Source organism: Lonsdalea quercina, from assembly GCF_900107885.1.
GTDB classification, from domain to species: Bacteria; Pseudomonadota; Gammaproteobacteria; order Enterobacterales; family Enterobacteriaceae; genus Lonsdalea; species Lonsdalea quercina.
The window spans coordinates 515,648-556,938 of the sequence record NZ_FNQS01000002.1 but is presented as its reverse complement, the minus strand read 5'-3'; the positions used below and the strand labels follow the sequence as shown (position 1 = coordinate 556,938).

42 protein-coding genes and 1 tRNA gene (1 of these 43 cut by a window edge) are annotated in these 41,291 nt (G+C 52.7%); 28 read left to right on the top strand and 15 right to left on the bottom strand.

Features of this window, described 5'->3' with window-relative positions; genetic code table 11:
* Positions 1-17 precede the first annotated feature (17 nt).
* The 3 genes from BLU64_RS05340 to BLU64_RS05330 all read right to left on the bottom strand — a co-directional run bounded on the left by BLU64_RS05340 (position 18) and on the right by BLU64_RS05330 (position 2,775).
* A tRNA-Ser gene (locus BLU64_RS05340) sits at positions 18-107 on the bottom strand.
* Positions 108-417: 310 nt separating this feature from the next.
* Positions 418-936, bottom strand: a complete 519-nt coding sequence (gene fabA / locus BLU64_RS05335; RefSeq protein WP_026741114.1) for a bifunctional 3-hydroxydecanoyl-ACP dehydratase/trans-2-decenoyl-ACP isomerase — start codon at positions 934-936, stop codon at positions 418-420.
* A 90-nt stretch (positions 937-1,026) separates the two neighbouring features.
* Positions 1,027-2,775 carry an AAA family ATPase gene (locus tag BLU64_RS05330; RefSeq protein ID WP_175527796.1) on the bottom strand — a complete coding sequence of 583 codons (1,749 nt, stop codon included), beginning with the start codon at positions 2,773-2,775 and terminating at the stop codon, positions 1,027-1,029.
* 188 nt (positions 2,776-2,963) lie between these two features.
* Here BLU64_RS05330 and matP point away from each other — a divergent pair, with 188 nt between their 5' ends.
* Entirely contained in the window at positions 2,964-3,425 is a 462-nt protein-coding gene (gene matP, locus BLU64_RS05325) for a macrodomain Ter protein MatP (RefSeq protein WP_026742750.1), read from the top strand.
* A gap of 11 nt (positions 3,426-3,436) precedes the next feature.
* Here the strand turns inward: matP and BLU64_RS05320 are convergent, their stop codons facing one another.
* Complete coding sequence (locus tag BLU64_RS05320) at positions 3,437-3,928, bottom strand: 2-thiouracil desulfurase family protein (RefSeq protein ID WP_081825703.1); 492 nt, start codon at positions 3,926-3,928, stop codon at positions 3,437-3,439.
* Between the two features lie 103 nt (positions 3,929-4,031).
* Complete coding sequence (locus BLU64_RS05315) at positions 4,032-4,217, bottom strand: GhoT/OrtT family toxin (RefSeq protein WP_026741118.1); 186 nt, start codon at positions 4,215-4,217, stop codon at positions 4,032-4,034.
* 415 nt (positions 4,218-4,632) lie between these two features.
* Here BLU64_RS05315 and BLU64_RS05310 point away from each other — a divergent pair, with 415 nt between their 5' ends.
* Positions 4,633-4,908 carry a hypothetical protein gene (locus BLU64_RS05310; protein ID WP_026742748.1) on the top strand — a complete coding sequence of 92 codons (276 nt, stop codon included), beginning with the start codon at positions 4,633-4,635 and terminating at the stop codon, positions 4,906-4,908.
* Between the two features lie 203 nt (positions 4,909-5,111).
* A complete protein-coding gene (locus tag BLU64_RS05305) occupies positions 5,112-5,396 on the top strand; it encodes a hypothetical protein (RefSeq protein ID WP_026742747.1) in 285 nt (94 codons plus the stop codon).
* A gap of 88 nt (positions 5,397-5,484) precedes the next feature.
* On the opposite strand, the gene BLU64_RS05300 is transcribed toward BLU64_RS05305, so the two are convergent.
* Positions 5,485-6,954, bottom strand: a complete 1,470-nt coding sequence (locus BLU64_RS05300; protein WP_051625500.1) for a PepSY-associated TM helix domain-containing protein — start codon at positions 6,952-6,954, stop codon at positions 5,485-5,487.
* A 46-nt stretch (positions 6,955-7,000) separates the two neighbouring features.
* Positions 7,001-7,435 (bottom strand): DUF2946 domain-containing protein, encoded by a 435-nt coding sequence (locus tag BLU64_RS05295; protein WP_157755371.1) that lies wholly within the window; start codon positions 7,433-7,435, stop codon positions 7,001-7,003.
* 524 nt (positions 7,436-7,959) lie between these two features.
* Here BLU64_RS05295 and BLU64_RS05290 point away from each other — a divergent pair.
* Both BLU64_RS05290 and mdoH read left to right on the top strand, forming a co-directional pair.
* Entirely contained in the window at positions 7,960-9,528 is a 1,569-nt protein-coding gene (locus BLU64_RS05290) for a glucan biosynthesis protein G (protein WP_074728044.1), read from the top strand.
* The gene (gene mdoH, locus BLU64_RS05285) at positions 9,521-12,076 is read left to right on the top strand and encodes a glucans biosynthesis glucosyltransferase MdoH (protein WP_026742745.1); all 2,556 of its coding nucleotides are present in this window, start codon (positions 9,521-9,523) and stop codon (positions 12,074-12,076) included. Before BLU64_RS05290 ends, mdoH begins: the two co-directional genes overlap by 8 nt.
* 522 nt (positions 12,077-12,598) lie before the next feature.
* Here the strand turns inward: mdoH and BLU64_RS05280 are convergent.
* Entirely contained in the window at positions 12,599-13,519 is a 921-nt protein-coding gene (locus tag BLU64_RS05280) for a Kdo(2)-lipid IV(A) acyltransferase (protein WP_026742744.1), read from the bottom strand.
* A gap of 407 nt (positions 13,520-13,926) precedes the next feature.
* Between BLU64_RS05280 and trhO the strand changes: the two genes are divergently transcribed.
* Positions 13,927-14,982 carry an oxygen-dependent tRNA uridine(34) hydroxylase TrhO gene (gene trhO, locus BLU64_RS05275; RefSeq protein WP_026742743.1) on the top strand — a complete coding sequence of 352 codons (1,056 nt, stop codon included), beginning with the start codon at positions 13,927-13,929 and terminating at the stop codon, positions 14,980-14,982.
* Positions 14,983-15,034: 52 nt separating this feature from the next.
* On the opposite strand, the gene BLU64_RS05270 is transcribed toward trhO, so the two are convergent.
* The 5 genes from BLU64_RS05270 to pyrC all read right to left on the bottom strand — a co-directional run bounded on the left by BLU64_RS05270 (position 15,035) and on the right by pyrC (position 18,622).
* On the bottom strand, positions 15,035-15,613 hold the full coding sequence (locus BLU64_RS05270) for a YceI family protein (RefSeq protein WP_026742742.1): 579 nt from the start codon (positions 15,611-15,613) through the stop codon (positions 15,035-15,037).
* Between the two features lie 26 nt (positions 15,614-15,639).
* Positions 15,640-16,194 (bottom strand): cytochrome b, encoded by a 555-nt coding sequence (locus BLU64_RS05265; RefSeq protein WP_026742741.1) that lies wholly within the window; start codon positions 16,192-16,194, stop codon positions 15,640-15,642.
* A gap of 363 nt (positions 16,195-16,557) precedes the next feature.
* Entirely contained in the window at positions 16,558-16,812 is a 255-nt protein-coding gene (bssS, locus tag BLU64_RS05260) for a biofilm formation regulator BssS (RefSeq protein ID WP_026742740.1), read from the bottom strand.
* A gap of 405 nt (positions 16,813-17,217) precedes the next feature.
* Positions 17,218-17,469 (bottom strand): DNA damage-inducible protein I, encoded by a 252-nt coding sequence (dinI, locus tag BLU64_RS05255; RefSeq protein ID WP_026742739.1) that lies wholly within the window; start codon positions 17,467-17,469, stop codon positions 17,218-17,220.
* 109 nt (positions 17,470-17,578) lie between these two features.
* Entirely contained in the window at positions 17,579-18,622 is a 1,044-nt protein-coding gene (gene pyrC / locus BLU64_RS05250) for a dihydroorotase (protein WP_026742738.1), read from the bottom strand.
* 183 nt (positions 18,623-18,805) lie between these two features.
* Between pyrC and BLU64_RS05245 the strand changes: the two genes are divergently transcribed.
* On the top strand, positions 18,806-19,093 hold the full coding sequence (locus BLU64_RS05245) for a putative quinol monooxygenase (protein WP_026742737.1): 288 nt from the start codon (positions 18,806-18,808) through the stop codon (positions 19,091-19,093).
* Between the two features lie 81 nt (positions 19,094-19,174).
* On the opposite strand, the gene rne is transcribed toward BLU64_RS05245, so the two are convergent.
* Entirely contained in the window at positions 19,175-22,264 is a 3,090-nt protein-coding gene (gene rne, locus BLU64_RS05240) for a ribonuclease E (protein ID WP_074728042.1), read from the bottom strand.
* Positions 22,265-22,839: 575 nt separating this feature from the next.
* Between rne and rluC the strand changes: the two genes are divergently transcribed.
* Positions 22,840-23,796 (top strand): 23S rRNA pseudouridine(955/2504/2580) synthase RluC, encoded by a 957-nt coding sequence (gene rluC / locus BLU64_RS05235; RefSeq protein ID WP_026742735.1) that lies wholly within the window; start codon positions 22,840-22,842, stop codon positions 23,794-23,796.
* A 46-nt stretch (positions 23,797-23,842) separates the two neighbouring features.
* Here the strand turns inward: rluC and BLU64_RS05230 are convergent, their stop codons facing one another.
* Positions 23,843-24,430: a Maf family protein gene (locus tag BLU64_RS05230; RefSeq protein ID WP_026742734.1), complete on the bottom strand. Its 588-nt coding sequence runs from the start codon at positions 24,428-24,430 to the stop codon at positions 23,843-23,845.
* A 138-nt stretch (positions 24,431-24,568) separates the two neighbouring features.
* Here BLU64_RS05230 and yceD point away from each other — a divergent pair, with 138 nt between their 5' ends.
* The 20 genes from yceD to nagZ all read left to right on the top strand — a co-directional run.
* A complete protein-coding gene (yceD, locus tag BLU64_RS05225; RefSeq protein WP_026742733.1) occupies positions 24,569-25,090 on the top strand; it encodes a 23S rRNA accumulation protein YceD in 522 nt (173 codons plus the stop codon).
* 17 nt (positions 25,091-25,107) lie between these two features.
* Entirely contained in the window at positions 25,108-25,278 is a 171-nt protein-coding gene (gene rpmF, locus BLU64_RS05220; protein ID WP_026740382.1) for a 50S ribosomal protein L32, read from the top strand.
* Positions 25,279-25,304: 26 nt separating this feature from the next.
* Positions 25,305-26,348, top strand: a complete 1,044-nt coding sequence (gene plsX, locus BLU64_RS05215) for a phosphate acyltransferase PlsX (RefSeq protein ID WP_071999768.1) — start codon at positions 25,305-25,307, stop codon at positions 26,346-26,348.
* A gap of 6 nt (positions 26,349-26,354) precedes the next feature.
* On the top strand, positions 26,355-27,305 hold the full coding sequence (locus BLU64_RS05210) for a beta-ketoacyl-ACP synthase III (protein WP_026742731.1): 951 nt from the start codon (positions 26,355-26,357) through the stop codon (positions 27,303-27,305).
* 20 nt (positions 27,306-27,325) lie between these two features.
* Positions 27,326-28,255 carry an ACP S-malonyltransferase gene (gene fabD, locus BLU64_RS05205; protein ID WP_026742730.1) on the top strand — a complete coding sequence of 310 codons (930 nt, stop codon included), beginning with the start codon at positions 27,326-27,328 and terminating at the stop codon, positions 28,253-28,255.
* A 12-nt stretch (positions 28,256-28,267) separates the two neighbouring features.
* On the top strand, positions 28,268-29,002 hold the full coding sequence (gene fabG / locus BLU64_RS05200; RefSeq protein WP_074728040.1) for a 3-oxoacyl-ACP reductase FabG: 735 nt from the start codon (positions 28,268-28,270) through the stop codon (positions 29,000-29,002).
* A gap of 153 nt (positions 29,003-29,155) precedes the next feature.
* Positions 29,156-29,392 carry an acyl carrier protein gene (gene acpP / locus BLU64_RS05195; RefSeq protein ID WP_012765204.1) on the top strand — a complete coding sequence of 79 codons (237 nt, stop codon included), beginning with the start codon at positions 29,156-29,158 and terminating at the stop codon, positions 29,390-29,392.
* Positions 29,393-29,470: 78 nt separating this feature from the next.
* The gene (fabF, locus tag BLU64_RS05190; RefSeq protein ID WP_074728038.1) at positions 29,471-30,712 is read left to right on the top strand and encodes a beta-ketoacyl-ACP synthase II; all 1,242 of its coding nucleotides are present in this window, start codon (positions 29,471-29,473) and stop codon (positions 30,710-30,712) included.
* Between the two features lie 126 nt (positions 30,713-30,838).
* Entirely contained in the window at positions 30,839-31,639 is an 801-nt protein-coding gene (gene pabC, locus BLU64_RS05185; protein WP_026742727.1) for an aminodeoxychorismate lyase, read from the top strand.
* 9 nt (positions 31,640-31,648) lie between these two features.
* A complete protein-coding gene (gene mltG, locus BLU64_RS05180) occupies positions 31,649-32,677 on the top strand; it encodes an endolytic transglycosylase MltG (protein WP_026742726.1) in 1,029 nt (342 codons plus the stop codon).
* Positions 32,667-33,320: a dTMP kinase gene (tmk, locus tag BLU64_RS05175; RefSeq protein WP_026742725.1), complete on the top strand. Its 654-nt coding sequence runs from the start codon at positions 32,667-32,669 to the stop codon at positions 33,318-33,320. The genes mltG and tmk overlap by 11 nt, the downstream gene beginning before the upstream one ends.
* Positions 33,320-34,333, top strand: a complete 1,014-nt coding sequence (holB, locus tag BLU64_RS05170; RefSeq protein ID WP_026742724.1) for a DNA polymerase III subunit delta' — start codon at positions 33,320-33,322, stop codon at positions 34,331-34,333. The genes tmk and holB overlap by 1 nt, the downstream gene beginning before the upstream one ends.
* An 18-nt stretch (positions 34,334-34,351) precedes the next feature.
* On the top strand, positions 34,352-35,155 hold the full coding sequence (locus BLU64_RS05165; protein ID WP_026742723.1) for a metal-dependent hydrolase: 804 nt from the start codon (positions 34,352-34,354) through the stop codon (positions 35,153-35,155).
* Between the two features lie 308 nt (positions 35,156-35,463).
* Positions 35,464-36,897 carry a PTS glucose transporter subunit IIBC gene (gene ptsG / locus BLU64_RS05160; protein ID WP_026742722.1) on the top strand — a complete coding sequence of 478 codons (1,434 nt, stop codon included), beginning with the start codon at positions 35,464-35,466 and terminating at the stop codon, positions 36,895-36,897.
* A gap of 166 nt (positions 36,898-37,063) precedes the next feature.
* Complete coding sequence (gene tnpA / locus BLU64_RS05155) at positions 37,064-37,501, top strand: IS200/IS605 family transposase (protein ID WP_026742721.1); 438 nt, start codon at positions 37,064-37,066, stop codon at positions 37,499-37,501.
* Positions 37,502-37,686: 185 nt separating this feature from the next.
* Positions 37,687-38,748, top strand: coding sequence for a malate/lactate/ureidoglycolate dehydrogenase (locus tag BLU64_RS05150; RefSeq protein WP_074728036.1), 1,062 nt, complete (start codon positions 37,687-37,689; stop codon positions 38,746-38,748).
* 108 nt (positions 38,749-38,856) lie between these two features.
* Positions 38,857-39,207 carry a purine nucleoside phosphoramidase gene (hinT, locus tag BLU64_RS05145; RefSeq protein ID WP_026740370.1) on the top strand — a complete coding sequence of 117 codons (351 nt, stop codon included), beginning with the start codon at positions 38,857-38,859 and terminating at the stop codon, positions 39,205-39,207.
* 89 nt (positions 39,208-39,296) lie between these two features.
* Positions 39,297-39,878, top strand: coding sequence for a penicillin-binding protein activator LpoB (gene lpoB, locus BLU64_RS05140; protein ID WP_026740369.1), 582 nt, complete (start codon positions 39,297-39,299; stop codon positions 39,876-39,878).
* Positions 39,879-39,884: 6 nt separating this feature from the next.
* A complete protein-coding gene (locus BLU64_RS05135; RefSeq protein WP_074728035.1) occupies positions 39,885-40,733 on the top strand; it encodes a phosphotransferase in 849 nt (282 codons plus the stop codon).
* Between the two features lie 38 nt (positions 40,734-40,771).
* On the top strand, positions 40,772-41,291 hold the 5' portion of the coding sequence (nagZ, locus tag BLU64_RS05130; RefSeq protein WP_026742717.1) for a beta-N-acetylhexosaminidase. 506 nt of this gene lie beyond the right edge of the window; only the first 520 of its 1,026 coding nucleotides appear in the window; its start codon is at positions 40,772-40,774; its stop codon lies beyond the right edge, outside the window.

The window sequence follows — 41,291 nt, the reverse complement described above, 5'->3', positions numbered from 1 at the left end:
GGCTTTCTCTGTAAATATGGCGGTGAGGGAGGGATTCGAACCCTCGATACGTTTTCACGTATACACACTTTCCAGGCGTGCTCCTTCAGCCTCTCGGACACCTCACCGTATTGCCGCGCTCGGCAGCAACGGGGCGCTACTATAGGGAGTCGGCCTGTCACGGTCAAGCAGTATTTAGTGGTTTTGAAACATCTGGTTAAGCATTGTGCGTTTGGTTGGTCACTTCTCTCCGATAGAGGGTTTTTGTTCGTTTCGGAAGAGGGTAAACGGGGGCTTGTTCGCGCGGGAGACGTGATTCGTGACGCTATATCTGCATCGCAAATACTGCGCGGGGGACGAGACGAGATAGCACTGCTACCGATAGCAAAAAGGCATCCTGGAGTGACCCAGAATGCCTTTATTCTCGAAAGCGGGGGATTAGAACGCGCTGGTATCTTTAAACAGTCCGACTTTCAGGTCGCTCGCCGTATAGATGAGGCGACCGTCGACCAGAACTTCACCGTCTGCGATACCCATGATCAGCTTGCGATTGATAACACGCTTGAAATGGATGCGATAGGTGACTTTTTTGGCCTCAGGACGAACCTGACCGGTGAATTTGACTTCGCCAACACCCAATGCACGGCCCTTACCTTCTCCGCCTAACCAGCCGAGATAGAAGCCGACCAATTGCCACATGGCATCAAGTCCCAGGCAGCCTGGCATAACCGGGTCGCCGATGAAATGGCAGCCGAAGAACCACAGGTCGGGATTGATATCCAGCTCGGCTTCAACGTAGCCTTTATTATGCTCGCCGCCATCTTCGGTCATCTTGATGACACGATCCATCATCAGCATATTACCAGAGGGCAACTGCGGGCCCTGTTGGCCAAACAGTTCACCGCGTCCGCTGGCGTAAAGATCTTCTTTCGAATAGGATTCGCGTTTATCTACCATGTTTCTTTAAGTCCTGTTTTTGTGAAGCGAGCAGGTTAGCGTACACGTGTACGCTGAGCAAGCCTATTACCGCTGGACATACCAGTTCCACTATCGGAAAAACCAAGGGAAGCGGCGGCGTTCCTGCGGTGTTAAAAGAGCGATACGCTCACGAATCGCAGCCAACAAGCTGGGGCGATGTTCTTCATCGTAAGCAACCTGGGTCAGCAGCGTTACCGCTTCTGCGACAGAGGATACCGGATAGAGGTGAAATTGCGCATGCTTTACTGCTTCAACCACGTCCGGCCGTAAACAGAGATGGCGCTGATTCGTTGCGGGGATGATAACGCCCTGCTGGCCGGTCAGGCCGCGACGCTGACACACGTCGAAGAAGCCTTCAATCTTTTCGTTGACGCCGCCGATGGATTGAACATGTCCAAACTGATCCACCGAGCCGGTAACGGCCAGTTGCTGATTGATAGGCTGAAGGGCCAGTGCGCTGATCAGGGCGCAAAGCTCCGCAAGAGAAGCGCTATCTCCGTCCACCTCACTATAAGATTGCTCGAAAACGATAGAGGCAGAGAACGGCAGCTGCTGTTCCAACTGTAGTTCAGAAATCAAAAAAGCCTGCATAATCATCATGCCTTTGGCATGCAGGTTGCCACCCAGTTCGGCCTTGCGCTCGACATCCGTCAGTTCGCCATCGCCCGGGTGTACTACGCAGCTGATGCGGGTCGGTTCACCAATCATCATCGGGTAACCCGGATATTCCAGCACGGAAAGTCCGTTGACCTGACCGACGACGGCGCCGTCGGTTTCAATCAGAATCTGACCAAGCTCGATATCATCCTGTAGCCGTTCATACAGGTAACTATCGCGCCAGCGGCGAGTGGTTTCGGCATCGTTAATTGCCTGCGCGGAGAGCGTTTCCTGCTGTGCATAGAGAGACGCATGCTTCAACTGATGGGTCAGCCATTTAGGACACAGCGGGAGACAGCCCTGATCGTCACTGTGACGGACGGCGTGGGTGACCAGTGCGCTCCAACCGTCTTCCGCCAGCAGAGGAAGTTGATTTTCCTGACACAGCGCATTGATGTAAGCACACCAGCGCACCATATCTTCAGGCGCGATCAGCGGGAGCTGAGCTTCAAACTCGCCATAAATAGCGTCTCCGCTGAGTTCCGGCTCCATATCATGGATGTCGGCCAAACTTTCGCGATCGCCCACGACGATCAGACGAAGGTCGACCGGCATTGGCGGCACGTCTACCGGCAGCGGGCGGCGTTCATCAGGTGAAAGCCACGAGTACAGCCCTGAAATTATCGTTTGTTTCAAGCGAAGCCACATCAGCGGCTGCGCCAATAGCGTGCGGGCGGAGAGAATCAATACGCCGCCGTTGACCTGATGAATCAGACCGGGCTGTAGCTGGATATCCTCCTGGGACACGCGGACGCAACCGAACAGCTGTTCCGGCTCGATCCATTCCTGATACCCACACCGTACTTTGGCCGCAAAATTGTCATCCTGATGCTGGGCTGGCTGAATGCTGATATGACGTCCGGAAATCTGATACAAGCTGCCGTAACAGGCTTTTTCCATTGACGTATTCGCGTTGACGGCTCGGGCGATCAGCCGCAGGTAGTCATCGCTCTCCTGCGCTTTTAATAACATAAAGCGAGAAGGGGAGCGGGACTGGCAGAATAGCGTCAGCGCATTGGCCAAACGGGGCTGGATCGCTGAAAACTCAGCGGGCGCCAGCTGCGCTGCCTGAGAGAATAACGTCTGATACGGGGTAAGATCAGGCAACAGTTGCTGCCATTCGAGTCGGTTGTTGGTCAAAGTATCTACAGCACTCGTCAAAAGGGAAAGCGGGATTATACAAAAATAATGCCTGATGCACATGAGAGCCTGCGTGTTGCAGACAGACTACAGAGGCGGAATTGCGATTCTGGCTGAAAAATGGACGGTAAAAAGTTTGCCTGAAATAGGAAACTCAGGCCACAATGGAGATATGTCGGGCACGTTACACGGTCACTGAAGACTTTATTATGAAATACCAGCAATTAGAAAATCTTGAGTGCGGCTGGAAGTGGAAGTATCTGGTCAAAAAGCATCGTGAAGGCGAGTCCATTACGCGCTTTATTGAGCAGAGCGCGGCCGATGAAGCGGTCAACGCGCTACTGCAAATGGAAGACCAGCCGACAAAAGTACTCCAGTGGATTGACGCGTACCTCAACCCCGCGCTGGAAAATCGGATGAAGCAAACCATTCGCGCTCGGCGTAAACGGCATTTCAATGCTGAACACCAGCATACCCGCAAGAAATCCATCGACCTTGAGTATCTGGTTTGGCAGCGTTTGGCGGGGCTGGCGCATCGTCGTGGCTGTACGCTGTCGGAAACCATTGTCCAACTGATCGAAGACGCTGAGCATAAAGAGAAATATGCCAATCAGATGTCGTCGCTAAAACAGGATTTGCAGGCCATGCTCAACAATAAGTCCGAGCGCTGAGGAGCCGCTGATCAACCGACTTGGTTGACCCGCTCAATCAGAGTCAGGATTTCCCGGTCCGAAAATACCTCTATCCCTTTCGACCTCAACAATTCGGCAGTGACGCCGTGGCCCGCAAGGGTTTCTCCGTTGAAATGACCGCTATAGATAGTCTGACTGCCACAGGAGGGACTGCCATCCGTGAGCAGCGCAAATCGACAGTGATGCTCCCGAGCCATTTCCAGGGTCAGCCAGGCGCCCAATATATAGCGTTCTGTGACGTCGCCTCCGGTTTCTTCAACCACTCGCGCACCTGACGTAATGACCGCATGACGCCTTCGAGTCGGAATAATTTCCGCCGAAGGGCGTGGTGTGGAAAATCCTGCCGCCAGTTCAGGACAAAAGACGACCAGGCGCTGTTCGCGTTGCCACTGGCCGAGATAGCGCCGGACCGTGCTTTTGTCTGAGCCGTTATATCGAACGGGAAAACCTGCGAGGCAGGCGCTGATCAAAATCTTATTCATCACCGAGATCTTTTACCGTCGAGGGATTAAGGGTGCCGTTAAAGACGAGTATCACGAAATAGCAGGGGAATAATAAACAAGCTGATAAGGCGAAGGGAAATGATTAAAAGAAAGAGAACATCAAGACAACGGGAAAACTGAGTGGCCAGGTCAGGCCGATCAAAACCGCGCAGAGGAGGCGTATTAACATCGAGCGGTCTTTACTGACGAAGAAAGTGAAAACCAAAGATAAAGCAAATCCAACGAAATAAATAGTTTTCATCATTTCCCACAGATGATGGTGAGCCACTTTGTTCTCTTCCTTATAGTTGCAGGCGGCGCGTAGTTTAAGGCGTTGCCAATTTGTGATCAATCCTTTAACACAATGGGGAAGCGTTGAACGTTTGCCCAGACCGACTAATAATAGTGCCAAATTGATAGAAATTCTGATGGGTTAGTCGAAAAAAAAGATTTACTTATGGCTAGCGTTCGAGCCGATGGACGCGGTGAATGTCGCTAATTCAAGGCATTAAATTAAGTCGATAAACGAAGCGTGAGGCGGAAAAGGGCTTGATAGCGGTCTGTGAAACTAAAAAGGGACATGGCTGGCGGGCTGAATATAAGTCGAATGATTGTGACAGTAATATTAATTTTTGGTGACTATATGGACTTAACTGACTCGCTGGCATAGGTTGTTTTTTTATCCTGTTTAAAAGGGAATAAAAATGAACGATATATCCAGCTTGTCATTAAAAATCGCCCATGGACTTAAAGAACGAATCAAAGCAGCGGCCGCGGAAAACGGGGTTACGATCAGTGCGGAAGTCAGTGCTCGATTACTGAGAAGCTTTGAGTCCGAAGGGTCAGACGCTCAGCAAGCCAACGCCATAGATAATCAACATACGGAAGAACGGGTAGAACAGCCTTTGTCCGCTAAAGAATTAAAAAAATTGCGACAATTGATTAAGGGAAAAAGCAAAGAGTCTGTCAAAAAGAAATAATACCGACTTTATGCCTGCTTGTGACAAAGGAGGCATAAATTGGCCTTCCTCCATCCTGTCTTCCTCGATCGTCGACTGCTGCCTGCGGGGGTTTACTCCCTTCTTTTGTGACCTACCCGGTTTTTTCCCGACACAACTTTAAAATTCAAAATTGAGTTGCCGATAGAAGCACTGACAGGTCCTGTTTAAAAAAGGGAGGAGATATGTCATTCAGTACCTTGAAGGAAACATTACTATTTGGGGACGGCGCTGGCGCAGCAAGCCATCGATATGAAATCTACAAATCAGATTCCCGGGGCGGCTTTTTTGCGATGATATATTCGCTAAAATCTCTGCGCTTAGAGCATCAGGTCGTCTTGGCATGGAACATTGAAGAAACCTGTTTGCCCTTACGTGCTTCATATATCCCCAACGCGCGCATGGAGTGTGAGGCGCATTGGAAAAACACGTTCGAGCTGGTTGAAGGAAAAACATTGAAAGCCGTGTGACTGACTTGATGAATCCGAACCACAGAGGCAAGCCAGCGGCCTGCTTCTGTGTGGATGGCTTACTTCATGTCTTTCCCAGGATGCTGCGTTATCTCGCATCTGATTCGCCTTTATCCTGCTGCCGATTCATATCCGGCGCGGGCAAAGACGCGCGGTATCGCAGCCAGCGAAGGCTATCGATCGAAATAAATATCACAGCGCTGATCCCCATCACCGGCAGGAAGAGACCGAGTCCTACTGTGACAATGGCAATCAAGAGCTGTGATGTCAGCGATAAAGATAAAAAGGCGTCCGTCACTGACTGTAGCGGGTTTTGGGAAACCGAGCCGCGCGGACGGCGTATCCACCACAGGCGATATCCCCACACAATCATCGAGCACAGCCCTATGCCGAAAAATGCCAGCAATAGCTGATTAGGCAATCCGAACAACACGCCCATATGAATATCGACGCCCCACCGGGTTAGCTTCGCCGCTAGCGGGAAATGGTTAAACTCGACCTTGCTGACGACCTGACCTGAGTCGGGATCCACTGCTACGGCATCGGCCCGAGTGGGCCAGGTTCTTTCCATTTCGGTGACCGTCCAGGCGCGATGAGGTTTTGACGTCGGACGAATTTCAATTTTTGCGGCTTCAATGCCTGCGGCACGCGCGGATGCCAATACCCGATCAACGCGAGCGGGATCGACAGGCGTCATCTCCGGCATATCCATCATCATATGATGGGCGTGCTCGCTTTGCGGGGATAACTCGGCAGGCCCTGAAAGTTGTGTGGCGACCGCAGGCGTTTGCCAGCCCAGGGCATAACGCAACTGCGATACATTGTCTCCCGCCCACCGCGACCATGTGAGTCCTGTCGCAGAAAAAAAGAGCAACCCTGCGAGCAAGGCCAGCCCTGTTACCGTATGACGGCGCTGCAATCGGCGACGTAAGCTGCGTGCGGCATCGGGCTTTTTAGCGGTGACGCGTGGCTGACGTCCAGTCCACCACAGGTAAGCGCCGCCGAGCGCAGCAATCCACAACCATGAGGCCGCCAATTCGCTGTAATTTCTGCCCACGCTCCCCAGTAACAGGCTGCGATGCAGGTTATCCAGCCAGAGACGAAAGGGCAAAATTCCGCTGGTGCCGTAAACGGTTAAATCGCCTTTGACCGCTAACGATACCGGGTCGATAAAAATGGATCGGCTTTCCGAAGGTCCTAAATCAGGAGATGAAAACATGACGCGTGTCGTTTCTCCGGCAAGCGGGGCGGGCCTGATCGCAGATAGCGTCGTCTTTTTGCCGTCGCCGAGTGCGTGCATCGCTGCGGCAACCTGTAAAGACAGCGGTTGCGGCGTGCCTTCGGTCTCGGTGTAAAGCGCATGCGCGTAGAGTCGATTTTCTAGCTGAGGCGTCACGACATATAGCGTACCGGTTAATGCGGCGATAAAAATAAATGGGCCGACGAACAGGCCAATATAAAAGTGTATCCGCAGGAAAAACGACCTGAGCCCGGAAGGTGCCGGGCGGTAATCTTGGTCCGGGGTCAGGAGTTTTTTCCCGTTCTTGGCAGCAGACATATTGTTTCCGCAAAGGTGATGAAAAAAGGCGCGCAGAATCGATGTTTCAGACCTGTGAGCGCGCGGTGAGCGAATTCACTGCTAAAGAGAACGGCGGTGCGCGAGCTAATTGGGGGGAGTAGAGCGACTCAGAAATGCGCAGCGGCCATTCGGTGTTCAGTGTTCGCAAGGCGAGCCAGTGAATTAGCGGCACAGGATCGTCGCCGGGTATTTGCAGGGCGGGAAGATGCGAAAACAGCATGCAATAGCCGCACGCACCGTGTCCCTGCACCACATTATGGCTTGCGGGAGAGGGCGAGGGGACATGCTCGTGCACTGACGCAGCGACGGCGACATGCCGGTGATGAAGCGCTGTCTGAGGCCGGGCGACATGACACCGCGCCAGCAGTTGGGATACCGCCGGAGAGATAAAAATGATGATGACGGCAACAATACCGAGCCAGTATGGCTCGCTTTTTCGCCTTAACTCGAACAGTGACATGGCGCGCTTAGCATAGAGCATATTTGATGATGTGACTGTAGCGTAATTAGGGAAAAGGACGTGACACAATTGTGTTTTATACATGTCATGACGTGCCGGTTACACGCCTTTTTTCGAATAAAAGGGCTTTGCTTGTATCGGCAGTGATTACGCTTGCTCAAGACCAGATCTAAGAGGAGAATCCCTGCTTTTACGCCTAACGGACTATTCCTAGGCGAAATCCCTACAATTTCCGTTATGGTAGAGTCCTGTCATGGAATGACGGCTTGATAATGAATCAGGCGCATGCAGCGCTTTTAGGAATGAGATAGCAGTGGTCTGTGACAATCGACGTTCCAATGTCCGAAAAATGGCAACGCGAATCACCGACGCCCGTTTGAATAGGGATTAAATGGCGAATAGAGATAGCCGTTGTTTAAACGCTGACCTATCATAATGAACCAAATCTTCATGAAGTTGTCGGATAGCTAACTTATCCATTAATATGGATTTTAGTTGATTGAAGCACACATACAGGGGGAGATGTGCTGGTTAATAAATTTAAGGTTAAACAGCGAGTCAACAATCTTCGCTTGCTCTCAGCCGCTGTAATGCTGTCGTTGACGTCTTTGCCCGTGTGGGCATTTTCTATTGATGATGTCGCGCAACAGGCGGAAAAACTGGCAGCGAAGGGGTTTGAAACACCGAAAAGTAATCTGCCCGATCAATTCCGCGATATGAAGTTCGCCGACTATCAGCAGATTCGTTTCAATCAGGATAAATCATATTGGAACGCAACGCCCACCCCGTTCAAGCTGCAGTTCTATCATCAGGGGATGTACTTCGATATCCCTGTCAAAATCAATGAAGTTACCGCGACCTCGGTAAAAGAAATCAAATATTCGCCTGACTACTTTAATTTTGGTTCAGTCAACCACGACCCTGATGCGGTGAAAAACCTCGGGTTCGCCGGTTTCAAAATTCTATACCCCATCAATCAGGCGGATAAAAACGACGAGATTGTCAGCATGCTAGGTGCGAGCTACTTCCGCATCATCGGCAAAGGGCAAACTTATGGTCTGTCAGCTCGAGGATTGGCTATCGATACGGCACTGCCATCCGGAGAAGAGTTCCCGCGTTTCCGCGAATTCTGGATCGAACGTCCTAAACCTAATGACAAGCATCTGGTCATCTTCGCGCTATTGGATTCGCCGCGCTCGACGGGCGCATATCGCTTCACCGTTTATCCGGGACGCGATAGCGTCGTAGACGTGCAGGCCAAAGTTTACCTGCGTGACAACGTCGGCAAACTGGGTATTGCGCCGTTGACCAGTATGTTCCTGTTTGGGCCTAACCAACCGTCTCCGACGTTAAACTATCGTCCGAATCTGCATGACTCAAATGGCCTTTCTATTCATGCCGGCAATGGTGAATGGATCTGGCGTCCGCTGAACAATCCGAAACATTTGTCCGTCAGCACCTATACTGTCGAGAACCCCAAAGGGTTTGGTCTGTTGCAGCGCGGTCGCGATTTCACCGACTATGAGGATTTGGACGATCGTTACGATCAGCGTCCGAGTGGTTGGGTTGAGCCTAAGGGCGACTGGGGCAAAGGTAAGGTTGAACTGGTAGAAATCCCGACGGCGGATGAAACCAATGACAACATCGTTTCTTTCTGGACGCCGGACACGTTGCCGGAAAAAGGCAAGCCGCTGGATGTGAAATACCGTCTACATTTCACAACGGATGAAGATGCGTTGCACTCTCCTGACATTGCCTACGTCAAACAGACCATGCGTTCTACGGGGGATGTAAAACAGTCGAACCTGATCCGTCAGCCGGATGGGACGATTGCTTTCCTGGTGGATTTCGTCGGTTCGCAGATGAAGGACATGGATCCTAATACGCCGGTCGCGCCTCAGGTCAGCATCGGCGACAACGGTGAAATTGTTGAAAACAGCGTGCGTTACAACCCTGTGACCAAAGGCTGGCGCTTGACAATCCGTCTGCGCGTGAAGGACAGCAAAAAGCCAACGGAAATGCGTGCAGCGTTGGTGAATGGCGAGACTACTTTGACTGAAACATGGAGCTATCAGTTGCCTGCCAATGAATAAGTCAACTTCCTCTCTCGACTATGTCGAGAAATTGCCTCTGCCTGCTGAGCAGGCAGAGGCGTTGCGTGAATCCCTCCCGCATTCAACGACTCCCCCTGACCCATCTGAAGTACATCAGGCTTTAGCCAATGGTGATACGGTGAATCTTCGGTCCGAAGATGATTTACCTTTAATCTCCGTGAAGCGGCGCCTGGAAATGGGCTGGGGAGACACTCCGTCTCAGGATAAACAGCTGCTCAACGATCGGGAAGGGCGCACAGCGATTCAGGCGATGCCGAAAATCAAACGCGCCGTCATGTTTCCTGATGCCTGGCAAACCAACCCGCTTGTGCGCTGGTGGCATGGCATTTTGGGGCAATCGACAGCGCCTCGCCGCCGCCGAATCACCGCGCAGGAAAACAAGGAAGAGAGCCGGTGGCGTACCGTGGGTACGATTCGTCGCTATATCCTCCTGATTTTGACGCTGTTTCAAACGACGATTGCTACCTGGTACATGAAGACCATCCTGCCGTATCAAGGATGGGCGCTGATCGATCCGTTCGAGATGGCGCACCAGGATTGGCTGCGCTCCGTTATGCAGCTGCTGCCTTATGTGCTGCAAAGCGGTATTCTGATTTTATTCGCCATCTTGTTCTGCTGGGTCTCCGCGGGCTTCTGGACCGCGCTCATGGGATTCCTGCAATTGCTGATCGGTAAGGATAAATACAGTATCTCTTCCAGCACGGTCGGCAATGAACCCCTCAATCCCGACCATCGCACTGCGTTAATCATGCCGATTTGTAATGAGGACGTAGAGCGGGTGTTTGCCGGTTTGCGGGCGACATACGAGTCTGTTGAAGCGACGGGGCAACTGGCGCATTTCGACATGTATGTGTTGAGTGACAGCAACGACCCCGATATCTGCATCGCTGAGCAAAAAGCGTGGATGGATTTGTGTCGTGAAGTCGGGGGAGAAGGTCATATCTTCTATCGCCGTCGTCGCCGCCGTGTAAAACGGAAAAGCGGCAACATCGATGATTTCTGCCGTCGCTGGGGGAGTCAGTATAGTTATATGGTGGTGCTGGACGCCGACAGCGTAATGAGCGGAGACTGTTTGACCAATCTGGTCAGACTGATGGAAGCGAATCCGAATGCCGGGATTATCCAGTCATCGCCGAGAGCATCCGGCATGGACACACTGTATGCGCGCTGTCAGCAGTTCGCGACCAGGGTCTACGGCCCGTTGTTTACCGCCGGGCTGCATTTCTGGCAGTTAGGGGAGTCTCATTACTGGGGCCACAATGCCATCATCCGTGTGAAACCCTTCATTGAGCACTGTGCGCTGGCGCCGTTGCCGGGAGAAGGCTCTTTCGCCGGGTCGATCTTGTCTCATGACTTTGTCGAAGCCGCGCTGATGCGTAGGGCTGGCTGGGGCGTCTGGATCGCTTACGATCTGCCCGGCAGTTATGAAGAGCTGCCGCCGAACCTTCTGGATGAATTAAAACGTGACCGCCGCTGGTGCCACGGCAACCTGATGAACTTCCGATTGTTCCTGGTCAAAGGCATGCATCCCGTGCATCGTGCCGTGTTCCTGACCGGGGTAATGTCATACCTCTCCGCGCCGTTATGGTTTATGTTCCTCGCCTTATCGACCGCGTTGCAGGTGGTGCACACGCTGATGGAGCCTCAGTACTTCCTGCAGCCCCGGCAGTTGTTCCCGGTCTGGCCGCAGTGGCGACCTGAGCTGGCCATCGCGCTGTTTTCAACCACGCTGGTCTTGCTGTTCCTGCCGAAATTGCTGAGCGTCATTTTGGCCTGTGCCAAAGGGGCGAAGCCCTACGGCGGAGTCATTCGGGTGTTCATTTCACTGCTGCTGGAAATGCTGTTCTCCGTATTGCTGGCGCCGGTCAGAATGCTGTTCCACACGGTATTCGTCGTGAGTGCTTTCCTGGGCTGGTCGGTACAGTGGAACTCTCCGCAGCGTGATGATGATGCAACCTCGTGGGGCGAAGCATTCACCCGCCATGGTTCTCAACTGGTGCTGGGACTGGTCTGGGCGCTGGGAATGGCTTGGCTGGATCTTCGCTTCTTGTGGTGGCTGGCGCCGATCGTCTTCTCATTGATTCTGTCTCCTTGGGTTTCGGTGTACTCCAGCCGTGCCAATCTTGGTCTGGCCTGCAAACGTGCGAAACTGCTACTGATCCCGGAAGAGTACAATCCGCCGCGCGAGCTGGTTGCTACAGATGAGTACTTCCGCCTCAATCGCGAGCGCAAGTTGAGCAACGGATTCATGCATGCGGTCTTCGACCCGACGATCAATGCGTTAGCGAGCGGGATGGCCACGGCTCGACACGGGTTCAGCCAGCCTATCGAAGACGTGCGTAAACAGCGAGTGGCGGCGGCCTTGAGCCTCAAGCCGCAAGAGGTTGAAAGTCACCAACGACTGGCGCTGCTTAGCGACCCGGTAACGATCTCGCGGTTGCATTACCACGTGTGGCAGGAGCCAGAACGTTACAATAGCTGGGCTGAGTATTATCAGACCCTATCGGCTCCGCCGGTGAAATTGTAATGTGACTCTGCTGAGCGCTTAGTATCGATATAGCTAAAACGCCCGATGAATATCATCGGGCGTTTTTTTACGCTTAAATTCTTTTCCCGGTAAACGTGATACGCAAAAGGCACGGTAGTTAAAGCCCATCTCGGATAGGGAATATGCCTTTGGTGGTGAGCACCCACGCCAAGCCTGAGTATCTCAACGCTATCGACTTTTTCGACACAGTGAAGTCTGTTCGCGAAATATCTTCATCTGAAAACAGAATGTCGTAGGAAAAATACTTTCTGGTCAGGGCGATTGGGCTGGGTTGAACGCTTGATGAGGCCATTCGCAGACATTCAGGTGCGAGGAAAATGTCGCGGGCGAAGAGACGGGGCTGAAAGCATGGCATGTAAACCCGCTTTTCCGGGGCGTAATGAAGCCGCCTTCTGCGGAGGCGGCTTTGATATGACGGTTTGTTCGCGTGATGCGGGGCAAAAGATTTTGAGCGTTTATCCACCGTGGAGGGTTGCCCATTCACGGTGGAAAGAATAGTGACTAATAAAGAGAGGACTCTCCCGGGGGACGCGTCTTAAACCGGCGGTGCAGCCACATGTATTGATCGCAGGCCAGCATGATATTTTGCTCAATAATGTGATTCATCCAGGTGGCTGTGGCGGCTTCGTTCTCTAACGGTATATCGGGTTCGGCGGGTTGAATGATGAGTTCATACCCTTTTCCGTCAGGCAGCCTGCGGGGGACGAAGGGAACAACTACCGGCTTTGCGCTCCGTGCCAGCATATAGCTGCCCGCCGTTGTCGCGGCCTTATTAACGGCGAATAACGGTACAAACACACTGCTGCGCGGACCATAGTCGTGGTCAGGGGCATACCAGAGTATTTCTCCCTGTTTGAGGGCGCGGATCATACCTTTCAGATCTTTGCGGTCCAGCATGGATTTGTTGGAGCGCATACGGCCCCAGGTCTGCAGCCAGTCAATCAGCTTGTTGTCATTGGGGCGATATACCCCGATCCCTTCGTTTTGCATGCCAAAAATGCGTGCGCCGAGTTCCAACGTCAAAAAGTGAATACCGATCAGCAATATTCCCCGCTTCTGTTCGCGCAGGGGCTGCATATTCTCCAGTCCGGTCACCTTGAACCAACGGGCGATTCGCCAGTCAGGCCAAAACCACGCCATCCCGGTTTCCATGACGCCCATGCCAACCGACTCGAAGTTGCTGCGTACCAGCGCTTCCCGCTTTTCAGCGGACATGTCGGGAAAACAGAGTTCCAGGTTGCGTCGAGCTATCTGAACGCGGTGCTTCAATATAGGCATCGATAGTCGGCCAAGCAAAGTACCAAGGCGGTAAATGACCGGATAAGGAAGCAGGACGACCAGATAAAGGATGCCTATGCCCAGCCAGGTTAGCCAATAGCGTGGGTGCAATAGCGAACGGTTGAAAGAGGGGATTGTCGTCATGGCCTTAATATCGAAAACGGCGGTAAATCACGCCTTGTGTTAATGGGATTTTCAGAACACTACTCCGAAGAGTAGTTTAATATGACGCTTATTGGCGCATTTGAAATGTGCCAAAAGCTGATTTTTATAAGGGATTTATTCAGACGCCTATCATAGCATCGGTTCGCAATGATTTTTTACCTTTGGTGAGGTGATCTCCAATCTCATGAGGCCGGTATTATGGCGAAACCGAGACGTTGAAACTAGTCATCAAACTTACTTGTGTAACCCATATTGATATTTCTTTGGGGTTCTCTTCGACTGACAGAGGCTAAGAGCTGGTGTATCATGCCGCGCTATTGTGACGGCAACAAAATGCTAACACACAATTAATGTCGTTAACCTCACTTTAAACAGGAACGTACACCATGCCAGTGTTACATAACCGTGTTTCCAATGAGGAACTGAAGGCGCGCATGCTTGCTGAAACCGAGCCTCGCACCACGGTCTCCTTCTATAAATACTTCCTGCTGGATGAACCCCAGGCATTTCGCGACGCGCTTTACCTGACCTTGACTGAAATGAACGTGTTTGGTCGTGTCTACATCGCAAAAGAGGGGATCAATGCGCAGATTAGCGTTCCCGAGAGCATGTTCGATACGTTCAAAACGCGGCTGTATCAGTCGCATCCCGCGTTAAATAACATCAGACTCAATATTGCGCTGGAAGACGACGGTAAATCGTTCTGGGTATTGAGGATGAAGGTGCGGGAACGGATTGTGGCCGACGGGATTGATGACCCCACGTTTGATCCATCACGCGTTGGGCATTATTTGAAAGCCGAAGAGGTCAATCGGATGGCGGAAGATCCTTCCACGGTCTTCGTCGACATGCGCAACCATTATGAATATGAAGTGGGTCACTTCGAAAATGCGCTGGAAGTCCCGTCCGATACATTTCGTGAACAGCTGCCTATGGCGGCGGAAATGTTGGCCGGCGACCGTGAAAAGAACATCGTCATGTATTGTACAGGTGGGATTCGTTGTGAAAAAGCCAGCGCCTACATGCTGCATCACGGTTACAAAAACGTGTTCCATGTGGAAGGCGGGATCATCGAGTATGTCCGCCAGGCGAAGGCTCAGGGGCTTCCCCTCAAATTTATCGGTAAAAACTTTGTATTTGATGAACGTATGGGGGAGCGAGTGTCCGACGAGGTCATCGCTCATTGTCACCAATGCGGCGCCTCCTGTGATACGCACACCAACTGCCGTAATGAGGGGTGCCATCTTCTCTTTATACAATGCCCGCAGTGCGCGGAAAAATATGAAGGCTGCTGTGGTCCGGCGTGTCAGGAGGAAGTCACATTGCCGCTGGAAGAACAACGCAAGCTGAGGCGTGAAAGAGAAACCGGCATGAAGATTTTCAATAAATCTCGCGGATTGCTGCAAACGGTTTTGCCGACCCCCATCAGGGATAATGAGTAGCGCCGTTGAGATAAAAACAGCCCCGTTCATTGACGGGGCTGAACAGACAGGATTATTTCTGGCGGATACCTTCAAGTGAAATAATCAGCTCGACGTCTTGCGAGGCTGGCCCCAGGTCTGTAGTGATGTTGAAGTCTTTCAGCTTGATCTTCCCTTTGGCTTCGAAGCCCGCACGATAGTTACCCCAAGGATCGTCCCCTTGTCCCATCAGTTTGGCCTCAAGCGTTACTGGTTTGGTGACGCCGTTCAACGTCAGGTTGCCAGTGATATCCAAATCATCACCACTTTTTTTCACGCCGGTAGAGGTGAAAGTCGCCAGAGGCGCTTTTGCCACGTTCAGGAAATCGGCGCTGCGGATATGTTTGTCACGCTCGGCATGATTCGTGTCCACGCTATCGGTTTTGATCGTCACATTCACTTTGTCCGAGGACGGATTCGCTTCGTCAAATGTGAAGGTGCCGTCGAAATCTTTGAACGTCCCATACAACCAGCTGTAGCCCAAATGTTTGATTCGAAATTGTATGAAAGCATGTTGGCCCTCTTTATCAATTTTATAATCCGCTGCAAGAGCGGAACCTGCGTAGGAAACTGTTGAAGCGAGTAGTAAACCCAATAGCGTTTTCTTTAACATTGGTTTTCTCCTTACAATCCCGAGGTTTAATGGACGCTGCGACCCAACATCCGTTTTAACGTACTGTCACCATCAATGAAGTGATGCTTTAACGCTGCTAATGCATGCAGCACCGACAAAATGACGATACCCCACGCAAGATAGAAATGAATGTCGCCTGCAATATCAGCCTGATCTCTGACTCCGCTCAGCGTCGCTGGAACGTTAAACCAGCCAAATACTGAAATAGGCTGACCTTCCGCCGTCGAAATCAGATAGCCGCTAATGAGCAGACTGAACAGCAAGAGGTAGAGAAGAATATGTGCCAGCGTGGCGCTTATTCGGGTAAATCGTGAATAACTGGCTAGCGGCGAAGGGGCGGGGCTAATTTTGCGCCATATCACCCGGAACAAAACGATAAGGAAAAGAAGGATGCCAATGCTTTTATGTATTTCGGGTGCCTTGTGATACCAGTTGTCGTAATAGCCTAACGAGACCATCCACAGCCCTAGTGCAAACATGCCGTAGACGGTCAGCGCGACGACCCAGTGTAGTAGAATGCTGATATGACCATATTGGGATGAGGTGTTGCGCCGAAGCATGACCACAATCCTTATCGTGAAGTTGCAATGAAGGTCTGGAGATAATTAAACATAGGTAAACATAAAAGCAATATAAAATTATTGCTTTTAACATGATGATTTCATTTATCAATCATTTTGAATGAGCGACCTCAATCTCTTTCAGTTAACCGTATGCATTGATTGTATTAGCCGTTTTATGCGCCAAAATGTTAAAAATACAAAATGACTTATTTTTATTAAAACATGAGCGACATATCATGGATAAAATAATGAGAGACGTAAATTATTTTTGAGGCATCCCGCTGTGCGTTCGATATAAAAGACGACACCGCCTTTAGAGGCGGTGTCTGGGGTGATAATAACGCACTATAGAATGAAATTTTAATGCTTTAAATAATCAATTGGCTCAAATTCATTTGATTCTATCTTGGCAATGCCTGCTTCAAGAATGTTGATGAGCTGTTTTGCAACATCGGTGGTTAACCATAAAGTACGATCAACTTGAGCTTCATCGGGAGCCTGGTCCGCGGTACGGAGGTAGTGTAAGCGGATCATCATTGCATCGTAGCTGTCGACGGTGCTGATATCCCAACCCACAAGTGGATGTGTTTGAATAACTTCACTTTTTATATCCATGATTACCCCTTATGACTAGTTACTAGCATGAGTGACTAAACGAGGTTCTAGATGACTCCTATCTACGATTACTCAATGAGTATATCTCTCCTGATTACATTTATGGAATTTTATTGTAAACAATCGCGAATCTGGTCGTTTTTTGCTCTTCATGTGGCTGGGAGAATTTGCTTTTCCGCTTAGAGTGAGAATAACATGACCTTCGTAGGTTTAGCGTTGACTGACAATTTAAATTTCTTTGGCTATAAGTGCATTAATAAGATGGTTTGAAAATATTACCAATTAATTAACTTGCACTCGAATTTTTATACAGAGAGCCGAATGCGGTGATGACAACATGGCAATATTGCAGTGAAAAAAGGGTGAAAAGAATAGTTAAGGAACCAAATTGAGGACGGACGACGTTTAGTCAGTATCGAGTCCGGAGAAAAACCAATCGTCAGCGCTTTCCCATGTCTCTTGAAGAATCTCGGTTATTTTCTCTTTGTCATCCTTACTGCCGCCGAAGACACTAAGATTGTTCGACCCGGCATAGCGCACTAAAACAGAGGTGTCGGGATATTGAGCTTGAATGCGATGGCTTAACTCATTTGTCAGGGCGTCGATAGCGCCGGCAGGCAACTTAACGGTTTTTGCTACAGTGATTTCAACACGCATAATGACCTCCATACAGGACTGTTCGTTTATACAGTTGTCTGGAATGAAACGCAAGAGGCGTCAAGCCGAAGATAGACGAGTTTCCCCTGCCTTCCGGCAGGGATATGATTTATCGGACGGACCAGTTCAGCTGTTGTCCTGCCATAAAGGGAATGATTTTTTGTTCTTTGGCAGCAATGTGTTCTGGAAAGGTAGTCGGTTCTCGACGCAGTTCGATGAAGTCTTCATTGACGGGGAGGCCATAGAAACGCGGGCCGTTAAGCGAACAAAAAGCTTCCAAATGGTCTAACGCGCCGATCTCCTCAAACACGGTGGCATACGCGCTCAGGGCCGCCTGTGCGTTGAATACACCAGCGCAGCCGCATGAGGACTCCTTACGATGCTGCAGGTGCGGGGCAGAGTCGGTTCCCAGAAAGAATTTCTCTGAACCGCTGGCGACGGCATCGCGCAATGCCTGCTGATGCACATTTCTTTTGAGTATAGGCAGGCAGTACAGGTGAGGACGTATTCCACCCACCAACATGTGATTGCGGTTGTACATCAGGTGTTGCGGGGTAATGGTGGCCGCCAGATAGTCATCGTTATCCAGTACGTAGTGTGCCGCATCACGCGTAGTGATATGTTCGAAAACCACCTTCAGCGCCGGAAATTGCTTGCGCACAGGTTCCATAACGCGATCGATGAAGTAGGCTTCGCGATCGAAAATGTCCACCTCGGGATCCGTAACTTCACCATGCACCAGTAAGGGCATTCCCAGCTTCTGCATTTGCTCCAAAACCGGGTAGATAGCGCGAATGTCCGTCACGCCGTGGCTCGAGTTTGTGGTCGCATTGGCTGGATAGAGTTTGGCCGCTGTAAAGATACCCTCTTGAAAACCCAGGGTCAGCTCGCGCGGGTCCAGCGTATCGGTCAAATAACATGTCATCAGCGGATGAAAATGATGCGCAGAGGGGATAGCGGCAAGAATGCGCGTTCTATAGGCCTCTGCTGCTGCGACGGTAGTGATCGGCGGCGTCAGGTTAGGCATGACTATGGCGCGGCCGAAAACGGCGCTGGTATAGGGTAATACCGCATTTAGCATGTCGTCGTCACGCAGGTGAAGATGCCAGTCATCGGGACGGCGGATTTTCAGGGCGGTTGGAACGGGGGTCATGGATTTTGCTCCGGCGGTCAGTGATTAACATAGCGGTTATAAGACTGATTACGGCGGGTGATAAGCATAAGCGCAAAGTGGTTGAAATGCACCCGATTGTTTTGAAGTGGTTGAAATTCATCTTTTATTGGCGTTTCATATTAAAAGATCTAATACATTCGCAAAATGCGAGAAGAGGAAAAAATGGAAATTCGTGTTGTCGCTTGCCTTCAGGCAAAACCAGAGTACTTGAAAGAAATCACCGATGCGGTCACCAAAGCGGTAGAACCCAGCCGTAAAGAGGCCGGCAATCTGCAGTACGATTTACACGCGGAAATCGATAAGCCAGGTGCTTTTGTTTTCATTGAACGCTGGAAAAATAAAGCAGCGCTAGAGACGCATGAAAAAACGGCACACTTCCAGAAGCTGGTAGCGGATATGGAAGGTAAGACCGTTTCCGTCGACATCAAGCTGATGACTCAGGTCGCATAAGCTGATAAAAAAAGCCCGTCATTGACGGGCTTTTTTGACAGACATCAGGCACCACGTCAGTCACGTGGTGCTTTTTTGTGGTTACTCTTCCACGGCTGGCTTGGTTGCCGGGGCACTGGCGCTGTTAACCGAAGCATGGCCGCCCGCAGAGCCTTTCCCGGTGAACTCGAACGCGGGGCGCTGCCAGTCGCTGGATTTCGGCTCTTCCGGGACATACTGCGGTGCCGGAGCTTTCGTCATCGGCGCATTTGCGTGATGTTTAAAGGTTGGCTGCGCATTGGATTTCGCCGGAGTTGATGTTTCGACCGGCTTTTCCGCCGCGGCAGGCGCCGCTTCAACCGCTTGCTCAGCAGGTTCTTCAACCGCTGCCGGTGCATCCTCTGTGGCAGGCTCAGCAATTTCAGCTGTTTCGACGTTTTCATTATCGGCCACCACGTCTTCTGACGGTGTCGATGCTGAGTCGGTCTTATCCGTTTCTTTGTCGCTGTCTTCCGCTGTCACTGTCTCTTCACGAGATACGCGGGTTTCCAGCGGCAGCTGAGCGGTCACTTCCTCTTCGGGAGCGATGACATCGGCGCTCTGAGCGTCAGTCGAGTCGTTGCTTTCCTCAACGATTTCTTCAGCGATTGCGCTGGACAGCAACGCGTATTCCGTCACTGTAGGTATGGTAATCGCATCATTTTCCTGAACAACGGTTTCCTGTGTTTCAGGCTCAGGCTGAGGTTGTGTGATTGGATAGTGAATCCACACTTTGCCAGAGGCCATTTCCGGCGCAGAAGCCGCTTGCTCGACTACCATTGGCGATTGTACCGGGTAGCGCTCATCACGGTAACGGCGACGACGCTGGCCGCTAACGCGCAGATGGCGCGGCGAACGGCGCGAACGGCGCGGCATGTTGTTATCGCGGTTGTCTCCGCCATTATTTTCCGAGCTGGTTTCCGCGGTTGCCGGTGCAGCCGCTTCCTCGACCGGGTTGGATGCGACAGGGGCATCCGCTTCATCAATCACACGGACTTTTTGCGTTAGCTGACGACGTTGACGGCGAGGCATCACCTGAGCGGGTTTTTCCTGCTCTGGCGCCTGAGCTTCGGTTTCAGCCGCCGTGTTCAGCTCTTTCACTTCCTGCTGAGCCTGGCGCTTCTCTTCCTGCCGGTTACGCTGACGTTCCGCGCGCTGTTCGCGACGTTGCTCTTCGCGCGCGGCTTTTTCCTGTGCATCAACGGCCGGAGTTTGCGTGTCGGCCACATTTTGCGTCCGCTTGTTATTACGACGCGGCTGCTCTTCGCGCGGCTCACGGTTTTCTCGCGGCGTCCTCTCTGTGCGATCGCGACGATTGCCGGATTGGCGGCGATTGTTGTTGCGACGCTCCTGACGTGGTTGACTCTCGCTCGTATTGTTCTCTTTAACCTGCGGCTGTTCCGGTTTTTCTTCCACTTCAGCTTGAGGCGCGTCGAACATGCCTTTTAACGAGCCGAACAAACGGCGAATGATACCCGACTTCTGAGGCGCAGCAGACGGTGCTTTCTGAGCGGCAGCCGGTGTCGGCGCTGCTGTAGGGGGAGTCTCCGGCAGGGTAAACGTCGCCAGAGCAGGTTGCTCAGGAATTTTACGCTCGGCGATCTGCTCTTCCTGTGCCAGCTGGTTTTCTGCATCCAGCATTTGCGGCAGCATGTAGCTCAGCGCCGGCTTTTCTTCACCGTTACGGATACGCACGACGGAGTAGTGAGGTGTCTGCATGCCGTCGTGCGGTACGATGACGGCCCGGACGCTGCCCTGACGTTGTTCGATAGCGTTAACCGCGTCACGTTTTTCGTTAAGCAGGTAGGAGGCGATCGGAACCGGCACAATCGCCTGCACCTCTTTGGTGTTTTCCTTCAGCGCTTCTTCTTCGATCAAACGCAGGATAGACAGAGACAGGGACTCGTTATCGCGAATCGTCCCGGTTCCGCTACAACGCGGACAAACATGGTGACTGGATTCGCCCAGCGAAGGACTGAGGCGCTGACGCGACATTTCCAGCAAACCGAAGCGTGAAATACGTCCAATCTGAATACGGGCGCGATCCTGACGGACGGCATCGCGCAGGCGATTCTCAACTTCACGCTGATGGCGAACAGGCGTCATATCGATGAAGTCGATAACGATCAGACCACCCAAGTCGCGCAGGCGCAGCTGACGGGCGATTTCGTCGGACGCTTCCAGGTTAGTGTTGAAGGCGGTTTCTTCGATATCGCCGCCGCGGGTAGCGCGTGCGGAGTTGATATCGATGGCTGTCAACGCCTCGGTCGTGTCAATCACGATGGAGCCGCCGGAAGGCAGACGCACTTCGCGTTGAAAGGCTGACTCTATCTGGGATTCGATCTGATAATGGCTGAACAGGGGGATTTCACCGCTGTACAGTTTGATTTTACTACTGAAATCGGGACGACCCAGTGAGGCGATGTGCTCTTTGGCGCGTTCTAGAATTTTGGGGTTGTCGATCAGGATTTCGCCGATATCCGGGCGAAGATAATCGCGGAAGGCGCGAACAATCACGTTGCTTTCCTGATGGATCAGGAACGGCGCGGGGCGACCTTCAGCGGCTTTTTTGATGGCCTCCCAGTGTTTAATGCGAAACGCCAGATCCCACTGCAGGGCTTCTGCGGATTTACCGACACCCGCCGTACGTACGATCAGGCCCATGCCCTCAGGCAACTGCAGAGAGCTAAGCGCTTCCTTCAGCTCGGTCCTGTCATCCCCTTCGATACGGCGTGAAATACCGCCGGCGCGAGGGTTGTTCGGCATAAGAACCAGGTAGCTTCCGGCGAGGCTGATAAACGTCGTCAGCGCCGCGCCTTTGTTGCCGCGCTCCTCTTTATCCACCTGCACGATGACTTCCTGGCCTTCGCGCAGAACATCTTTGATGTTCGGGCGGCCATGGGAAGCGTAGTGACTCGGGAAGTATTCGCGTGCGATTTCTTTGAGGGGGAGAAAACCGTGTCGCTCAGCGCCGTAATCAACAAAAGCGGCTTCCAGACTCGGCTCAATGCGCGTGATTTTACCTTTATAAATGTTCGCTTTCTTTTGCTCATGGCCTGGACTCTCAATATCCAGATCGTAGAGGCGTTGACCATCAACCAAGGCAACACGCAACTCTTCTTGCTGAGTTGCGTTAATCAACATTCTTTTCATCGTAACTTACTCGTTATTCTTAACTTGCATTATGGATAGAGCTGCCGGTGAAAGCGGGGTATGACCGGAATGAACCGATGGCCTCGTGGCTTATCGCAGGGGCGTCAACCTCCCGGTTGTCGTCTGCATAGAGACGCATGTTTCGGTAGCCTGTATTTCCTGATGGAAAACAGCGCATTTATGGCGGGAACAGCTTCTGAAAATAGGTGCCAGATCTGATTCCATTTGCCGGCCAAACTGCTAACCGCAGCTCGCTAACTGCTTGATAATTCGCTACGTCTTACGCCATTGCTGCGTTGTGAGTCATCAGGCAAATATAATAATTCCGCAATTTCCCTTGTTTTTCAGGTAAACAGCGCGGAAAGCTGAAGCATTATTCCATTGCTGATACGCCGATAGCAAGGTGACTTTGCCTGTCAAAATGAAGTTATTAACCGGTCTGAGGACAGCCATGTACGAAATTCGCACATAGTCACTGTTACAGGAGCTGACTATTAACTTCATAAGTCAGACTCACAGTTAAGCATAGAAAAAGATGTGGCGCTATCTACCCTCGCTCTTTAGAATTCTGGCCCATGAAAACAGAGAACCCATCAGTACAATTTTTAACTGTCTCCGACGAAGAGGCGGGTCAACGCATCGACAATTTCCTGCGCACAAAATTGAAAGGTGTGCCCAAAAGCATGATTTACCGTATTTTGCGTAAAGGTGAAGTACGAATAAATAAAAAGCGGGTGAAGCCGGAGTACAAACTGTTAGACGGCGATCTCATCCGGATTCCGCCCGTGAGGACTTCCGAACGTGAAGAGGCTCAGGTTTCTGTCGGGCTGGCCAAAGTGTCGGCATTGGCGGATTGCATCATTTATGAAGATGATTATCTGTTAGTGCTCAACAAGCCATCCGGGACTGCCGTCCATGGCGGCAGCGGTCTGAGTTTCGGCGTTATCGAAGGCCTGCGGGCACTTCGGCCCGAAGCTCGCTTTCTGGAGCTGGTACACCGTTTAGACAGAGATACTTCCGGTGTTCTGTTGGTCGCCAAGAAACGGTCCTCGCTGCGCGCCCTCCATGAACAGTTGCGAAGCAAAGGGATGCAGAAAGACTACCTCGCCCTGGTGCGTGGACAGTGGCAATCCCATTGCAAAGCCGTGAAGGCGCCGCTGCTGAAAAATATCCTCCAGAGCGGTGAGCGAATCGTCCGCGTGAATAGCGAAGGAAAGCCATCGGAGACACGTTTCAAGGTTGAAGAGCGGTTCGAGCACGCGACGTTGGTCAAAGCCAGTCCGGTCACCGGGCGGACACATCAGATTCGCGTACACACCCTTCATGCTGGTCATCCTATCGCTTTTGACGATCGTTACGGCGACCGGGATTTTGACGCCCAACTAGCAGGCACCGGTCTCAAACGGCTGTTCCTGCACGCACAGGCTCTAAAGTTCGAACATCCCAACACCGGCGAAACTTTACGAGTAGAAGCGCCGTTGGATAATGAACTTCGCCGTTGTCTGCAACTCTTGCGCGACCAAAAGTCGTAATCGAATACCGCACCTGTCGATGAGTCAGGTGCGGTCAACATGCGAATCAGGAAATCAAAAGAGGATTCACGCCTTCCCGTCGCAGCAAGTCAAGTAAAGCGATAAGCGGTAGCCCGATCAGCGTATTGGGATCCCTCCCCGACAGTCGTTCAAATAAAGTAATGCCGAGTCCTTCGCTCTTGAAACTTCCCGCGCAGTCAAAAGGACGTTCTTTCTTTATATAATTATCTATCTCTTTATTCGTTAGCGTTCGAAAATGAACCTCGTAAGGTTCAACCAGACAATGCATGCGTACGCTTTGGCTATTGTAAAGCGCAAGTCCGGTATAAAAGGTGACGTGACTGCCACTGGCCTGACGCAACTGAGCAACAGCGCGTTCTTGATCGTGAGGCTTACCGGTTATTTGACCGTTAAGCACACAGACCTGATCGGAGCCTATAATGAGATGACTCGGGTAGTCGCCAGCCAACGATTTGGCTTTGTCCATGGCTAGACGTTTCACCAGAGCGGGGGCGTCTTCGTCAGGCAAGGGCGTTTCATCAACTTGTGGGGAAGCAGATTCGAAAGCGATATTCAGCTTTTCGAGCAGTGCGCGGCGGTAGGGTGAGGTTGATGCGAGAATGATTTTAGGCATAGTTAGGGTAAAATTGTGGCTGGAACATGCGGCTCATTCTAAACTGCGATTCGCTTCCGATGCGAACGCTGGCGAAAGTTTCCAAACCCCACCTTTTCCTTTGACTCTATGTCGTTACGACGCTAATATGCGCGCCCTATGCAAAAGGTAAAATTACCATTAACCCTCGACGCGGCTCGCACGGCTCAAAAGCGTTTAGATTATGTTGGTGTCTATACAGCTGAACAGGTGATGCGTGTTGCCGAATCAGTGGTTAGTGTGGATAGCGATGTCGAAGCGGCTTTATCGTTCAACATCGATAACCAGCGTTTAGCTGTTATCGATGGACATGCCGATGTGTCGGTGACCTTACGGTGCCAGCGCTGTGGCAAGCCTTTCGAACATCAGGTCCACGCCACGTTATGTTTTAGCCCGGTCATCAGTGATGAGCAGGCCGAAGCTCTGCCGGAAGCGTACGAACCGATTCAGGTCAATGAGTTTGGTGAGGTCGACTTGCTGGCGATGATAGAAGATGAAATTATTCTTTCATTGCCCATCGCACCGGTGCATGATTCTGAACACTGTGAAGTGTCCGAAGCGGACATGGTATTTGGCAAATTGCCTGAAGAGGCGGAGAAACCAAATCCATTTGCCGTATTAGCTAGTTTAAAGCGTAAGTAATTGAAGGAGTAAGGTCCATGGCCGTACAACAGAATAAACCAACCCGTTCCAAACGTGGTATGCGTCGTGCTCACGATGCTCTGACCACAACTGCCGTATCCGTAGATAAAGTTTCTGGCGAAACTCATCTGCGTCACCACGTAACTGCGGATGGCTACTACCGCGGTCGCAAGGTCATTGCTAAGTAATTCCTGCTTAATCGCAAGGAAATGCTTTGACACGCCTAACTCTGGCGTTAGATGCAATGGGCGGGGACTTTGGCCCCTGCGTAACAGTGCCTGCTGCATTGCAGGCACTGGCTTCTAATCCAAATCTTTATCTGCTGCTGGTTGGCGATCCTACAACGCTCACCCCATTACTTAGCAAAGTCGATTCCTCCCTGTCTTCCCGTTTGGAAATCGTACCGGCTGAAACGGTAATCGCGGGCGATGCCAGACCATCTCAAGCTATACGCGCCAGCCGAGGCTCTTCTATGCGCATTGCATTGGAGCTGATCAAGGATGGGCGTGCGCAGGCTTGCGTGAGTGCTGGAAATACAGGAGCGTTGATGGGGCTTGCCAAATTGCTGTTGAAGCCGGTTGATGGTATTGAACGTCCGGCGCTGGTGACGGTGTTGCCGCATCAGCAGCATGGTAAGACGGTTGTTCTGGATCTCGGTGCCAACGTCGAATGCGGTAGCACCATGCTAGTACAGTTTGCCGTGATGGGCGCGGTCTTGGCAGAAGAGGTTCTGGGACTCACTAACCCCCGAGTGGCGTTGTTGAATATTGGCGAAGAAGAAAGCAAAGGGCTAAACAACATCCGCGAAGCTGCCGCTCGTTTGAAAGCGACACCGTCTATCAACTATATCGGTTACTTGGAAGGCAACGAGTTACTAACTGGTAAAACGGATGTCATGGTGTGTGATGGATTTGTTGGTAACGTTACGCTTAAGACGATGGAAGGCGTCGTTAGAATGTTTCTGTCTCTTCTGAAATCCTCCTCAGGTTCAGATCGTAGACAAAAACAGTCTTGGTGGCTGAGATTATTGGGACGCTGGTTGCAAAAACGTCTTTCCCGGCGTTTTGGCCACCTGAACCCTGACCACTATAACGGGGCTTGTCTGCTAGGATTACGTGGGACAGTGATAAAGAGCCATGGAGCTGCAAACTCGAATGCGTTTGCGGTAGCGATTGAACAGGCAGTGCAGACGGTACAACGGCAGATTCCTGAAAGAATCGCCGTACGACTCACGTCTGTATTACCTAAGAGTGATTGAGCTTACATGTATACAAAAATTTTAGGAACGGGAAGCTATTTGCCCGAACAGATCAGGTCGAATTCTGATTTAGAGAAAATGGTGGATACGTCAGACGAGTGGATTGTTACTCGCACCGGTATCCGCGAACGTCGCATCGCAGGGCCGGATGAAAGTGTGGCCACCATGGGTTTCCACGCAGCGCAAAAAGCGCTCGAGATGGCCGATGTCGATAAAAATAAAATCGGACTGTTAATCGTAGCAACAACGTCTTCCAGTCATGCATTCCCAAGTTCGGCCTGCCAGATTCAGCAGATGCTGGACATTCAAGACACCATCGCTTTCGATTTAGCGGCTGCCTGCGCAGGCTTCACCTATGCATTGAGCGTAGCTGATCAGTATGTCAAGAATGGCGCCGTTGATTACGCGCTGGTGATCGGCTCTGACGCGTTGACACGCACGCTGGACCCGGAAGATCGCGGAACGCTGATTCTGTTTGGCGATGGTGCCGGCGCGGTAGTCTTATCCCGCTCTGAAGAGCCGGGCCTCATTTCCACGCATTTACATGCCGATGGCCGCTATGGTCAGCTTTTGTCTCTGCCGTACCAGGCACGCACCAACAAAACGCCGGAATACCTGACAATGGCCGGCAACGAAGTGTTCAAGGTCGCTGTTAAAGAACTGGCACACATCGTTGAAGAAACGCTGGTGGCGGCAAAACTGGACAAAGCCGAGCTGGATTGGCTGGTTCCGCATCAGGCGAACCTCCGTATTATCAATGCGACGGCCAAAAAGTTGGGCATGGGCATGGATAAAGTGGTGATCACGCTCGACCGCCATGGCAATACCTCCGCAGCTTCAGTACCTGCGGCGTTGGACGAAGCCGTGCGTGACGGACGAATCAAACGCGGACAGCTGGTATTACTTGAAGCGTTCGGCGGTGGATTTACTTGGGGTTCTGCTCTGGTACGTTTTTGATAAAACAGGACTTTCTGATTATGACTCATTTTGCAATGGTGTTCCCGGGACAAGGTTCCCAATCAGTCGGTATGCTGGCTGAACTGGCGGAGACGAATCCGATAGTCAAGGACACATTCGATGAAGCTTCCTCCGTTTTGGGTTATGACCTGTGGCAACTGACTCAACAGGGTCCGGCGGAAGAGTTAAACAAAACCTGGCAGACGCAGCCAGCGCTGTTAAGCGCATCCGTCGCCATATGGCGTGCATGGCAGCAGCAGGGCGGTAAAGCGCCGGCGCTGATGGCCGGCCACAGCCTGGGCGAATATTCCGCTTTGGTTTGCGCCGGCGTCATGGACTTCAAACAGGCGGTCAGTCTGGTGGAGTTACGCGGCAAGCTGATGCAGGAAGCGGTGCCGGAAAACACCGGCGCTATGTATGCCATCATCGGCCTCGATAACGACACTATCGCTGCTGCCTGCGCGGAATCCGCCCAGGGGCAGGTTGTCTCGCCGGTGAACTTCAACTCTCCAGGACAGGTCGTCATCGCGGGTAATAAAGAAGCGGTTGAACGCGCTGGCGCCGCCTGTAAGGCCGCCGGAGCGAAACGCGCGCTGCCGCTGCCAGTCAGCGTGCCTTCTCATTGCGCCTTGATGGAACCCGCCGCACGTAAATTAGCGGCAGCGTTGGATAATGTGACTTTCAACGCGCCTCACATTCCGGTTGTGAACAATGTGGATGTCCAGACTGAAACTTCGCCGGAAGCTATCCGCAGTGCGCTGGTGCGCCAGCTTTCCAACCCTGTCCGCTGGACGGAGTGCGTCGAATACATCGCTGCGCAGGACGTGCAGAAGCTTTTAGAGGTTGGGCCGGGTAAAGTACTTACCGGACTGACCAAACGAATCGTAGATACGCTGACTGCGTCGGCAGTCAATGATTCTGCTTCCTTATCAACAGCCCTTGATCAATAAACGGAATAGATGATGAGCTTTGACGGAAAAATTGTTCTTGTCACCGGCGCCAGCCGTGGCATCGGTCGTGCTATCGCTGAATCACTGGTCGCGCGTGGCGCGAAGGTGATGGGAACGGCGACGAGCGAAAAAGGTGCCGCTGATATCAGCGCGTGGCTGGGTGACAATGGTAAAGGTTATGTCCTGAATGTCGCGGATATGTCTTCGATCGAATCGACTTTGGCTGCTATCAAGTCAGAATTCGGCGATATCGACATTCTGGTCAATAACGCAGGCATCACACGAGATAATCTGCTGATTCGCATGAAAGACGAAGAGTGGCAGGATGTGCTGGATACGAACCTGCGTTCCGTATTTCGCTTGTCCAAAGCCGTGCTGCGTTCCATGATGAAAAAGCGTTTCGGCCGTATCATCACTATCGGCTCTGTGGTCGGCACCAGCGGTAACCCTGGGCAGTCCAACTATTCGGCCGCTAAAGCCGGGCTGGTTGGGTTCAGTAAATCTCTGGCGCAGGAAGTGGCCTCGCGTGGCGTGACCGTCAACGTCGTGGCTCCGGGTTTTATTGAAACCGATATGACTCGAGCATTGACAGACGAACAGCGTGCGGGCATTTTGGCTGGTGTTCCTGCTGGACGGCTGGGCGATGCGAAAGAAATTGCCAGTGCTGTTACGTTCTTAGCTTCTGAAGAAGCGGGTTACATCACCGGTGAAACATTGCATGTTAATGGCGGCATGTATATGATCTGATAAGTCAGATCGTATTTGCTTCATTTTGCAGCGAAATCTGCAAAAAGCACAAAATCCTGGCTCGACCAGTACTGATTTTGTTGCATCTTTTTCAACATTTTATACACTACGAAAACCATCGCGAAAGCGAGTTTTGATAGGAAATTTAAGAGTATGAGCACTATCGAAGAACGCGTTAAGAAAATCATCGTTGAACAGCTGGGTGTTAAGCCGGAAGAAGTGGTAAACAATGCTTCCTTCGTTGATGACCTCGGCGCTGATTCTCTTGACACCGTTGAGCTGGTCATGGCTCTGGAAGAAGAGTTTGATACCGAGATTCCAGACGAAGAAGCCGAAAAAATCACTACTGTTCAGGCAGCAATTGATTTTATCCAGGCAAACCAGCAGTAAATGAACATATCTAGGCGGTCATTCGACCGCCTAAGTTTCCTTTAATACCTCAGTATTTTCCCTCCCTGGAGGATCAGCGTGTCTAAGCGTCGTGTAGTTGTGACTGGTCTGGGCATGTTATCTCCTGTCGGCAACACAGTTGAGTCAACTTGGAAGGCTTTGCTTGCCGGTCAGAGTGGTATCAAACCCATTGATCATTTCGATACTAGTGCCTATGCAACACGTTTTGCTGGCTTAGTTGACAATTTTAATTGTGAAGAATTCATCTCGCGTAAAGATGCTCGCAAGATGGACGCTTTTATTCAGTACGGCGTCGTGGCCGGTATTCAGGCTATGAAAGATTCGGGCCTCGAAGTCACAGAAGCCAATGCCGGACGTATTGGTGCTGCCATTGGTTCGGGTATTGGCGGTCTGGGGCTAATTGAGGAAAACCACGCGGCTCTGGTTCGTGGCGGCCCTCGTAAAATCAGTCCTTTCTTTGTCCCTTCCACCATCGTGAACATGGTTGCCGGTCATCTGAGCATCATGTTTGGTCTGCAAGGACCAAGTATCTCCATCGCGACTGCTTGTACTTCTGGCGTACATAACATCGGACATGCTGCTCGTATCATCGCTTACGGTGATGCTGACGCGATGCTGGCCGGTGGTGCCGAAAAAGCCAGTAGTCCGCTGGGCGTGGGTGGATTCGGCGCAGCCCGTGCCCTTTCAACCCGCAATGACGACCCGCAGGCGGCGAGCCGTCCGTGGGACAAAGATCGTGACGGGTTCGTTCTGGGCGACGGCGCTGGCATTATGGTGCTTGAAGAGTACGAGCATGCTAAACGCCGCGGCGCTAAAATTTATGCTGAAATCACCGGCTTTGGCATGAGCAGCGATGCGTACCATATGACGTCGCCGCCGTCAGATGGCGCTGGTGCCGCGCAGGCAATGGTCAATGCGTTCCGCGATGCTAACATCACCGCAGAACAAGTGGGCTACATCAACGCGCACGGCACGTCGACTCCGGTTGGCGATAAAGCCGAAACTCAGGCGGTGAAATCCGTCTTTGGCGAAAGCGCATCCCGCGTGATGGTCAGCTCGACCAAGTCCATGACGGGTCACCTGCTGGGTGCGGCTGGCGCGGTGGAATCCATTATGTGTGTTCTTGCGCTGCGCGATCAGGCGATTCCGCCAACGATCAATCTTGATAACCCGGATGAGGGTTGCGACCTGGATTTCGTGCCTCACGAGGCTCGTCAGGTTTCTGGCATGGAATACGTGCTGTGTAACTCATTCGGATTCGGTGGCACCAATGGTTCATTGGTCTTCCGTAAAGTCTGACGTGAGCGCTTGATGAAAGCCCGGATCTTCCGGGCTTTTTTTTGTCTGAATAAAATAGGCTAAGGTTAATTTTCCTTGGTCGTGCGTTTAAGCTCACTCTTTCTGTCATAAAGTGGAATTGAATCTATGTGGTTGATTAATGGTGTGTTAGACCAGTATCTGCCCGCTTCTGATCGTAGTGTACAGTACGGCGATGGCTGTTTTACCACGGCTCGGGTGCTCAACGGACGTGTGGTATGGCTCGAATGCCATATCCAGCGACTGCAACGCGCGGCACAGGTGCTGATGCTTCCGGATATCGACTGGGATCTACTGTCGGCAGAGATGCAACAGGCTGCTGAGGGGAAGACGAGCGGCGTGGTAAAAGCCGTCGTGACTCGTGGCGTGGGGGGAAGGGGATACAGTCCCAGGGGATGTATCGCCCCGGTCCGGATGGTCATGCACACTGATTACCCCGCCCATTACGATCGCTGGCGTCGGGATGGCATTACGTTGGCGCTTAGCCGGATAAAATTAGCGAGGAACCCGCTCCTTGCCGGCATAAAACATCTGAATCGTCTGGAGCAGGTGCTGATCCGCCGGCACCTTGACCAGCAGGATGCTGACGAGGCCCTGGTGCTTGACACCCACGACAGGCTAGTGGAATGCTGTGCGGCTAATTTATTCTGGCGGCGCGGCAAAGCGGTTTATACCCCGGATGTTTCGCAGTCCGGCGTCGATGGCCTGACGCGACGCCATATTATGAAATTGCTGGAACAATCGGACTATCAGCTGCAAGTTGTCGTCGCTCCGCTGGAAGCCCTGGCGACGGCTGATGAAGTGCTTATTTGCAATGCTTTGATGCCATTAATTTCTGTCAACCAGGCCGAAGCCTGGTGTTATCGCTCACGAGATCTCTATGACTTTCTGAGCCCTAACTGTGAGTAATGGAATGTTATGAAGAGAATGAAAATTGGGATTGGCTGCCTCGCTCTTGTGGTCGTAGGGGCCTTCATCCTGTGGAAACAGGTGCAGCAGTTCGCCGCCTCGCCGCTCAATATCACTCAGGAAACCCTATTTACTCTCCCGGCGGGAGCCGGTCATGAAGCGCTTGAACAGCAACTGGCGGAACAGAAAATTTTGTCTGCCAGCTGGCGCTTCCCCGTATTATTGCGGCTGGAGCCGGCGCTGGGCAATTTCAAAGCCGGAACCTACCGCTTGCAACCCGGAATGACGGTTCGGCAGATGCTGAGCCTATTGGATAGCGGTAAAGAAGCGCAGTTCGCCATTCGGTTTGTGGAAGGATCGCGACTGCGTGACTGGTTGGAAACCCTACAGCGGGCGCCGTATCTTAAGAAAACGCTGACCGGGAAGAGTCCGCAGGAAATTGCCGAAGCGCTGGGTATCAAGGATCAGTCCAATCCCGAAGGCTGGTTTTACCCGGACACCTATCTGCACACCGCAGGCATGACGGATAAAACCGTACTGACGCGCGCCTTCCAGCGGATGGATAAAATCGTCGACGAAGTCTGGCAGGGGCGCGAGGACGGTCTGCCATACAAGAATAAAGAAGAGTTGCTGACGATGGCGTCGATCATCGAAAAGGAAACGGCCATCGGCAGTGAAAGAGCATTGATTGCATCCGTCTTTATCAACCGCTTGCGCGTGGGCATGCGCTTGCAGACAGATCCCACGGTGATTTACGGCATGGGAGAACGCTATAATGGCACCATTACGCGCAGCGCACTGGATACGCCGACAGCGTACAACACTTACGTCATCAGCGGCCTGCCGCCAACGCCCATAGCCATGCCGGGCAGAGCGTCTCTGGAAGCTGCGGCGCATCCTGAAAAAACTCACTATCTCTATTTTGTCGCGGATGGAAAGGGGGGACACACGTTTACCACCAATCTATCCGACCACAATCGCGCGGTGCGGGAATACCGTAACGCGTCGGTAGCCGTAAAGGAAAAGCATGCACAGTAAATTCATCGTCATCGAAGGGCTGGAAGGGGCCGGAAAAACCAGCGCTCGCAACGTCGTGGTGGCAACCTTGCGCCAGTTTGGCATCGAAGAGGTTGTTTTCACCCGTGAGCCGGGCGGCACCCCGCTGGCGGAGCAATTGCGTACTCTGATTAAACAGGGTGTCGAGGGTGAAAAACTGACGGATAAAGCCGAACTGTTGATGCTCTATGCAGCGCGAGTGCAATTGGTGGAAAACGTCATCAAGCCCGCGTTGCAGCGGGGCGCCTGGGTGGTTGGCGACCGTCACGACCTTTCCTCTCAGGCCTATCAGGGCGGCGGTCGTGGAATCGATCACACATTGATGACGTCTCTGCGTGACACGGTGCTGGGCGATTTTCGTCCCGATATGACTTTGTATCTCGATCTTCCCCCGGCCGTCGGCTTACAGCGAGCGCGTCAGCGCGGAGCACTTGACCGTATCGAGCAAGAGTCGCTGGCATTCTTCGATCGCACCCGAGCACGCTATCAGGCGCTGGCCGCTGCCGACCCGAGTATTGTGACGATCGATGCCGCGCAAACGCTGGAACAGGTGAGTCACGACATCCATCAGGCGCTTGCCGAGTGGCTGACGCATCTTGGTCTGACATGCGGAGAACCGGGCTGATGGAGTGGTATCCGTGGCTGAATGCTCCCTACCGCCAGCTGCTGACCCCGCATCAGGCAGGTCGAGGTCACCACGCGCTGCTCATCCATGCGCTGGCGGGAATGGGCGAATCTTCCTTAAGCTATGCCTTAAGTCGCTGGCTGATGTGCCAACAACCGGAGGGCATAAAAAGTTGCGGGCATTGCCACTCTTGCCAATTAATGAGCGCAGGGACGCACCCGGACTGGCACACCCTTGCCTTAGAAAAAGGCAAACAGAGTTTGGGGGTGGATGCGGTGCGGTCGGTGCTCGAAAAAGTCTATCAACGCTCGCGGCAGGGAGGGGCGAAAGTCGTTAGCCTGCCTCAGGCTGAATTATTGACCGAAGCGGCGGCCAATGCCCTATTAAAAACGCTGGAAGAGCCGCCTCAGGATACCTATTTCTTTCTGGGATGCCGCGAGCCGTCGCGATTGTTGGCGACGCTGCGCAGCCGGTGTTCTTATTACTACTTGCCTGTCCCCGATGAGGCGCACGCCATGCACTGGTTGCGTCAGCGCGGACATCCAGACGAGCCATCGTTACAGACGGCGCTGCGCCTTTATGCGGGCGCGCCACTGGCGGCGGACCACCTGCTGCAACCGGGACAATGGAAACCGCGTCTCACGCTGTGTCAGTCGCTTTCGGATTGTCTGGCGCAGCGGGACATGTTGTCTTTGGTGACGCCGCTCAATGGGGATGACACCGTTGAGCGTATTCACTGGGTGGCTTCGCTATTTCTGGACGCGTTGAAATGTCACCAGAGCGCAAGTTCACATCTGGTCAATCAGGATCAGCTTACGCTGGTTGAACAGCTGGCGAGGGCGCTTACGCCTGACCAATTGCTGTTCGCGCTGCGTCGTTGGCTGCAGTGCCGCCACCAGCTCCGCACCATCACGGGAGCCAATCGCGAACTGCTGCTCACCTCATTGTTGCTCGACTGGGAGCAGAGTTTATCTGTGTCATCTCCTCGATTACCACATCCATTTACTGCCTAAAATTATTGGATAGCCACTATGCTGCTTGTCGATTCCCACTGCCATCTCGATGGTCTTGATTATCAGTCTCTACACCGAGACGTCTCTGATGTACTGACGAAAGCCGAAGAGCGGGATGTGCGTTTCTTCCTGGCCGTCGCCACTACCTTACCGGGATTCCGTTCGATGAAAACGTTGATCGGCGAAAGGGACAACGTTGCCTTTTCCTGCGGCGTGCATCCCCTCAGTATGGAAGAGCCTTATGACTACGCTGAGCTGCGTGAGCTGGCCGCATTGCCTGAGGTGGTCGCGCTGGGTGAAACGGGGCTGGATTACCACTACGAACAGGACCCGGACGCCATCGGCCGTCAGCAGGCCTCCTTCCGCGAGCACATTCGCATCGGACGTGAGCTGAACAAGCCGATTATTGTTCACACGCGTTCAGCGCGCGCCGATACGCTGGCGATTTTGGCGGAAGAAAAAGCCAACGAGTGCCGCGGGGTTTTACATTGCTTTACTGAAGATAAGGACACCGCTGAGCAACTGCTGGATATGGGGTTCTATATCTCGTTTTCCGGTATCGTGACCTTCCGTACGGCGGAAGCGCTGAGAGAGGTGGCGCGGTATGTGCCGTTGGATCGCATGCTGATCGAAACGGATTCTCCCTGGTTAGCGCCGGTGCCGTACCGAGGTAAAGAGAATCAGCCGGCCTATGTCCGCGATGTGGCGGAGTATTTGGCGGTGCTTAAAAACGTCAGTCTCGACACGCTGGCGGAAACTACCAGCGCCAACTTTGCTGATCTGTTCCACATTGATCCCGCGCGGTTGACCCCTGTTAGATAGTGGATGAGAATGGTCGGATTTTTCGGACCTCGTAATTAATCGGGTGGGTAGATACTCTGTATCCAGAAAAAATCCTGGGGTTTGTTGGTGTTTTTAGATGTCGATCACAAAAAATGCAACTTCTGTAATATTTACAGGGTGTTGTTGTGTTGAAACGTGACACCTATCAAACATTAGGCGCCACATTTATTTTAGTCTGCGTAAAAAATAAAAGGATGCTGCGACATCCTTGCACTCTGAAGGATATTCTCCCACCTTCGCATCACGTATCAGAAGCAAAGCATTATCACTCAGGAGCACACTCAATTATGTTCAAGAATGCATTCGCAAACCTGCAAAAAGTAGGTAAATCGCTAATGCTGCCGGTATCCGTGCTGCCCATCGCAGGTATTCTGCTGGGCGTCGGTGCGGCCAATTTTAGCTGGTTGCCCGCAGTCGTTTCCCATGTCATGGCAGAAGCGGGTGGATCTGTCTTTGCCAATATGCCGTTGATTTTCGCCATCGGCGTGGCGCTGGGGTTCACGAATAATGACGGGGTTTCAGCCCTGGCCGCCGTAGTGGCCTACGGCATCATGGTGAAGACGCTGGCCGTTGTTGCACCGCTCGTCCTGCACATGCCCGCAGAGGAAATTGCAGCGAAGCATCTGGCGGATACCGGGGTTCTCGGGGGGATCATCGCCGGTTCTATCGCGGCCTACATGTTTAACCGCTTCTACCGCATCAAACTGCCGGAATACCTGGGCTTCTTCGCCGGTAAGCGGTTTGTGCCGATCATCTCTGGTCTGTGCGCCATTCTGCTGGGTGTAGTGCTGTCTTTTGTGTGGCCGCCGATAGGAACAGCTATTCAGACGTTCTCTCAGTGGGCTGCTTACCAGAACCCCGTGGTGGCGTTCGGCTTGTATGGTTTGATTGAGCGTTCTCTGGTGCCGTTTGGTCTGCACCACATTTGGAACGTCCCGTTCCAGATGCAGATCGGCGAATACACTAACGCCGCAGGTCAGGTCTTCCATGGCGATATCCCTCGTTACATGGCAGGCGACCCGACGGCGGGTAAACTGTCCGGGGGCTTCCTGTTTAAAATGTATGGTTTGCCGGCGGCGGCGATTGCTATCTGGCACTCAGCGAGACCGGAAAACCGCGCCAAAGTCGCGGGTATCATGATCTCAGCCGCGTTGACCGCGTTCCTGACCGGGATTACCGAGCCGATTGAATTCTCCTTCATGTTTGTCGCGCCGGTGCTGTATGCCATCCACGCTATTTTGGCTGGACTGGCATTCCCAATCTGTATTCTGCTAGGAATGCGTGACGGCACCAGCTTCTCGCATGGCCTAATCGACTTCATCGTACTGAGCGGCAACGGGAGTAAACTGTGGCTGTTCCCGATCGTCGGTCTGGGCTACGCGCTGGTGTACTACACCCTTTTCCGCGTGCTGATTGCCAAACTGAATCTGAAAACGCCGGGTCGTGAAGTGGCGTCAGAAGACCAATCGGTTGCCGGCGGCGGTGAAATGGCCGCGGCGCTGGTCACTGCCTTTGGCGGTAAAGACAACATCACCAACCTGGATGCGTGTATCACGCGTTTGCGCGTGAGCGTGGCGGATGTATCTAAAGTAGACCAGGCGGGTCTGAAAAACCTGGGTGCAGCGGGCGTTGTGGTCGCAGGTTCAGGCGTGCAGGCTATCTTCGGCACCAAGTCTGACAACCTGAAAACGGATATGGACGACTTTATCCGTAACAGCTGATAGCCAGACTTCATATGTATCAAACTAAGGGGCGCAAGCCCCTTTTTTTATTTCTAACTGAATACCACGTCCTATGGACGTGGTTATCGGCGTTTTGGCTCTGCCAGTAATGCTACTCATGGGAAAATCCGAATCTGTTATCCCCATAACTGATAAGGATTTAACCCTGAGTAGGTTCGAAAAAGCATCGCATGTGCTATGGCATTGTCAATACCATATAGTTTGGACGCCCAAGTGCCGATTTCGAATACTGAAGAACAATGTAGGAAAAGAAGTTTACCGACAAATCAGGATATTAAGTCAGCAGCTTCATATTGAAATCGTGGAGCTAAATGTTCAGTTAGATCATGTTCATTTGTTGGTAAAGATCCCGCCGAAATTGTCAGTATCGGAAGTGATGGGACACTTAAAAGGCAGAACAGCAATACGTCTGTTCAATAAATTCCCGTATTTAAGAAAACATAAGCTCTGGGGAAATCACTTTTGGGCGAAGGGATACTGCGTGGACACCGTAGGAGTGAACGCAGAAATGATCCGCAAGTACGTGAAGTACCAAGAGAAACACGAACAAGAAGAGAATCAATTAAGTCTGAGTGGAATGTGAAGCGAAGACCCTACGGGTTGGAGCTTAGTACGCCCCTATGGGGCGGCAAAGCAATGCCGCCTTCTATGAAGGCGGATTTTTATGGCCGCGATCTCTACGTGGATGACGCGGCGTCACAAGAGCATTCCCCCTAGGTGAGGTTCGGCAGTAGGATAATCCCATCACTTACACTTGGGAAAATGACAATGCAGATATCAGCACAACGTTTAACGCAGGTGGCACAGCAGTTATTGCAGCAGCTTGGATGTGATGAAAGTGAAGCGGACTGCGTGGCGGCGCATCTGGTTGGCGCTAATTTGAAAGGGCATGATAGCCACGGCGTCGGGATGTTGCCGGAGTACGTCCGCTTCATCGGACAAGGGACTATGCATCCCAATACGCCTGCACGGCTGATCAAAGACGCAGGGGCCGTGTTGCAGTTCAGCGGCGACCGTGGGTTCGGTCAGCGTACGGGCAAAGAGGCCATGCAGGCAGCTATCGAACGCGTTAAAACAACGGGCGTCTGTCTGATGACGCTCTCGTCGACCTGCCACCTTGGGCGTATTGGCACCTATGGTGAAATGGCGGCCGATCAGGGCCTGGTCGCCATCCACTTCGTCAACGTTAACGATCTTCCGCCCATCGTGGCGCCCTTCAGCGGCAGCGAAAGCCGTTTCGGCACCAATCCTATCTGTATTGCTTTCCCCGGCAGCAGCGAAAATCCGCCGTTCATTCTCGATTTTGCAACCAGCATGGTCGCCCTGGGGAAAACGCGGGTGGCTTATTTGGCGGGAAAAACTTTTGATGAAGAGGTGATGTTCGATAATGAAGGTCGTCTGACTAACGATCCCAGCGTGATGTGGGATGAAGTACGTCCCGGCGCGCTGAGGCCGATTGCCAGACACAAGGGCGGGGGATTGATTATGGCGGCAGAACTGCTGGCGGGGATTCTGTCCGGCGGCGGTACTATCCAGCCGGAAAACGAACGCGCCGGGGCTATCGTCAATAATATGACGACCATCGTGATCGACCCTGCTCAACTGGTTGGAATGGCGTGGTTGCGCCGGGAATATGATGCCATGCTGGACTACGTGCGCTCTTCGCGCACTCCCGATCCTGACGCGCCTATCTTGATGGCGGGTGAACCGGAAATAATGGTTTGCCGCGAGCGCATGGCGGATGGCATCACTCTATCCGATCTGGAGTGGCGAAAGATCGTCGAGGCGGGGTATTCGCTGGGGATGCAGGAAAGCGCGTTTGCTCTGTAGTTTGTCAATGCGATGATAAAAAACGAAGAGGGTTGAAAATCATCAGATTTATCGCTCATACTTCACAACGATGCGCCAGAGGGCGCGGCTATACAAAGGATAGTTATCATGGCTGAGGAAACAATTTTCAGTAAAATCATCCGCCGGGAAATTCCAGCGGATGTGGTTTATCAGGACGATTTGGTCACCGCGTTTCGTGACATCGCGCCACGCACACCCACCCACATTCTCATCATACCGAATGTGTTAATCCCCACCGTGAACGACGCCACCGCCGAGCATGAAGCCGCGCTGGGACGCATGATTACGGTGGCGGGGAAAATCGCCCGGCAGGAAGGGATTGCCGAAGATGGCTATCGCTTGGTCATCAACTGTAATCGTCATGGCGGGCAAGAAGTCTACCACGTGCACATGCACCTGCTGGGCGGCTGTGCGTTGGGTCCATTACTGGCCATTTAATTTGTGACGTTGTCACTAAAAGTATTGCGATGCCGTTGTGGCTTACTAGCGTGTCGTCGTTTCTGCTTGGGTTTGTTGAGAGGAAAATCATGAAGAAATATCTCGGCGTATTACTGCTTGCGCTGATCGCCGCGGGCTGTACCAGCCGTCAGCAACAACCAGAGCAGCCGCCTGCTCCCGTTCAACCGGCGGAGCCGTCGGCGCCTTCGCAGCCATTGCCCCCCCAGTCCGAGCCTGTTCCTTCACCGCCTAAACTTCAGTCTCTGGACTGGCAGGCCAGCGTTTCACCATTGGTGGATCAGATGTTAAAGGCGGAAGGGGTCACCAAAGGCAGCTTGCTGCTGCTTGATAACGTGAAGAACAGCACCAACGGCTCACTACAGACCGGGAAAGCGACCGCGGCGCTTTACAATGCGCTGGGGTCTAACCCTGTGTTCACCCTGGTGTCGCGCCAGCAACTGGGGGTGGCGCGGCAGACGCTGGGCCTTTCCGCAGAAGATAGTCTGGGGTCGCGTAGCAAAGCGATTGGATTGGCTCGCTATGTCGGGGCGCAGTATGTGCTTTACAGCGACGCCAGCGGCGACGTGAAATCTCCTGAACTGGAGCTGCAATTGATGCTGGTTCAGACCGGCGAAATTGTCTGGTCCGGCACCGGCACGATTCATGAGTAAGGCTCTATGAGTCAATCAGCGCTCCTTGCGCTGCTTGAACGACAAAAACCGGCGTCGACCGCCGGTTTTTGTTTGTCTGAGGTGCGGGGGCTAAGTTCAGAAAGCTGGCGGGTGCATTCGCCGGAGGGAGACTGGCTGGCGCGAGGGCAATCGCGTGACGGCTCACAGCTGGGCGGTAATCGTCGGCGTGAGTTCCGCATTTTGCGCCAGCTCTCCCGGACCGGACTGGCGCCTCGTCCCGTCGCCCTGCGCAGCGAGTGGCTGCTGGTGGAGTGGCTGGAAGGGCGCGTCGCCACGGACGCGCAGTTTGCTGAACTTTTGCAAAAGGGCGCGCTGGCGGCATGTTTGGCGGCGCTGCATCATCAACCTGGATTCGGTTTTCCGTTGCCGTTGAAAGCGCTGTTGACTCGCCATTGGCAAAATATGTCGCCCGCCCGGCGGACGCCAAACCTGCTGCGTCATCTCCAACGGTTGCTAGGCCGCCCTTTGCCGCCGACGTTGATTCTGGCGCCATTGCATCTGGACGTACATCCGGGCAACCTCGTCCATCATGCGCAAACCTGGCGTCTGATTGATTGGGAATATGCGGTCGATGGCGATATCGCTCTGGAGCTAGCGGCGCTGTTCCGCGCCAATGCGCTGGCGCGTGAACGACAGCAGCGATTTCTGGATGATTACTGCCGCCATTGGTCCGGTCTGTCCTCGCAATTATTGAGCGAGCGGATAACGCAGTGGCTGCCCTGGGTCGATTTCCTGATGCTGATGTGGTACGAAGTTCGCTGGCAGCAGACGCGCCAGACGACATTTTTGCAGGCCGCAACGTCGTTGCGGTTGAAATTAGGCTTGCCCTGGTAGGCTCGGCGGGCAAATAAAAACAGATGAATGAGGTTGTTGTGGGTCCGTTAATGTTAGATGTGGCCAGCTACGAGCTGGATGCCGAAGACCGCGAAGTGCTGGCACATCCGCTGGTCGGCGGCGTAATTCTGTTTAGCCGTAATTTTCATGATGCGGAGCAGCTCGGCGAGCTGGTGCGTCAGATCCGTCAGGCGGCGCGACAGCCGCTGGTCATTGCCGTCGACCAAGAAGGGGGGCGCGTTCAGCGCTTCCGCGACGGTTTCACTCCGTTGCCGGCGGCGCAGTCTTTCGCGGCACTCAACGATTTAGCGCAGGCGCAAGCACTGGCGGAAGAGGGCGGTTGGCTGATGGCGGCGGAAATGATCGCTATGGACATCGACATCAGTTTCGCACCGGTGCTGGATGTCGGTCATCAGAGCGCCGCTATCGGCGAGCGCGCGTTTCATGACGACCCTCAAACCGTATTGGCGGTGGCGGATCGATTTATTACCGGCATGCACTCGGCGGGGATGAAAGCGACGGGCAAACATTTTCCAGGTCATGGCGCGGTGAGCGCGG

What these genes read in the sequence shown, in the direction of transcription:
- ptsG (WP_026742722.1), top strand. Translation starts at nt 35,464, where the DNA reads ATGTTCAAGAATGCATTCGCAAACCTGCAAAAAGTAGGTAAATCGCTA.
- BLU64_RS05230 (WP_026742734.1), bottom strand. Translation starts at nt 24,430, where the DNA reads ATGCCTAAAATCATTCTCGCATCAACCTCACCCTACCGCCGCGCACTG.
- mdoH (WP_026742745.1), top strand. Translation starts at nt 9,521, where the DNA reads ATGAATAAGTCAACTTCCTCTCTCGACTATGTCGAGAAATTGCCTCTG.
- holB (WP_026742724.1), top strand. Translation starts at nt 33,320, where the DNA reads ATGGAGTGGTATCCGTGGCTGAATGCTCCCTACCGCCAGCTGCTGACC.
- BLU64_RS05295 (WP_157755371.1), bottom strand. Translation starts at nt 7,435, where the DNA reads ATGTCACTGTTCGAGTTAAGGCGAAAAAGCGAGCCATACTGGCTCGGT.
- BLU64_RS05305 (WP_026742747.1), top strand. Translation starts at nt 5,112, where the DNA reads ATGTCATTCAGTACCTTGAAGGAAACATTACTATTTGGGGACGGCGCT.
- BLU64_RS05150 (WP_074728036.1), top strand. Translation starts at nt 37,687, where the DNA reads ATGCAGATATCAGCACAACGTTTAACGCAGGTGGCACAGCAGTTATTG.
- BLU64_RS05245 (WP_026742737.1), top strand. Translation starts at nt 18,806, where the DNA reads ATGGAAATTCGTGTTGTCGCTTGCCTTCAGGCAAAACCAGAGTACTTG.
- pabC (WP_026742727.1), top strand. Translation starts at nt 30,839, where the DNA reads ATGTGGTTGATTAATGGTGTGTTAGACCAGTATCTGCCCGCTTCTGAT.
- BLU64_RS05310 (WP_026742748.1), top strand. Translation starts at nt 4,633, where the DNA reads ATGAACGATATATCCAGCTTGTCATTAAAAATCGCCCATGGACTTAAA.
- pyrC (WP_026742738.1), bottom strand. Translation starts at nt 18,622, where the DNA reads ATGACCCCCGTTCCAACCGCCCTGAAAATCCGCCGTCCCGATGACTGG.
- fabG (WP_074728040.1), top strand. Translation starts at nt 28,268, where the DNA reads ATGAGCTTTGACGGAAAAATTGTTCTTGTCACCGGCGCCAGCCGTGGC.
- lpoB (WP_026740369.1), top strand. Translation starts at nt 39,297, where the DNA reads ATGAAGAAATATCTCGGCGTATTACTGCTTGCGCTGATCGCCGCGGGC.
- rluC (WP_026742735.1), top strand. Translation starts at nt 22,840, where the DNA reads ATGAAAACAGAGAACCCATCAGTACAATTTTTAACTGTCTCCGACGAA.
- mltG (WP_026742726.1), top strand. Translation starts at nt 31,649, where the DNA reads ATGAAGAGAATGAAAATTGGGATTGGCTGCCTCGCTCTTGTGGTCGTA.
- BLU64_RS05320 (WP_081825703.1), bottom strand. Translation starts at nt 3,928, where the DNA reads ATGAATAAGATTTTGATCAGCGCCTGCCTCGCAGGTTTTCCCGTTCGA.
- BLU64_RS05210 (WP_026742731.1), top strand. Translation starts at nt 26,355, where the DNA reads ATGTATACAAAAATTTTAGGAACGGGAAGCTATTTGCCCGAACAGATC.
- rpmF (WP_026740382.1), top strand. Translation starts at nt 25,108, where the DNA reads ATGGCCGTACAACAGAATAAACCAACCCGTTCCAAACGTGGTATGCGT.
- BLU64_RS05300 (WP_051625500.1), bottom strand. Translation starts at nt 6,954, where the DNA reads ATGTCTGCTGCCAAGAACGGGAAAAAACTCCTGACCCCGGACCAAGAT.
- matP (WP_026742750.1), top strand. Translation starts at nt 2,964, where the DNA reads ATGAAATACCAGCAATTAGAAAATCTTGAGTGCGGCTGGAAGTGGAAG.
- acpP (WP_012765204.1), top strand. Translation starts at nt 29,156, where the DNA reads ATGAGCACTATCGAAGAACGCGTTAAGAAAATCATCGTTGAACAGCTG.
- BLU64_RS05135 (WP_074728035.1), top strand. Translation starts at nt 39,885, where the DNA reads ATGAGTCAATCAGCGCTCCTTGCGCTGCTTGAACGACAAAAACCGGCG.
- BLU64_RS05165 (WP_026742723.1), top strand. Translation starts at nt 34,352, where the DNA reads ATGCTGCTTGTCGATTCCCACTGCCATCTCGATGGTCTTGATTATCAG.
- trhO (WP_026742743.1), top strand. Translation starts at nt 13,927, where the DNA reads ATGCCAGTGTTACATAACCGTGTTTCCAATGAGGAACTGAAGGCGCGC.
- yceD (WP_026742733.1), top strand. Translation starts at nt 24,569, where the DNA reads ATGCAAAAGGTAAAATTACCATTAACCCTCGACGCGGCTCGCACGGCT.
- BLU64_RS05270 (WP_026742742.1), bottom strand. Translation starts at nt 15,613, where the DNA reads ATGTTAAAGAAAACGCTATTGGGTTTACTACTCGCTTCAACAGTTTCC.
- fabD (WP_026742730.1), top strand. Translation starts at nt 27,326, where the DNA reads ATGACTCATTTTGCAATGGTGTTCCCGGGACAAGGTTCCCAATCAGTC.
- rne (WP_074728042.1), bottom strand. Translation starts at nt 22,264, where the DNA reads ATGAAAAGAATGTTGATTAACGCAACTCAGCAAGAAGAGTTGCGTGTT.
- hinT (WP_026740370.1), top strand. Translation starts at nt 38,857, where the DNA reads ATGGCTGAGGAAACAATTTTCAGTAAAATCATCCGCCGGGAAATTCCA.
- tmk (WP_026742725.1), top strand. Translation starts at nt 32,667, where the DNA reads ATGCACAGTAAATTCATCGTCATCGAAGGGCTGGAAGGGGCCGGAAAA.
- BLU64_RS05280 (WP_026742744.1), bottom strand. Translation starts at nt 13,519, where the DNA reads ATGACGACAATCCCCTCTTTCAACCGTTCGCTATTGCACCCACGCTAT.
- bssS (WP_026742740.1), bottom strand. Translation starts at nt 16,812, where the DNA reads ATGGATATAAAAAGTGAAGTTATTCAAACACATCCACTTGTGGGTTGG.
- BLU64_RS05265 (WP_026742741.1), bottom strand. Translation starts at nt 16,194, where the DNA reads ATGCTTCGGCGCAACACCTCATCCCAATATGGTCATATCAGCATTCTA.
- fabA (WP_026741114.1), bottom strand. Translation starts at nt 936, where the DNA reads ATGGTAGATAAACGCGAATCCTATTCGAAAGAAGATCTTTACGCCAGC.
- dinI (WP_026742739.1), bottom strand. Translation starts at nt 17,469, where the DNA reads ATGCGTGTTGAAATCACTGTAGCAAAAACCGTTAAGTTGCCTGCCGGC.